The sequence below is a fragment of the Anaerostipes sp. genome (assembly GCF_018381315.1).
In the GTDB taxonomy this organism is placed as follows: domain Bacteria; phylum Bacillota; class Clostridia; order Lachnospirales; family Lachnospiraceae; genus Anaerostipes.
In genome coordinates this window covers 56,732-102,679 of sequence record NZ_JAGZSD010000012.1, presented here as the reverse complement: position 1 = coordinate 102,679, position 45,948 = coordinate 56,732, and the positions used below count along the sequence as shown (strand labels likewise).

At 42.7% G+C, this 45,948-nt stretch carries 38 protein-coding genes, 7 tRNA genes and 2 riboswitches; of the genes, 36 read left to right on the top strand and 9 right to left on the bottom strand.

All coding sequences use genetic code 11. From position 1 onward, the window contains the following. The first annotated feature begins 185 nt into the window (after positions 1 to 185). The 12 genes from KH180_RS10715 to rsmI all read left to right on the top strand — a co-directional run bounded on the left by KH180_RS10715 (position 186) and on the right by rsmI (position 6,646). Positions 186 to 259, top strand: a tRNA-Asp gene (locus KH180_RS10715). Positions 260 to 293: 34 nt separating this feature from the next. Continuing rightward, a tRNA-Val gene (locus KH180_RS10710) sits at positions 294 to 366 on the top strand. A gap of 10 nt (positions 367 to 376) precedes the next feature. Then, positions 377 to 449 (top strand) — tRNA-Thr (locus KH180_RS10705). Between the two features lie 69 nt (positions 450 to 518). Further along, positions 519 to 600: transfer RNA gene (locus KH180_RS10700), tRNA-Tyr, on the top strand. 6 nt (positions 601 to 606) lie between these two features. Next, positions 607 to 680: transfer RNA gene (locus KH180_RS10695), tRNA-Met, on the top strand. A gap of 107 nt (positions 681 to 787) precedes the next feature. Next, positions 788 to 860 (top strand) — tRNA-Phe (locus KH180_RS10690). 261 nt (positions 861 to 1,121) lie between these two features. Next, the gene (locus KH180_RS10685) at positions 1,122 to 2,501 is read left to right on the top strand and encodes an aminotransferase class I/II-fold pyridoxal phosphate-dependent enzyme (RefSeq protein WP_290760114.1); all 1,380 of its coding nucleotides are present in this window, start codon (positions 1,122 to 1,124) and stop codon (positions 2,499 to 2,501) included. Position 2,502: 1 nt separating this feature from the next. Continuing rightward, entirely contained in the window at positions 2,503 to 3,138 is a 636-nt protein-coding gene (tmk, locus tag KH180_RS10680; protein WP_290760112.1) for a dTMP kinase, read from the top strand. A 55-nt stretch (positions 3,139 to 3,193) separates the two neighbouring features. Beyond that, on the top strand, positions 3,194 to 4,186 hold the full coding sequence (holB, locus tag KH180_RS10675; protein ID WP_290760110.1) for a DNA polymerase III subunit delta': 993 nt from the start codon (positions 3,194 to 3,196) through the stop codon (positions 4,184 to 4,186). After that, entirely contained in the window at positions 4,180 to 5,046 is an 867-nt protein-coding gene (locus tag KH180_RS10670; RefSeq protein WP_290760108.1) for a PSP1 domain-containing protein, read from the top strand. Before holB ends, KH180_RS10670 begins: the two co-directional genes overlap by 7 nt. Further along, entirely contained in the window at positions 5,036 to 5,788 is a 753-nt protein-coding gene (locus KH180_RS10665) for a tRNA1(Val) (adenine(37)-N6)-methyltransferase (RefSeq protein WP_290760106.1), read from the top strand. The genes KH180_RS10670 and KH180_RS10665 overlap by 11 nt, the downstream gene beginning before the upstream one ends. Continuing rightward, complete coding sequence (gene rsmI / locus KH180_RS10660) at positions 5,789 to 6,646, top strand: 16S rRNA (cytidine(1402)-2'-O)-methyltransferase (protein ID WP_290760105.1); 858 nt, start codon at positions 5,789 to 5,791, stop codon at positions 6,644 to 6,646. Positions 6,647 to 6,666: 20 nt separating this feature from the next. On the opposite strand, the gene KH180_RS10655 is transcribed toward rsmI, so the two are convergent. After that, positions 6,667 to 6,912, bottom strand: coding sequence for an AbrB/MazE/SpoVT family DNA-binding domain-containing protein (locus KH180_RS10655; protein WP_290760103.1), 246 nt, complete (start codon positions 6,910 to 6,912; stop codon positions 6,667 to 6,669). A gap of 141 nt (positions 6,913 to 7,053) precedes the next feature. Between KH180_RS10655 and KH180_RS10650 the strand changes: the two genes are divergently transcribed. The 4 genes from KH180_RS10650 to KH180_RS10635 all read left to right on the top strand — a co-directional run bounded on the left by KH180_RS10650 (position 7,054) and on the right by KH180_RS10635 (position 17,225). After that, complete coding sequence (locus tag KH180_RS10650) at positions 7,054 to 7,635, top strand: nucleoside recognition protein (RefSeq protein WP_290760101.1); 582 nt, start codon at positions 7,054 to 7,056, stop codon at positions 7,633 to 7,635. Positions 7,636 to 7,682: 47 nt separating this feature from the next. Further along, positions 7,683 to 7,775, top strand: a riboswitch (cyclic di-GMP riboswitch). A gap of 81 nt (positions 7,776 to 7,856) precedes the next feature. Then, complete coding sequence (locus tag KH180_RS10645; RefSeq protein ID WP_290760099.1) at positions 7,857 to 11,930, top strand: MSCRAMM family protein; 4,074 nt, start codon at positions 7,857 to 7,859, stop codon at positions 11,928 to 11,930. Positions 11,931 to 12,045: 115 nt separating this feature from the next. Further along, positions 12,046 to 12,130: riboswitch (cyclic di-GMP riboswitch) on the top strand. A gap of 84 nt (positions 12,131 to 12,214) precedes the next feature. Further along, positions 12,215 to 16,603, top strand: a complete 4,389-nt coding sequence (locus KH180_RS10640) for a SpaA isopeptide-forming pilin-related protein (protein ID WP_290760097.1) — start codon at positions 12,215 to 12,217, stop codon at positions 16,601 to 16,603. A gap of 97 nt (positions 16,604 to 16,700) precedes the next feature. Next, positions 16,701 to 17,225, top strand: a complete 525-nt coding sequence (locus KH180_RS10635) for a spore maturation protein (protein ID WP_290760095.1) — start codon at positions 16,701 to 16,703, stop codon at positions 17,223 to 17,225. 40 nt (positions 17,226 to 17,265) lie between these two features. Here KH180_RS10635 and KH180_RS10630 read toward each other — a convergent pair whose 3' ends face one another. Genes KH180_RS10630 through KH180_RS10620 form a run of 3 tightly spaced genes read right to left on the bottom strand, consistent with a single transcriptional unit; the run spans position 17,266 to position 21,241 of the window. Next, positions 17,266 to 17,703, bottom strand: coding sequence for a MarR family winged helix-turn-helix transcriptional regulator (locus tag KH180_RS10630; RefSeq protein WP_290760093.1), 438 nt, complete (start codon positions 17,701 to 17,703; stop codon positions 17,266 to 17,268). A gap of 20 nt (positions 17,704 to 17,723) precedes the next feature. After that, positions 17,724 to 19,391, bottom strand: a complete 1,668-nt coding sequence (locus KH180_RS10625; RefSeq protein ID WP_290760091.1) for a phosphoenolpyruvate carboxykinase (ATP) — start codon at positions 19,389 to 19,391, stop codon at positions 17,724 to 17,726. Between the two features lie 53 nt (positions 19,392 to 19,444). Then, positions 19,445 to 21,241, bottom strand: coding sequence for a DUF885 domain-containing protein (locus KH180_RS10620; RefSeq protein ID WP_290760089.1), 1,797 nt, complete (start codon positions 21,239 to 21,241; stop codon positions 19,445 to 19,447). A 124-nt stretch (positions 21,242 to 21,365) separates the two neighbouring features. Here KH180_RS10620 and metG point away from each other — a divergent pair, with 124 nt between their 5' ends. The 9 genes from metG to KH180_RS10575 all read left to right on the top strand — a co-directional run bounded on the left by metG (position 21,366) and on the right by KH180_RS10575 (position 29,792). Then, positions 21,366 to 23,312, top strand: coding sequence for a methionine--tRNA ligase (metG, locus tag KH180_RS10615; protein WP_290760087.1), 1,947 nt, complete (start codon positions 21,366 to 21,368; stop codon positions 23,310 to 23,312). Between the two features lie 127 nt (positions 23,313 to 23,439). After that, positions 23,440 to 24,189, top strand: coding sequence for a GNAT family N-acetyltransferase (locus tag KH180_RS10610; RefSeq protein WP_290760085.1), 750 nt, complete (start codon positions 23,440 to 23,442; stop codon positions 24,187 to 24,189). Between the two features lie 15 nt (positions 24,190 to 24,204). Further along, positions 24,205 to 24,942, top strand: coding sequence for a MurR/RpiR family transcriptional regulator (locus KH180_RS10605; protein ID WP_290760083.1), 738 nt, complete (start codon positions 24,205 to 24,207; stop codon positions 24,940 to 24,942). A 296-nt stretch (positions 24,943 to 25,238) separates the two neighbouring features. Further along, the gene (locus KH180_RS10600; protein WP_290760081.1) at positions 25,239 to 25,670 is read left to right on the top strand and encodes a PTS sugar transporter subunit IIA; all 432 of its coding nucleotides are present in this window, start codon (positions 25,239 to 25,241) and stop codon (positions 25,668 to 25,670) included. 11 nt (positions 25,671 to 25,681) lie between these two features. Next, on the top strand, positions 25,682 to 26,158 hold the full coding sequence (locus tag KH180_RS10595; RefSeq protein WP_290760080.1) for a PTS sugar transporter subunit IIB: 477 nt from the start codon (positions 25,682 to 25,684) through the stop codon (positions 26,156 to 26,158). Between the two features lie 27 nt (positions 26,159 to 26,185). Beyond that, entirely contained in the window at positions 26,186 to 27,004 is an 819-nt protein-coding gene (locus KH180_RS10590) for a PTS mannose/fructose/sorbose/N-acetylgalactosamine transporter subunit IIC (RefSeq protein ID WP_290760078.1), read from the top strand. Between the two features lie 14 nt (positions 27,005 to 27,018). Continuing rightward, positions 27,019 to 27,849 carry a PTS system mannose/fructose/sorbose family transporter subunit IID gene (locus tag KH180_RS10585; protein WP_290760076.1) on the top strand — a complete coding sequence of 277 codons (831 nt, stop codon included), beginning with the start codon at positions 27,019 to 27,021 and terminating at the stop codon, positions 27,847 to 27,849. Between the two features lie 16 nt (positions 27,850 to 27,865). After that, complete coding sequence (locus tag KH180_RS10580; protein ID WP_290760074.1) at positions 27,866 to 28,912, top strand: zinc-dependent alcohol dehydrogenase; 1,047 nt, start codon at positions 27,866 to 27,868, stop codon at positions 28,910 to 28,912. 256 nt (positions 28,913 to 29,168) lie between these two features. Then, complete coding sequence (locus tag KH180_RS10575; protein WP_290760072.1) at positions 29,169 to 29,792, top strand: hypothetical protein; 624 nt, start codon at positions 29,169 to 29,171, stop codon at positions 29,790 to 29,792. 66 nt (positions 29,793 to 29,858) lie between these two features. On the opposite strand, the gene KH180_RS10570 is transcribed toward KH180_RS10575, so the two are convergent. Together KH180_RS10570 and KH180_RS10565 are read right to left on the bottom strand one after the other, a co-directional pair. Next, positions 29,859 to 30,317 carry a DUF805 domain-containing protein gene (locus tag KH180_RS10570; protein ID WP_290760070.1) on the bottom strand — a complete coding sequence of 153 codons (459 nt, stop codon included), beginning with the start codon at positions 30,315 to 30,317 and terminating at the stop codon, positions 29,859 to 29,861. A 90-nt stretch (positions 30,318 to 30,407) separates the two neighbouring features. Then, a complete protein-coding gene (locus tag KH180_RS10565; protein ID WP_290760068.1) occupies positions 30,408 to 31,409 on the bottom strand; it encodes a helix-turn-helix transcriptional regulator in 1,002 nt (333 codons plus the stop codon). 168 nt (positions 31,410 to 31,577) lie between these two features. On the opposite strand from KH180_RS10565, the gene KH180_RS10560 reads away from it, so the two are divergent. From KH180_RS10560 to KH180_RS10540, 5 genes are read left to right on the top strand one after another with little or no spacing between them, the layout of a single operon-like run. Continuing rightward, on the top strand, positions 31,578 to 32,540 hold the full coding sequence (locus tag KH180_RS10560) for an ABC transporter substrate-binding protein (protein ID WP_290760066.1): 963 nt from the start codon (positions 31,578 to 31,580) through the stop codon (positions 32,538 to 32,540). Then, complete coding sequence (locus KH180_RS10555; protein ID WP_290760064.1) at positions 32,533 to 33,516, top strand: FecCD family ABC transporter permease; 984 nt, start codon at positions 32,533 to 32,535, stop codon at positions 33,514 to 33,516. Before KH180_RS10560 ends, KH180_RS10555 begins: the two co-directional genes overlap by 8 nt. After that, positions 33,513 to 34,520: a FecCD family ABC transporter permease gene (locus KH180_RS10550; RefSeq protein WP_290760062.1), complete on the top strand. Its 1,008-nt coding sequence runs from the start codon at positions 33,513 to 33,515 to the stop codon at positions 34,518 to 34,520. Before KH180_RS10555 ends, KH180_RS10550 begins: the two co-directional genes overlap by 4 nt. 9 nt (positions 34,521 to 34,529) lie before the next feature. After that, complete coding sequence (locus KH180_RS10545) at positions 34,530 to 35,318, top strand: ABC transporter ATP-binding protein (RefSeq protein WP_290760060.1); 789 nt, start codon at positions 34,530 to 34,532, stop codon at positions 35,316 to 35,318. Positions 35,319 to 35,326: 8 nt separating this feature from the next. Further along, on the top strand, positions 35,327 to 36,562 hold the full coding sequence (locus KH180_RS10540; RefSeq protein ID WP_290760057.1) for an MFS transporter: 1,236 nt from the start codon (positions 35,327 to 35,329) through the stop codon (positions 36,560 to 36,562). 52 nt (positions 36,563 to 36,614) lie between these two features. Here the strand turns inward: KH180_RS10540 and KH180_RS10535 are convergent, their stop codons facing one another. Beyond that, complete coding sequence (locus KH180_RS10535) at positions 36,615 to 37,580, bottom strand: sugar-binding transcriptional regulator (protein WP_290760055.1); 966 nt, start codon at positions 37,578 to 37,580, stop codon at positions 36,615 to 36,617. A 284-nt stretch (positions 37,581 to 37,864) separates the two neighbouring features. Here KH180_RS10535 and KH180_RS10530 point away from each other — a divergent pair, with 284 nt between their 5' ends. From KH180_RS10530 to KH180_RS10505, 6 genes are all read left to right on the top strand, one after another. Continuing rightward, positions 37,865 to 40,279, top strand: a complete 2,415-nt coding sequence (locus tag KH180_RS10530; protein WP_290760053.1) for a glycyl radical protein — start codon at positions 37,865 to 37,867, stop codon at positions 40,277 to 40,279. Positions 40,280 to 40,295: 16 nt separating this feature from the next. After that, entirely contained in the window at positions 40,296 to 41,210 is a 915-nt protein-coding gene (locus tag KH180_RS10525; protein WP_290760051.1) for a glycyl-radical enzyme activating protein, read from the top strand. A gap of 32 nt (positions 41,211 to 41,242) precedes the next feature. Beyond that, positions 41,243 to 42,157, top strand: coding sequence for a ribokinase (gene rbsK, locus KH180_RS10520; protein ID WP_290760049.1), 915 nt, complete (start codon positions 41,243 to 41,245; stop codon positions 42,155 to 42,157). A 15-nt stretch (positions 42,158 to 42,172) separates the two neighbouring features. Beyond that, positions 42,173 to 42,820: a ribulose-phosphate 3-epimerase gene (gene rpe / locus KH180_RS10515; RefSeq protein WP_290760047.1), complete on the top strand. Its 648-nt coding sequence runs from the start codon at positions 42,173 to 42,175 to the stop codon at positions 42,818 to 42,820. A 34-nt stretch (positions 42,821 to 42,854) separates the two neighbouring features. Continuing rightward, on the top strand, positions 42,855 to 43,991 hold the full coding sequence (locus KH180_RS10510; protein ID WP_290760045.1) for a PTS transporter subunit EIIC: 1,137 nt from the start codon (positions 42,855 to 42,857) through the stop codon (positions 43,989 to 43,991). Positions 43,992 to 44,141: 150 nt separating this feature from the next. Beyond that, positions 44,142 to 44,212 (top strand) — tRNA-Gly (locus KH180_RS10505). Between the two features lie 76 nt (positions 44,213 to 44,288). Here the strand turns inward: KH180_RS10505 and KH180_RS10500 are convergent. Then, complete coding sequence (locus KH180_RS10500) at positions 44,289 to 45,245, bottom strand: serine aminopeptidase domain-containing protein (protein WP_290760043.1); 957 nt, start codon at positions 45,243 to 45,245, stop codon at positions 44,289 to 44,291. A 200-nt stretch (positions 45,246 to 45,445) separates the two neighbouring features. Next, complete coding sequence (locus KH180_RS10495) at positions 45,446 to 45,919, bottom strand: Crp/Fnr family transcriptional regulator (RefSeq protein WP_290760041.1); 474 nt, start codon at positions 45,917 to 45,919, stop codon at positions 45,446 to 45,448. Positions 45,920 to 45,948 lie beyond the last annotated feature (29 nt).

Sequence of the window (45,948 nt, the reverse complement as noted above, 5' to 3'; positions counted from 1 at the left end):
AACGTATGGAGCTGACTGTTACTAATCGGTCGAGGCTTTAACCAAGGTGAAGGTAAGGAAGAGGTTTGATGAAAGATTCTGTATGTAGTTTTGAAGGTACATTTTGTATTTCAACATAAAAATGAGACATAAGAAATAAAAACTGTTTAGTTCTTACTTCTTAGTTTTTGTTTTTATAAAGATTTGGCCCGGTGGCTCAGCCGGTTAGAGCGCCGCCCTGTCACGGCGGAGGTCGTGGGTTCGATTCCCATCCGGGTCGCTTTTCCTTAATATAAGGATTTATATATAAATTTGGGATCATAGCTCAGCTGGGAGAGCATCTGCCTTACAAGCAGAGGGTCATAGGTTCGAGCCCTATTGGTCCCATTTTTTATCAGCCGTTGTGGCTCAATTGGCAGAGCAGCTGATTTGTAATCAGCAGGTTACCGGTTCAAGTCCGGTCAACGGCTCTCATAGATGCATAAAAATCTTTCTTTTTTGTTTGAGTTTTATGCAGAAATGGTATAATATATGTGTATGGTGGGATTCCCGAGTGGCCAAAGGGGGCAGACTGTAAATCTGTTGGCAACGCCTTCGAAGGTTCGAATCCTTCTCCCACCATTTTAGCGCGGGGTGGAGCAGTCTGGTAGCTCGTCGGGCTCATAACCCGAAGGTCGTTGGTTCAAATCCGGCCCCCGCAACTTCCAAGCAGTATATGAGTATACAAAACATTGAAAATAAATAAGGCTGAACATTGTGGTCAGAATTATTTATTTTTAGTATTTTACTGCATAAAATCAAAATCCAGGCCCAGATAGCTCAGTCGGTAGAGCAGAGGACTGAAAATCCTCGTGTCGCTGGTTCGATTCCGGCTCTGGGCATCCAAAAAGTTCTGAGAATATCAGAACTTTTTTTGTTGCATAGGAAATTATTTCAGAATCCCCTATACAACAAAAAGCACTCCGTGCAGGATGCGCACAAATGCGCAGAGAAATTATTTGCCTGTGGCAAATCGCATTTGGCGCGCAAAGTGAACAAGCTCACTTTGTTCTTGCTTCCAGTTTATGAAAAAGCAAGGAAAGGTCTTGGATTGTTCTCTGTGTCTATGATAAAATAGGATAAAATGAGGCTGAATAAAACAAATGAAATATCCTATTTATGATAAATTAAGACAACTTAATAAGGAAGATATTTATCCATTTCATATGCCGGGGCATAAAAGGCAGAAACAGTCTATTATGAAAGATGAAGACCTGTTTGCGCTTGATATTACAGAGATCACAGGTTATGATGACCTGCATCACCCGGAAGGCATGATTAAAGAATCAATGGAGTATGTCCGACATATATATGGAAGTAAGGAAAGTTATTTTCTGATTAACAGCAGCACTGCAGGTATTTTATCTGCTGTCACTGCAGCCTGCCGCTTTGGGGACAAGATTCTTGTCAGCAGAAACTGCCATAAGTCTGTATATCATGCAGTATCTTTGCTGGGCCTGAAGCCTGTTTACGTATATCCGGACATACGGCAGGATATTTGCATGGGTATCACACCGGGTGAGGTAAGTGATGTTATCAGAAGGGAACCTGGCATTAAGGCTGCGGTTATTGTATCCCCCACTTATGAAGGAATTGTTTCTGATATCAGGGGAATTGCAGAAGTGCTCCATGAAAAAAGCATTCCGCTCATTGTAGATGAGGCTCATGGGGCGCATTTTATATTCCACAGCGGATTTCCGGACAGTGCAGTTACACAGGGTGCGGATGCAGTGGTACAGAGCCTTCACAAGACACTGCCTTCTCTGACACAGACCGGCCTTCTGCATATTTGCAGCAGCCGGATAGGAAAAAGAGAAATAGAACAGGCAGTGTCTACATTTCAAAGCAGCAGTCCGTCTTATATATTAATGGCGTCCATTGATTACTGTGTCAGAAAATGTGCAGACAGTCCCCAGCTTTTTGAAGATTATATGCAGAATCTGAGGGATATCCGGACGAGACTTTATAAAATGAAACATCTTAAGCTGGTGAAAACGGATGATCCGGGCAAATTAGTGATTCTGACCAGGAATACAGATCTTACGGGAAAAGAGCTGTTTGAGATTTTGAGAGTTCAGTACAAAATGGAACTGGAGATGTCTGAGCTCTCATATGTGATTGCTATGACCAGCATCTGTGACACAAAAGATGCATTAAACCGACTGTGCAGTGCTTTGACGGAAATAGATGACAGCCTTGATTTTACTCAAGAAAATAATATTTCTATTTGTTTTAAAAATGAAATGGTTATGACGCCTTATGAGGCAAAGATCAGGGAAAGGAAACTTTGTGCTCTGGAAGATGCATGCGGTCAAGTCAGTGCGGAATATGTATTTTTATATCCGCCGGGGATCCCTGTGATTGTGCCGGGAGAAAAAATCTCCGGAGAAACTGTCCGGAAAATTGAACAATATCAAAAGCAAAAGATGAATCTGACCGGCCTCTTTGAGGATCAAGTTTATACAGTGGATGAAAGGGTTTGACATGGGAATATTTATAACAATGGAAGGGCCGGACGGCGCCGGTAAATCTACACAGATTGATTTACTAAGAGGCTACTTATTGGAGAGAGGGTATGATATAATAGTATGCAGGGAACCAGGCGGTACAGTCATCAGTGAAGCAATCCGGGAAGTGATCCTCAACAAGGATTACAAAAATATGGGACATATGACGGAACTTCTTTTGTATGCGGCAGCCAGGGCCCAGTTGGTGGAAGAAGTGATACAGCCTGCTCTGGAGGAGGGGAAAGTGGTCATCTGTGACCGGTTTATTGAGTCCTCCGCAGTATATCAGGGAATCGCAAGAGGGATGGGCGTTGATTTGGTATATGAGATCAACCAGTTTGCGGTTGGAAGCACCATGCCGGATATTACAATTCTTCTGGATATTGATGCCGAGACAGGCATCGGAAGGAAGAAACAGCAGGCAGAATTGGACCGGATGGAATCAGAAAAGCTGGAATTCCATAAAAAGGTTGTAGAAGGTTACAGGCTTTTAGCTGAGAGAGATAAAAATAGAATGGTGAAGATTGATGGAACAAATCCCATAGAGGAGATTCACCGTCAGATCAAGGAAGCAGTTAATAATACCTTATCAAGCGAAGCACACCAGTCCTGAGGGGACAAAAAAGTGACTCATGGGGTATAATTTCATAGGGATGGAAGAGGATGCGATGAAGAGTTTTGATAACGTGGTTGGGCATAAAAAGGTGATACAGCATTTTGAGGAGGCAATTCAGACCGGACAGATTTCACATGCATATCTGCTGAATGGGGAAGACGGTTCAGGAAAGATGACATTGGCCAGGGCTTTTGCAAAAGCACTGCTGTGTGAGTCTCATACCGGATGCGGTGAATGTACGCCCTGCCGCCAGGTGGATACAGGGAATCACCCGGATTTGATTTTTATTACACATGAGAAGTATGAGATCCGTGTGGATGAGATCAGAAAAGGGATTAATGAGACGATTGACATTAAGCCGTACAGCAGCGATTATAAGATCTATGTTGTGGATGATGCTGACCGTATGAATCTGGGTGCCCAGAATGCACTGCTGAAAACACTGGAGGAACCGCCGGAATATGCAGTAATCCTGCTTTTGACAAATAACAAAGACCGGCTTTTGGAGACTATTTTATCCCGGTGTGTGTGTATGTCTCTGGGAACGGTGCCTGAAGATTTAATACGGAAATACTTAAAAGAGAATACAGATGCAGATGAGGACATGATAGATTTTTCAGTATCGTTTTCTCTGGGGAATTTGGGGAAGGCTATACATGTGGCCACAACCGAAGAATTCCACGATATGCTCAATGAGGCTTTGGGAATGCTGGGCTGCATTCATCATATCGAGCTTCACGAGATGATTTCTTATCTGAAGACATTGACAAAATATAAAGAACAGATTTATGATTTTCTTGATATTATGACAGATTGGTACAGAGATATGCTGATACTGAAGACGACAGGCTCTGTCAATCACCTGATTTTTAAGGACAAGTACCGCCAGCTTAAAGAGCAGGAGATCTATATTACATTTGAAGGCCTTACCCATATCATGGATGAGATCCAGAAGGCCAGAGTACGCCTGAATGCGAACGTGAATTTCGAAGTGACAATGGAGATGTTGCTTCTTACGATGAAGGAGAATGGAAAAGTATGGTAGAAGTAGTTGGGGTGCGTTTCCGTACTGCCGGGAAAGTATATTTTTTTGACCCAAAGAAATTTGATATAAAACAGGGGGAGCATGTCATTGTGGAGACAGCCCGCGGTGTAGAGTACGGCAGGGTTGTCATTGCCCGGAAGAAGGTAGAAAAGGACTCTATCTCCGATGAATTAAAACCGGTTCTGAGGATTGCCACAAAGGAAGACAGAGAAGCTGCCCTTGAGAATATAAAAAAAGAAAAAGAAGCATTTTCTATCTGCTCCCAGAAGATCCGTGAGCATAAACTGGAGATGAAACTGGTAGCTACCGAGTATACCTTTGATAATAATAAAGTCCTGTTTTATTTTACAGCCGACGGAAGGGTGGATTTCCGGGAGCTGGTAAAGGACCTGGCATCTATTTTCAGAACAAGAATTGAACTGCGCCAGATCGGCGTAAGAGATGAGGCCAAAATGCTGGGAGGAATCGGTATCTGCGGAAGGGCATTATGCTGCAGCTCCTATCTGTCAGAGTTTATTCCGGTTTCCATCAAGATGGCCAAAGAGCAGAGTCTTTCTTTGAATCCTACAAAGATTTCAGGAGTCTGCGGGCGTTTGATGTGCTGTCTGAAAAATGAGCAGGAAACATATGAATATTTGAATAAGAAGCTTCCTAACATCGGCGATGTGGTAAAGACCGCGGACGGCCGTACCGGAGAAGTCCAGAGAGTCAATATTTTACGGCAGAATGTGAAGCTGATTGTGGTAGATGACAATGGGGATAAAGAGGTGGTTGAGTATAAGCTGGATGACCTGAACTACCATCCCAAAGGCGGAAGAAAAAGACGCGGAAAGGGCAGCCAGAAGAATTATGAAAATTGAGCTTCAGGACGGGGAACGTCTGGATGATCTGGGGATCAAGGGCTATCAGATCATCCAAAAACGGGATGGATTCTGTTTTGGCATGGATGCAGTTCTCCTGTCTTCTTTTGTAAAAGTAAAAAGAGGCGGGAAGGTGCTGGATCTGGGCACCGGAACCGGGATACTTCCTATCCTTATGGAGGCCAAGACACCAGGGGAACATTTCACAGGTCTGGAGATACAGAGTGAGATGGTCCGGATGGCAGAGAGAAGTGCCGCCGTCAACGGCCTGGAAGAGAAGATTGAGATCGTAGAAGGCGACATTACCAAGGCCTCTGCGATTTTTTCACATGACAGCTTTGATGTGATCACATCCAATCCACCTTATATGGTTGATGACCATGGCCTTAAGAATCCAAACGGAGCCAAGGCGATAGCGAGACATGAGGTTTTGTGCAGGTTCGAGGATGTATCCAGGGCAGCCAGAGTTCTTTTAAAGAACAGCGGAAGTTTGTTCTTAGTGCACCGGAGCTATCGGCTGGCGGAGATACTGCACTGTCTGAGAGAAGACGGAATTGAACCGAAAAGGATCCGGTTTGTCTATCCCTATCGGGATAAGGAGTCCAATATTTTTCTTCTGGAGGCGGTGAAAGGCGGAAGATCCAGAATGAAGGTGGAACCTCCTTTGATTATTTATGAAAAGCCCAATCAATATACAGAAGAGATTTACGAAATCTACGGATGGAAACCCGGGGAGGTTTAAATGGCAGGAACATTATATTTATGTGCGACACCGATTGGAAACCTGGAAGATATCACCTTCCGGGTATTGGAAATATTAAAAAAGGCAGATCTGATCGCTGCAGAAGATACGAGACACAGCATTAAGCTTCTGAATCATTTTGAAATAAAAACTAAAATGACCAGTTATCATGAATACAACCGTGTGGAGAAAGCACGCTATCTTGTGAAGCTTTTGAGTGAGGGAAAAAACATTGCACTGATTACAGATGCAGGAACCCCGGGTATTTCTGATCCGGGAGAAGAATTGGTGCGTCAGTGCCATGAGAGCGGGATTCAGGTGACAGCCCTTCCAGGTGCATGTGCACTGATCAACGCCCTAATTATTTCAGGACAGCCCACCAGAAGGTTTTGTTTTGAGGCATTTCTTCCTGCGGATAAAAAGGAACGGAGTATGGTCTTAAACCAGCTGAAGGATGAGACAAGAACCATCATTTTGTATGAGGCTCCTCACCGTATGATGAAAACTCTGGACGAGCTGTATGAGGCATTGGGAAACAGAAAGATGACAGTATGCAGGGAACTGACTAAAAAACATGAGACAGCGTTTGTCTCAAATATTGAAGATGTGATTGCGTATTATACAGAGCATCCCATAAAGGGAGAATGCGTTCTGGTCATTCAGGGCAGAACTTTTCAGGAAATTATAAAGGAAAGCCAGGAGCAGTATCTGGAGTTAGACTTGATGCAGCATATGGAAAGCTACCTTGAAAAAGGATACACTCAGAAAGAAGCTATGAAGCTGGTAGCCAAAGACCGCGGAGTGGGCAAGAGAGAGGTTTATCAGGAGCTGCTGGCATACAAAGATCAGGAACAGTAAACAAGAAAGAATTCGCTTTTCTATGAAATTAAAAAGAGACATATGAACATCATATTTGAAACCTTTTTGCCTTTGTACTCAACGAGATCATCCATTTCGCCAGTAAAGATGTCCGCCGGATTGTACTTTTTCAATATGATTGTATCTTCGTCAACGAAGATCTCAAGGGGATCCCTCTCATTCACATCCAGATTACGTCTTAACTCGATTGGTAAAGTAATACGTCCCAGCTCATCAAGCTTTCTTACAATACCTGTACTCTTCATATTCGCTTCCCTCCTTGCAAATTAGTAAACTACTATACCTAACAATATCACACCTCAGAAAGCTTGTCAATTGTAGGCTTTGAAGCATATTACCTTTCTTTAGAGAATAGGATAGAGTATGAACAGAAAAGGAGTTTTCCTTTGATTAATTATATATGGAGTGTCTTAATTTTAGCAGGAATTTTAATAGGAAGTATTAACGGTAATCTGAACGCAGTATCAGACACAATTTTGGATTCTTCCAAGGAGGCTGTGCAGCTCTGTATTTTAATGTTTGGGGTTGTAGGGGTATGGTCCGGCATTATGAATGTAGCAGTTTCCCTGGGTCTGGTGAAAAAGATGGAAAGGCTCATTGCACCGATTCTTAAATTTTTGTTTCCGAGATTAAGGGATAAGGAAGCAAAAGAATATATCAGTACAAATATCGTGGCTAATCTTCTCGGGCTTGGATGGGCAGCCACGCCTTCAGGGATTAAAGCAATGAAAGCACTGGATCGGCTCAATCCTCATAAGGGCACTGCAACCAGGGAAATGTGTATGTTTCTGATCTTAAATATCTCCTCTCTGCAGCTGATTCCGGTCAATATTATTGTATTCCGAAGCCAATACGGAAGCGTCAATCCAACTGCGATTGTTGCACCGGCGATTATCGCTACTTTCTGTTCCACCATTGTGGGGATTTTTTTTGCTAAAATCATGGAGAAATTTCAAAAAAGTACTTGATTTTTATCAGGAATTTGTATATGCTAAGGATAGGGTAAAGGGAGTAGAAAATAAATAGGCAAAGCTGTCGAAAGGCAGTGACGCAAAGCTACAGGGGCTATGTTGTATAGGGAGTACAGCCGTGCCAGCCAGCTGCCTCATAAATTATTATTTATGTGTAGATTGAAAGTCCATTGGATTTTCGGTCTTTTTTATTTCAAATAATTAATGGGGGTATCAAAATGAATAAAAAAGTAAGGAAAGTTTTCGCAGTTCTTGCGACTTTTGTGCTGACTGTATCATTTATTGCAGGAAACGGCGCATTCAGCAGTGTATATGCACAGGAAGCAGGAACAGAGACTGCATCAAATCAAACCACATCTGCATCTTCAGAAACTTCTGCTGTGGAAGAAACAACAGCGTCTGCAGAGACTGCCACAACAGCGGAACAGAAAGTAACTGAAGAGTCAAAAAAGACAGACAGCACAAGTGCTGTATCTGCCGCAACAGTTCAGAATAAAACAGCGGTAAGTCCTGTAAAAAAGGCATCAGAGCCTGCAGTGACAAACGGCGATTTCTCCAAATATTTAACTAAATTTTCATTTACAGACCATTTAGGAAATGCGTTTACAGAATCAAATCCTGTCACAAAAGACAGCAATGCGATCATCAGATACGAGTTTAAGATCCCAAATAAGGAAACAATCCAGGGAGGATCTACTTATATTCTGAAAATGCCGAATGTATTCCATTTAGATGGTCTCAGCGGCGTTGCGCAGAAGTTAAATAAGCAGCAGACAGGGAACGTTGAGGATGTTCCAAACTGGATGGTAAACAGCAATTCAACGATTACCGTTACTTTTCCAAAAACATTGACTGAATCCAATATTGAAGGGTTCATGGAGATAAACTGCAGTGTTGATGCTGATAAATTAAAAGATGAGATCATTATTTTTGATCTGGGACAGCTTCAGGGATTCGGACAGGAGTTTCATACAGACTACAAACCGGAAGTTACGAAGAGAAGCCCGAAAGTAGAAAAGAAAGGAAGCCTGAACCGGGAAGATCAGACGATTACATGGACGGTCACAGCCACACCGGATGAGAATGACAGCAGTCTGGAAGGATACACACTGACAGATACGTTTGATAAGTATCAGTCTTATGTGAATGGTTCTATGGAATTAGACGGGGATAAGACCGCAGACCCTCAGCTTACTGAGAACGGATGGAATTACAAGTTTGGAAAAGTCTGCGGCGGATCTCATGTCATTACGTATAAAACAAAACTTACAGATGAATTTTTTGCACTTAAATATAACTATAACGTAGCATCAGATGTTTCTAAAAGCGCTGCAAATACTGTGACGGTCAAGACACAGGATGGAAAAGGCGAGGCTTCTGCCAAAGCAGAAGTAAAAGCTGTTAGATATGCATTCTGGAAGGATAAAGGGGCATCTGACAACTTAGGATATGATGATACAGAACAGAAACCGTACCTTGGCTATCAGTTAAAAGGCTACTATGATGCGGCAGGCAAAAATTATCCTGTAACCTATACAGATACGCTTCCGGCAGGAACCTCTTTAATGGAAACTGCAGGAAAGCTTACAGTAAAATATGGAACCCAGACAGCGATAAATCTTACAAAAACACAGAATCAGACGCCTGGTGTCAATGAATACAGCTATAATGCTTCAACCAGACAGTTTAAGGTGACGTTGAATCCATCCTTCAACAATGCCTTTGTCTATGTAAATTATAAGATCTGGCTGGATACAGACAGTGTAGTTAAACAAGGAAGTATCCGCAATACAGCAGTTATGAAGGTCGGAAATAACGTAAGCATCTCTGATTATGAAGACTTTTCATGGGGGCAGGGTTATCAAAGCGGAAAGCTTGGTCTTACAAAGTCAGGAAGCTTTGCAAGAGTCGGTGACGACAATACCATCAAATGGACCGTGACGATCAATAACAATCCTACCAAAAAAGTAAGCGGAGACATTTTCTTTAAGGATGTCCTTCCGGAAGGTCTGGAATATGTAAACGGATCTTTTAATGCAAGCTATAAGAATAAGAACGATAAAAATGTTCAGGTAAACGGAAATGAATTAGGCTATACGAATAAAGATCTTGGAAAAAACAAATGCACAATCACATATACTACAAAGATCAAAGGCGGAGCACTTCAGTTTACACAGAAGGCCGACGGAAGTTCACCGGGAATTTCATTCAAAAATCATGTATATCTTGAGTGGGACGGAAACAAACAGGATGTTACCGGAACAGGGACTGTGAATGTTCAGACTTTTGTAACAAAAAAAGGAAGCTACAACAGCAGCAAAGATCAGTTTGACTGGACCATCTGGCTTAGATCAAAGGGGCTTGTAGTTCATAATATGACAGTTACCGAGAAACTGCCGGAAGGCCACAGATTAATAGAAGGAAGTCTGAAGTATGGCAATACAGTTCTCGGAACAGAACCAAGCACAGTGAAGCCTTACTATGAAGTAAGCGGAAATCAAATTGTGATCCATTTTCCGGAAGTGATCCAGCCGACAGATCAGAATGATTTGACACTGAGCACTGTGACAGATGAAACCAAGGCGGAAACAAAGCCTGAATCTGTAACAGCAGTGAATGAAGTAAGTGTAACTGCAGATGAGATCAAAACAGAATTAACAGCAAAAGCTACTGTTAATGTCAGCTTTACTCCAAGTGTGGAGAAAACAACTTCTTATAAAAAAGGCAACTATGTTGAATGGAATGTCAACATTAATAAAAATCATGCAGTTCTGACCAAGAATAAAGCAGAGATTACAGATACATTACAGCCGGGGCTGGCTTACAGAGAGGGATCTGTAAAGCTCTATGATGTGACTGCAGGGAATAAAGTTATATCCGGTATGGGTGAAGAGTATGACAGTGTGTCAGGAAAGATTGTATTCACAATGCCGGAAGGCATAGATTTGGCACATGAGTATAAAGTAGTATTTATCACAGATGTGACGACTGCCACAAAGAATGTAAAAAATACAGTAACCTTCGATGCCAGTGCCAAGGAGACTAAAGCCAGCAGCGGCAGTGTACCGCTGATTCTGCAGGGAATGAACAGCGGCCTTACAGGTGACAATATCCGTTTTATCTTAAATAAAGTGGATTCTGAAAATGAGAGCCCTCTGGAAGGAGTAGAGTTCCAGCTCTATGACCATAACAGAGATACAGTGGGAAGTCCTCTGACTACGGATGAGAAGGGCAGGATTTCCTTTGATGCAGGCCTGAAATACGGAAACACATATTATCTGAAAGAGACAAAAGCTTTAGATGATTATGTTCTGGATGGAAAAGAATATAAGCTTACCATTGGAGAAAAAGGTGCAGACGGAGTTGCGGTACAGTTTGACGGAAAAAATTATATATTCTCACCAGATGACAACGGAACTTTAAATATCAAATTCACTGTGACAAATGATGCAAAAAGAGGCTCTGTGCTTCTTAAAAAGACCAGCAGTGAGCATCCGGATCAGGGACTTGGAGGAGCAGAATTCAGTCTCTATACAGAGGATGGAAAATTAGTCGCTGAAGGGCTAAAGACAGATGAGCAGGGAGCAGTCAAGTTTGACTATCTGAGGTTCGGAAACTACTATTTCCAGGAGACAAAAGCTCCGGAGGGCTACTATCTGGATAAAGATACAAAACATAGGTTTACAGTCAATGACCAGACAATGGAGACACCGGTTGTTGTAGAGGTGAAAAATGTCCCTACGAAAGTTTCTGTGCGTAAGCTGGATGCAAAGACAAACAGACCACTTGCAGGGGCAGAGCTTCAGATTATCAAAGTTCAGGAAGACGGCTCAGAATTGATCGTTGAGGAGTGGACATCAACAGAAGAAGCTCATGCAGTGACAGGGAAGCTGGTGCCGGGCGAAGAATATATTCTGAGAGAAGCAGAAGCACCGTTTGGCTATGAACTTGCAGAAGATGTGAAGTTCACCGTAAATGCAGAGCAGGAACTGCAGACTGTCGTAATGTATGATGAACCTTCCCCGGAAGCTCCTTTTATCGGCGACGATGAAAAAGAAGAGTCTGAATCCAGTGAGGAAACAACCACAACGACTTATGAGGAGCCGGATGATGAAGATTCATACTATAAGGGAGAAAATAGAACTTCCAAGACTTCCAGTGAATCTGTAACTAAAGTGACAAAATCAGAGGTTTCCAAGACCGGAGATACAGATCACACAGTTTTCTATATTTTAGCAGCTGCAGGAGCAGCAGGCGCAGTATTTATTCTTATGAGAAGAAAACGCAGATAATTTAACTAAGGGAAAGGGATGCTTGCAGAGTTAGGATGTTCAGTGAGCATCCTTTTCCTGAAAATACGTGAAATATACTTGACTTTTTTTGTAAAAAAGAATATGCTTAATGTAACAAGTAAACAGGCAAAGCTGCTGAAAAGCAGTGACGCAAAGCTATAGGGCCTTGATATATATTATCATGGCAGCCAGCTGCCTCATAAATGATTATTTATGTGTAGATTGAAAATCCTCCGGGTTTTCGATCTTTTTTGTTAATCATGAAAAATGGGGAGGAATTCGCTATGTTTAAGAGAAGAAAGGCAAGAAAAAAAGCAGCGCTGATTTTTGTAGTATTGTTCACGTTTACAATGGTATTAGGAAACAATCACGTGCGGGGACTGCTGGCCCAGGAAGAACAGAAAGCCCAGGAGACTACAGCCACAGAACAGACAGTGCCATCAAGTTCATCCACTGCTGTCACAGCAGCTACGGAAGAAGAGAAGACAGGAACTACAGAAACTGCAGCTGAGACTCAGACAACAGAAAAGACAACAACTGAAGTACAAAATACAACGTCAGCAGCACAAAATACAACAGTATTAAAAAAGAGTAATTCTGCAAAGAAGATTCAGAGTACTAAGAGTTCTGTCATAGTAAACGGAGATTTTACTCAGTTCCTTACAAAGTTTGAATTTAAAGATCAGAAGACCGGTGAAGCATTTTCAAGTACTCATCCGGTGACAAAAGACAGCAGCGTACTTATCAGATACGAATTTGAGATTCCAAATAAAGTGAATATAGAAGGAGGCTCTACCTATAAGCTGAAGCTCCCGAATGTTTTTCACTTGGAAAACCTCACAGGAACAGCAAGAAAGCTGAATGAAAGCCAGCAGGGCGCTGTAGGAGAGGTTCCGAACTGGACCATCAACAATGACAATACAATCACGGTAGCATTTCCAAAGACACTGACAGAGTCCAATGTCGGCGGATTTATACAGATTCAATGCAGTGTGGATGCAGAAAAGCTCACAGAAGAGGTAATAAAATTTGATCTGGGACAGCTGGAAGGCTACGGTGAAGAATATAAGACTGATGTAAAACCGGAGGTGACCAAGAAAAGTCCCGATGTAAAAAAGGAAGGTTCTCTCAACCGGGAGGATCAGACGATCACATGGACAGTCACAGCGACTCCGGATTCCGGGGACAAGAATCTGAAGGGATATAAGCTGACCGATACATTTAAATATCCTGAGGAACAGGATTTTGTGAGCGGTTCTATGCAGTTGGACGGAAATGCAGTATCAGACCCGGCTCTGACAAAGGACGGATGGGAATATACATTCGGAAATGTAACAGACGGAGTGCATGTTATCACATATAAAACGAAGATTCCGGATAAATATTTTGAAGATATGAGCTATAACCAAAACGGATCTGCCCAGATTAATAATAATATAACGAATACGGTCAAAATACAGACGGCAGACCAAAAAGGTGAGGCAAGTTCAACTGCTTCCGTGCGTGCCGCACAGTATCAGTTCCTCAAGGAAAAGGCCAATTCAACAATGGGCTATGACAAAATAACGGACAGAACCTGGCTGGGATATAAACTCAAAGCCATCTATGATACAGGCGGAAAAGTATTAGAGCCAATCATGATCACAGATAAACTTCCTTCAGGAACATACCTGAATGAAGAACAGGGTGTACTGAGGGTGAATTATGGGGGCAGCGATATCTCGCTTGTCAAAGTGTCTGCAGCAGAGCCGGGAGTGAACCAGTATACTTACGATGAGAAGACCAATACGTTAAAAATAAAGCTGGACCCGACGAAGAAATCCGCAAATGTATATTATAAGATTTGGCTTGATACAGAGGGAGAACATGGACAACTGGGCTCCAATCCAAAAAACAATGCAGAAATTAAGATCGGAAATAAGATCACACTTACGGAATGGGAAGACGGATACAGCTGGACTCCTGGATACGCATCCAAAAAAATTGATCTGAAGAAAACAGGAAGTCTGGTAAAACAGAACGGAACACAGTTTATTGACTGGAAAGTTACGATAAACTCAACTCCTAAGAAAAATATAACAGGAAATGTTGATTTTACAGATACCCTCGGAGAAGGATTAGAGTATGTAAACGGCAGTTTTAAGGCAAGTTACGGGGAAAAGGATTATACTGACGTTACAGTCCAGGGCAGTACACTTAAGTATACGATTAAGAACCTGGGCGAAAATGTATGTACAATCACTTACAGGACAAAGATCACAAGTGCTCTGGATTTGAAACAGACTGGTAATGGTACTTCTCACAATGGTGCTGAGTTCAGCAACCAGGTGAAGCTTTTCTGGGAAGATAAAGACAAAGAAACTTCCGGAGAAGGAAGCGTAACAATCAAAACGGATCTTAAGAAGAGCGGAAAATATCATGCATTAGACGATAAGTATGACTGGACAGTTACACTCAACTCTTATGGACTGGCATTCCGCAACTTTGTGCTGACAGATAAGCTGCCTGAAAATCATACTTTGATAAATGGAAGTATTAAATTCGGTGATAAAGTCCTTACAAAAGAAGTCAGCACTTCAGCACCTTATTATGAAGAAAAGAATGGAACTGTTATTATACATTTTCCGGACGCACAGGCCTTTCCGGCTGATTCTAAGGTAACCTTGAGTACGAAGACCGACCAGCCGAAAGAAAAGAAAGTGACAGCCACAAACACTGTGAGTGCGGCGGCAGATGAGATTACCGGGGAATTAACCGCAAAAGCCACGGTAACGGTAGAGTATACTCCGAGTCTAGAAAAGACAACGTCCTATACAAAAGGAAACTACGTGGAATGGACTGTCAATATCAATGCAAATAACAAGGTACTCACAAAGCAGAATGCCAAGCTTACGGACAGTCTTCCGGCCGGACTGACCTACAGAGCAGATTCTGTGAAGTTAATTGATAAGAGCAATAGCAATAAAGTTATCTCAGGTGTAGAAGCGAAATACAGCCCGATAGACGGTGAAATTATATTCACACTGCCGTCAGGTCTAAATCCAAGCCACTTCTATCAGATGAAGTTTATCACAGATGTAACGACTGCTACCGGAGAGATCAAGAATAAGATTACGCTGGATGCCAGCGCCGAAGAGGTTTCCTCCACAACAAAAGAGATTCCTTTGATTTTGGAAGGTGCAAGCAGTGATCTTACCGGCGATAACATCCGTGCGATCATTGAGAAGAATGAAGCAGGAACCACAGAGATACTGAAAAATGTAGTTTTCCAGCTGTATGATGAACACTACAATAAGATCGGTGATGAAAAACGCACGGATGATACCGGAAGAATTGCATTTGACGCAGGATTAAAGTATGAAAATACTTACTATCTAAGAGAAGTATCTACACTGGAAGGATATGAACTGCCGGGAAATGATTTTAAATTAGAGATCGGCAGCAAAGTTTCAGACGAAAGCAAGGTCTCTGTCAAATTTGACGGCAATGAATACAGCTTTGAGCCGGACGGCACAGGAACCTTAAATATTAAGCTGAAAGTTGGAAATGTTGCCAAGAGAGGTTCTGTAGAACTTTTGAAGGTAAACACTGAGGATCACACGGAGACACTTACAGGAGCAGAATTCAGCCTGTATAAAAAAGACGGCACATTGATTGCCGAGAAGCTGCAGACAAATTCAAACGGTAAGCTTCGTTATGATTATTTAAAATTCGGAGATTATTACTTCCAGGAGACAAAAGCACCGGATGGATTTAAACTGGACGGAAGTACGAAGTATGAGTTCACGATCAATGACCAGGCGGTGAAGAAACCGATTCTTGTACAGGCAGTGAATGAAGCTAAATATGGTTCTGTAGAACTTACGAAGACAGACAATGAAAATGAAACAACGACGTTAAAAGGAGCAGAATTCAGTCTGTATCAGAAAGATGGAAAGCTGGTGGAAGAAGGCCTGAAGACAGATGAAGACGGAAAGATCAAGTATGGACATCTGAGGTTTGGAGAATATTATTTCCAGGAGACAAAGGCACCAGAAGGCTATCATTTGGATGGAAACACAAAGTATGAGTTTACGATCAACGACGATGCTGTTGAAATCCCGGCGGCAGTTTCAGCAGTCAATGTTCCGACTAAGGTTTCTGTATCTAAACAGGACAGTGAGACAAAAGAACCTTTGGCCGAGGCAAGGCTGCAGATTCTGAAGGTTGAGGAAAACGGTGCAGAGACTCTGGTGGAACAATGGACTTCCGATGGAAGTGACCATCTGCTTAAAGCAAAGTTAATCGTTGGGCAGGAATATATTCTTCGTGAGATTAAAGCACCATTTGGTTATGAAAAGGCTGCGGATATTCGGTTTACAGTCAGTGAAGACGAAGAAATCCAGAATATTGTCATGCTGGACGCTGCGTCTGAGGATGATGAATACCGCGGAAGTACAACAGAGTCCTCAACGACCTATACAGAGACCACGTCTTCAGAGGATGAGGATGATTCTTACTATAAAGACGGCGGATCTAAATCTTCCAGCAAAGTCGTTGAGAAGGAAACGACAACTACGACAGAAGTAACAGGCACTGGGGATGACTCCAAGGCAGGGCTGCTGGCAGCAGTCGGGGCGGCGGGTATCGGAATGATCTTGTTCGCAGTGAGCAGAAGAAAATATAAGAAATAAAATCTAAGGAGACAGGAGGGATTCCTTCTGTCTCTTTTTTTGGCATATGGGACAAGGGGCATTGGATATATTATAGTATGAAGAAATAAGGTGGGACGTGAATGTGATTGTATCGCTGTCCGGAATTATTATTCCCTTAATCCTGTTTGTCATTATTCTATATGGACTGATATCAAAAAAAGAAATGTACCAGCCATTTTTGGAAGGAGTACAGGATGGGTTTAAGGTGGTCATGGAGATTGCACCGACGCTTATCGCACTATTCCTGGCGGTACAGATCTTCAGGACTTCCGGCGCTCTGGACCTGTTAGTTTCTGCGCTGACTCCGCTTGGAAAGCTTTTGAGGATACCAAAGGACGTGCTTCCGGTAATCTTTGCAAAGTTATTCTCATCCTCAGCTGCTACAGGATTTCTGCTTGATATTTTTAAAAATTTTGGCCCGGATTCGGCCCAGGGAGTTTTGTCATCTATTATTTTAAGCTCAACAGAGACGTGTTTTTATACAATGTCCATCTACTTTTCAGCAGTACATATAAAGAAGACGAGATATACCCTTACAGGAGCTCTATTGGCAACCTTTGCAGGAGTTATGGCAAGTGTGATCCTTACCGGAATGCAGTAAAAAAGGAAAGCCGGAATCGAAATGATTCCGGCTTTCCTTTTTAAATATTTTTGATTTCATAATAATCCCGGAAGTATTCCATAATCCGGATCAGCAGCCGTTCTTCATCGTCATCCAGGCGGGAGAGAACATCCTCCAGCATATCGCGGTGAAACTTCCGGTGGTGTTCAAAGGCCTCCCGGCCTTTGTCAGACAGGGATATATATACAATCCTGCGGTCCTGTTCGCCGCGTTTTCGTATGACGTAGCCCTTTTTCAAAAGGCTGTTGATGGCTATGGTCAGGGTACCTACCGTGATATTCAGAGCTTTTGCAATGGAAGACATGTTTTTAGGGCTGCCGGCTCCAATAGCATCAATGATATGCAGTTCTTTGTTGGAAATGTCTTTGAACTCCGCTGTGATAACGGCCTTTTCCTCCTGATATGAAATCTCATGGAAAAGACTCACCACTATGTCATTTAACTGCTCTTTTGTCACGGTAAGAATTCACCTCACTTTTATTTTACATGGTTGTGTGCTTCGCTGATAACTTTTGCAAGTGCTTCCTTTGCCTCTGTAGGAAGTGCGTTAAATCCGCCGTCCTCCGTATCCTTTTCAAAGATAAAATTGAGACGTTCTGTCATTCTTGCTTTCAGGGTATTTACATATGCTTCGTCATTAAAGTCAGGGATATAGCCTTCCACGTCAATGGTTTCCATATTGCTGAAAGGTCCCCACGGTTTAAACTGGGCATTGCCTTCAACCACCTGTTCCAAAACAGATAATGTAACACTTGGCGTAATGTCTTTGCCCATAAAATCACCGGTATTTAAAATATAACATTCTACGTGTCGGTCTTTTACAAGAGAACGGAATTTCTTATAGTCGTCCACCAGAGGATAAGTACGGAATGGGTTTGCATATGGCTCTACAACCAGACGGTTCGGATCTACTCCTGGAGCAAGGCGTTCTGCATTGGTCCGCTTTGTGGCAAGTGTGGCACCCATAACGGCAGCCAGGTGTGAACCGTTTACTTTTATGATCGGCGGAATCGTCGGATCTTTCATGATCCAGAAGATACCGTTGACCGGGGAATCAATCTTATCTACCCTGTTGGCAGACCAGAGTTTTGACTTGATGGCACGGCCGTTTCCGTTGCGGATATCCTCTGTGACAAGAACAATATTGCCTTTGTCATCCCGGGTAGCGGAGCAGTTCTGTGCTGTCAGCAGATATTTGTTGTCCTCACATCCGGTCGGGTAGTCAGCAGTTTTGTCAAAGTAAGTAGGCTCCATAGCAATGGAGGAACCGGTTTCTGTGTTGATGATAAATGCATCGTCATGCAGAACGGTAATATCATATTTATTATTGTGCACAGCGTGGGTAAGTGTTGACTTTCCTGAACCGGACAGGCCGAAGAAGGAAGCCACATAGCTGCTGTTCGGGCTTAAGCGGTATTCTTTCTGTCCGCCGTGGCAGGAAGCGTAGCCGTTTCGGTTGGCAATAGCCCATGCAATGGTAAGAGTGCCTTTTTTATGTTCTCCGAAATAACGCATTCCAAGCAGAGCTGCACAGTTAGTCTGAGTATTGAAGTAAGTAAGTCCGAGCGGATGTTCCGGATGGCTCCACTGAGGATCAGAAAAGATATAAATATCAGATTCACTTCCTATTGGGCGGGACTTTTTGTACATCTTGTTATATTCATCAGACTCATACTGGAAGTTGAGCATCCAGGAGTAAAGAATGTTTTCTTCGCCCTCAGGAATCAGAAGATGAGCTTTCACCATAAATTCAGGATCAAGACCGATGTAAACCTCTGCGTGATACATTGTCTTTTTGCGTGTATCGTAAATCGCGTCCATAACTTTCAGATCCAGGTCGTTGGTGTCTACATTGGGACTTCCGGCAATTCTTCTGGCTGCTGCGCAGCGTCCGGTGACAGAACCGTCATTAAATAATAAAACCTTGGAATCTTTTTTCAGGCCGAATTCCTCCCCGCGGTAAACCGGCATGTCAGTGACAATGGTACCCGGTGAGTTTTTTGCAAGCTCATATGCCTGCTTCAGGTTTACGACCTCAATGACATTGTTGCCGTAAAATGCGGCCTCAATAATGGAACGGGTCTTTGAAAACCCTGGTTTTCCTTTTCCAATTTCGTCATGGGTGTAGCGTGCTTTTGTTGACATAATCTTTCCTCCTAAACTTATGTGTTTTGCAGGTACAAAGACCGTACCCGGATTTACAGGTTCTCGTCGATGCGTTGTTTGAGTATACGAAAGCTGTTAGGTCCGGCATCTAATATGATTTTATGAAAAACTTTTTCATCATAAGCATTTCCAGATTTCTGTTGATAGTAATCTTTTAATTCCATGAACTCTAAGTAGCCGATATAATAACACAAATAGTTGGCAGGGTTCTGGATGACATAGCGGTAGAGGGCTTTCATGCCGGAGGAACTGATGGTTCCGTACTGCTGCATATACTTGACGGCCTCGTCAACGCTCCATCCTTCATAGTTGACACCCAGATCCACTCTGGCGCTCAATGCCATATTATATAAATAATTGTCCGGAAGGAGCTTTTTTAATGGCTCAAGTTCCGGCTTCATATCAAGATAACTGTAAGAATCCATCTCCACATAGGTTGCCCAGCCTTCGCTGTAGCCCGGATAATCAAGGATATAGCGGATCGGATGTTCCTTTTTGCTGTGGAAATAGGTTGTTTGGTATAAATGTCCCGGATAACCCTCATGGGCCAGTGTCGGGTAAAGAGATTCCTGTCCGGTCTGCGCCTTATTAATGTAGATGACATTTCTTTTATAGTCATCAATGGCAGGGATCATATAAAATGCCGGACTGGAAGTCTGCTCCAGGGAAGAGTGAACATACTTGATGCTGCATTTCACATCCGCGGCAGCAGGATACTTCTTCTTAATCTTTTCTTTCAGCTGTGCAAGGATCTTCTCCGGTTTTCTGCTTGAATATTTATTCAGGTCCAGATCTAAGAACGCATGATAGATGGAGGGATCTTTTTTTATGATCTCGGTCATCTCTGTCTGAAGATATAAGAGATGATCTTCCGTGGCTTTGATCATCTGGGGTACAGTTTTATCGGAACCGGTTTTGCAGGATGCAAGAGCAGAATAATATGCCTTTCCATTCTTGAAATGGGCATATCCCTTTTTGTTCTTGCCATTCCCTTTTAAGTTCTTCAGATCACTGTACAGATTTTCGTAAGCCGGAATCACTTTTTCTAAAATCAGCTGACGGTTTTGTTTCCGGTAATTTCTCTTTTGGTTTGTGCTGAGGCCCGGGACCGAATCAATGTTGGTGTTGAACACCTCAATCATGTAATTGTGGTCGGTGGCCCGCGTAAAATCGTTGATTTGTTCTAAGACGGCATCTACATCCGCATCTGACATGAAATATCCCCGCTTGACCTGTTCCTTTTCGTAGCGGATCACCGTATCGAAATAGGAGCTGACCTTTGAGAGCAGTGAGAGATAGGTGTCTGCATCCTCCTTGTTTCTTAAAGGAAACTCACACAGGGTTACAGGAAGCTGTGCCTGGGTACCGAGAGTGGGGCTTAAAACTGTCTGCAGATAAGGATAAGGGGCAAGACGCAGCTGCCGCTTAAAATAGTCCATCAGATAGTCATAAGACTGCTTCTGGCTTTTGGAAAGCTTCTTGTAATGAAAACCCTTGAGCTTTTGTATCTCTTTTTTGCAGTTAGCCTCGGCCTGGTCAAGATCCTTGAGATTTATGCTGCCCAGACTGGGCTTTTTTTCCTTGATGCCGTAGCGCTCCGGATGTGCAAGGGTATAATGCAGATTGACCGTATTGGAATTGACGTCTTCCTTGAAAAGCTGGTTCAAATAGGAGTCAAACTTCTGCCGGTCCGATGCTTTGTCTTTGGTGGATTCTGATTCTTTTACTGTTGAGGTGCGGCCGGGACCTGATCCCTTGGAACAGCCCGTAAATGCAACCATCACAGCCATGGTAAATGCAAGAAACTTACGATATGTATATTTATGCATAAGAATCCTTTCTGAATAGAATCTCTTAGATACTATTATACTATTTTTTCAAGGAAAAAAATAGACTATCTTTGCAAGATGTACTATAATAAAACACAGTATAATGCGAAATTGGAGGAGAAACATGAGCAAGGAACCATATTATATAACAACTGCGATTACTTATACATCTGGCAAGCCTCACATCGGGAATACTTATGAGATTATCTTGGCAGACAGTATTGCCAGATATAAAAGAATGGAAGGCTATGACGTATTTTTTCAGACCGGAACCGATGAGCACGGACAGAAGGTGGAATTAAAAGCGGCAGAGCAGGGTGTCACACCGAAAGAATTTGTAGATGACGTGGCAGGAGAGATCAAGCGGATCTGGGATTTGATGAACACTTCCTACGACAAGTTTATCCGCACAACGGATGCGGACCATGAAGCCCAGGTACAGAAGATTTTCAAAAAGCTGTATGAGCAGGGAGATATCTATAAGGGCCACTATGAGGGGCTCTACTGTACTCCGTGTGAATCCTTTTTTACGGAAAGCCAGCTTGTGGACGGCAAATGTCCGGACTGCGGGCGTGAAGTACAGCCGGCCAAGGAAGAAGCATATTTCTTAAAGCTCAGCAAATATGCGGACAGGCTTATTGAGCATATCAATACTCATCCGGAGTTTATTCAGCCGGAGTCCAGAAAGAATGAAATGATGAATAACTTCCTGCTTCCGGGGCTTCAGGATCTGTGTGTGTCCAGAACCTCCTTTAAGTGGGGAATCCCGGTAGACTTTGATGAAGGACATGTGGTCTATGTATGGCTGGACGCTCTGACAAACTATATTACAGGGATCGGATATGACTGTGACGGGAACAGCACAGGCCAGTTTAACAAGTTCTGGCCGGCAGACCTGCATTTGATCGGAAAAGATATTATCCGTTTCCATACGATTTACTGGCCGATCATCCTGATGGCCCTTGACCTTCCTCTTCCAAAGCAGGTATTCGGACATCCATGGCTTTTGCAGGGCGACGGAAAGATGAGTAAATCTAAAGGAAATGTACTGTATGCAGATGATCTGGCCGATATGTTCAGTGTAGATGCTGTGCGGTACTTTGTCCTTCATGAGATGCCGTTTGAGCATGACGGTGTGATTTCATGGGAGCTTATGGTAGAGCGTATGAACTCTGACCTTGCAAATACCTTAGGAAATCTTGTGAACCGTACTATTTCCATGTCCAACAAATACTTTGGCGGCATTGTTGAGGATAAGGGTGCTGAAGACGAGTTTGATGACCAGCTGAAGGCTGTAGTCACAGGTGCAAGAGACAAGGTGCAGAAAAAGATGGATGTGCTCCGTGTGGCAGATGCCATGACAGAGATCTTTAATGTCTTTAAGAGATGCAACAAATATATTGATGAAACCATGCCTTGGGTATTGGCAAAAGACGATGCCAAGAAGGACCGTCTGGCTACAGTTTTATATAATCTGGTGGAAGGTATTTTAACCGGAGCCGCTTTGCTGGAGCCGTATATGCCTGAAACTTCAGAAAAGATTTTAAAACAGCTGAATGCTGAGCCGAGAAGCTTTGAGGATCTGAACTCATTCGGACATTACAAGAGCGGTACGAAGGTGACAGAAAAGCCGGAGATCTTGTTTGCCCGCCTGGACGAAAAAGAGGTTCTTGAACAGGCTGAAGAGTTGATGAAAAAACAGCAGCAGGCGGCAGAAGGGCCTGTGATTGATATTGAACCGAAAGAAGAAATTTCATTTGAAGATTTCGGTAGAATGCAGTTCCAGGTAGGTGAGATCATTGCCTGTGAAGAAGTGAAGAAGTCCAAAAAACTGCTCTGCTCCCAGGTGCGTGTGGGAAGTGAAGTGAAGCAGATTGTTTCCGGAATCAAGGCATATTATAAGCCGGAAGAGATGGTCGGCAAGAAGGTTATGGTATTGGTGAATCTGAAACCTGCCAAGCTTGCGGGAGTACTGTCTGAGGGAATGCTGCTCTGTGCGGAAAATGAAAAAGGAGAGCTTGCCTTAGTTGTTCCTGAAAAGGACATGCCGGCAGGTGCAGAGATCTGTTAATAATTCATTAATAAAAGAACCTTGTATAGATTGTTTACAAGGTTCTTTTTTAAATAATTGCTGATTATTTCCAGAGAATAGTATATGATTTAAGAAGAGCAGATGTTAATTGAAAGCGGAGGTACATATGAATCCTGATTTTATAAATTTATCAGAGGAAAACCTTTCGAATGAACATTTATGCTGTATTATCCGCAGCAGAAAGACTCACCCGGGAATCGAAGCAAAACGTCAGTGGCTTTCCGAACGGCTCAGGGAAGGCCATGTCTTTCGAAAGTTAAATGAGAAGGGTGTGGTTTTTATTGAGTATGCGCCTCTGGAGACAGCATGGGTCCCTATAACCGGTGAAAATTATTATTATTTGTACTGTTTATGGGTTTCAGGAGACTATAAAGGCAAAGGGTATGGGAAAATGCTCATGGAGTACTGCTTGGCAGATGCCAAAGAAAAGGGTAAATCCGGAGTTTGTATGCTGGGAGCCAAAAAACAGAAAGCTTGGCTTTCTGACCAGGCATTTGCCAGGAAGTTTGGTTTTGAGACTATTGATACCTCTGAGAATGGTTACGAACTGCTGGCGCTTTCCTTTGACGGAACAGTGCCAAAGTTTGCGCAGAATGTTAAAAAACAGAAAATTGAAAGCAAAGAGCTCACGATTTATTATGACATGCAGTGTCCTTATGTGTATCAAAACATTGAGAAGATAAGAACGTATTGTGAAATGAACCATGTTCCTGCATCTTTCATTCAAGTGGATACACTTAAGAAAGCAAAAGAATTACCTTGCGTTTTTAATAATTGGGGTGTATTTTATAAAGGAAAATTTGAGACGGTGAATTTGATTGATACCGCATACTTAAAGAGAATGCTCAAAAAATAGAAGGAAGATCCGGAAATGATAGTTGAGATTACAGAAGAATTAAAGCAGCAGCTGACAGAAGCCGAACGGCAGGTTATCGAATACATTAATCAAAATGAAAATGAGTTTTTAAAGCTCACAATTACGGAGCTGGCTGAGAAGAGTTTTACTTCGCCTCCCACTGTGTCGCGTGCAGTTAGAAAATGCGGTTATAACAGTTTATCGGAATTAAGATATAAGCTCTCAGCCCAGATGGAGGAGATCGTTGAAGGTGAAATCGTCAATGAGATCTTTCAGAGATCGGTGACAGAGTGTATGAAAACTATCGAGATCCTGAAGGCGGAAACAATTCTTAAGGTAGTGCGTTTTATTAAGACGGCCAGAAAGATTTATATCATTGCCAGGGGATCAACGGCGTGGATTGCCAAAGATGTGGAGCTTCAGCTTCAGCTGCTGGGCTACAATACATATATGCTCTCTGACTCTGAGGTTATGAAAAAATCGGATAAACTGTTTCGTGAACGGGATCTGATTATTATTTTTTCTATTAAGAACAGTACACCGGAGCTTTTGCTCACGGCTAAAAATGCAAAAAAAGTAGGGGCCAATGTGGTGACCTGCTGCTGCCTTCCGAAAACAGATTTGGAAGATTATTCGGATCTGTCTGTACTGGGGTATAACCAAAGAGACAAGACGATTGAAGATTTTGATATTGTTTCCAGGCTTCCGCTGCAGATTATTGCAAGGACGCTGATCGACTATTTGAATTTATGAAAAGATGACATATGAAATGAAGATCCTCGGAGCATTAGCTCCGGGGATTTTTTTGAGCACTGTTTTATCTTTGGCAATTCAGCTATCTGCAGAAAGTAAAATAAAAGGTATTTTTAACAAAAGGTTGACTGGTTATTGAAAAGGAGATTTTTGGATTTTCATATTTCTGTTTAATCTTAAGCGTTCACTTTTCCGCACATTCACAGAAAACATAAAAAGAGAGGACGGCGGAACAAGAAAACATTTTCAGTATCCCCCTGTTATGATGGATTTATAAAAGAAAAGGAGGAGCGGGAATGGTTGGAATATTGATCGCAACCCATGGAGGGTTTGCAGAAGGACTGTTAAATGCAGTGGAGCTGATTGCGGGGAAACAGGAGAAGGTAAAAACAATCGGGCTGTATCACGGAGACGGGATAGATGATCTTGAGCAAAAAATCAGAACAGCCGTACAGGAATTGGATGATGGGGACGGAGTACTGGCTTTTGTGGACATCTTAGGCGGAAGCCCATCTAACATGGTGATGAAATGCATGGAAAATACAGACAATTTTAAAGCGATTGCAGGTGTCAGTATGGGAATGGCAGTGCAGGCAGTTATGATGAGGGATCAAAGCAGTTTAGATGAACTGGTAAGCATATGTGAGGAAGCCGGTAACCAGCCGGTAGTCCTTTTGCATAAGCAGTATGAAGAGATGCTGAACGATACTGAAATGGATGAAATATAGGAGGAACGAAGATGCAGGGAATTGTTTTGACGAGGATTGATGACAGACTGATTCATGGACAGGTAATGACATCATGGCTGAACTTTACAAGTGCCAATAAAATCATGGTGATTGATGACCAGTCAGCAGCTGATCCATTTATGAAAACAGTGTTAAAAAACGCGGTGCCGGGCAATGTAGGACTTGGTGTATTTACGGCAGAAAAGGCGGCGGCAAGGCTTAAAAAGGGATTCAAACCTGATGACAAAGTCATTATTTTGGTGAAGTATCCAAAGACGATTCTCAGCCTTATGGAACAGGGCATTAAATTTGAGCATTTAAATATCGGCGGAATGGGAGCAGGCAGCGGCCGTGAAAAATTTTATAAAAATATTTCCGCTTCCGAAGAAGAAAAGGAGATTCTTAAAAAGATTGTTGACAGCGGATGCCGCACAGAAATACAGATTATAGCGGAAGATGCAAAAGTTGATGTGGCAAAGCTGCTTTAGACATTTGAAAAGAAAGGTGGAAAAATTATGAGTATTTCAGTTGTTCAGGCGATTCTCATTGGAATCGTGTATTACCTTGGAATCAATGGCACCCCATGGCTTACCCTGCTGGGAAGCACAATCATTCAAAAGCCGCTGGTATCCGGTGTTTTGGTAGGGTTTATTCTTGGAGATCCGGTTCAGGGCGCTGTCATCGGTGCCGCAATTCAGCTTCCGTTTATTGCTTATATTTCAGCAGGCGGGGCACCTCCTACAGATCCGGGACTGGCCGGTACTTTGGGAACGGCTCTGGCTATGGCAGCAGGAGTGAAACCGACCGCAGCAATTGCCCTGGCAGTGCCGATCGGACTGTTGGGAACAATCATCTGGGTTGTTCATATGACTGTGGATGTATTTTTTGTACATATGATTGACAGAGCAGCGGAAGAAGGAAATATGAAAAAGGCAAAATTCCTTCATATTGTGCCGCCTCAGGCCTTTGCTTTTGTAATTGGATGTATTCCGGTAGCGCTGGGATGCTATTTTGGATCAGATGTGGTCACAAATATCATCAATGCATTGAGCGGGCGGCCGCTTCAGGCTTTGGAAGTTATCGGAGGACTGCTGCCGGCCATTGGTATTGCCATGAACCTGAGAGCCATCAGCAAACCAGGAATCCTGTTATGGTATGTGCTTGGATTTATCATTGCGGTTTATTTAAACCTTGATACTATGCCGATCGCCATTATTGCCGGAATTGTTGCCTATATTTACACCGGAGTTGTTGCCCTGGCGGAAGAAAAGCATACAGCGGCAGCAGCAGGAGCAGGCGGGTTTGACGATGATTTCGATGAAGATTTCGAATAAAGGAGGAAAAGTTAATGGCAGATAATAAAAAAGTTTCCCTGAGCAAGAAGGATGTACTGAGAGCATTTTGGAAGTGGACCTTTTTTTCACACTCAAACTATAACTATGAACGCCTGCAGGCCAGCGGTGTACTTCAATCCATGTCCCATCTTCCCGAAAAATTATATCCTGGGAATAAGGAAGAGCAAAAGAAGTTTATGGAACGTCATATGGCATTTTATAATACAGAGCCTCATTTTGGCGGCATCATCAACGGTATGGTTGTCGCGATGGAGGAGGAGCGTGCTAACGGTGCAAATATTACAGACGATGCGATCAATAGTGTAAAAACCGGTCTTATGGGCCCTATGGCCGGTATCGGAGACACTTTGTGGCAGGGAACACTGCAGCCGATCCTGCTTGCAGTCGGTATCAGCATTGCCTCCGGCGGAAATGTTATGGGAGCAGTTGCATTTGCCGCTCTGATGGCAGGGATTATGCTGCCTATCGCATACTTAATGTATATGAGAGGCTATAAGACAGGAAAGACAGGCGTTGAGGCAATCCTTGGCGGAGGAAAAATGAAACAGCTGATTTCAGCGGCATCCATTATGGGAGCAACAGTTCTGGGATCTCTGACAGCAAACTATGTAACGGCCGAGTCCCATATGAAGATCAAGGTAGGAGCTGCGAAACTCGCCCTCCAGGCAGATGTCTTAGATAAGCTTTTAAAGGGGATGATTCCTTTGGGCATTACTTTGCTGACTCTCTATTTATTAAAAAACAAGAAGATGAAATCTACATATGTGATGCTGATCTTAGTAATCATCGGTGCGGTATTTGGACTGACAGGAATTTTAGGTTAAAACAGGAGGAACTATTTTGAGCAAAAAAATGAAAACGGCAGTATTTACGGACATAAAACAGGTAGAAATCCAGGAATGCGAAAGACCGTCGGCATCCGGAAATAAGATTTTGATCAAAGTCGATGCAGCGGCAGTCTGCACTTGGGAACAGAGGGTTTATACAGGAGTAAATAAAGTAGAATTCCCATTCATCGGAGGACACGAAATCGCAGGACATATTGAAGAACTGGGGGATGAGGTCAACCGGGATGAGTGGAGCATTGGCGATAAAGTTGTGGCAGGGGTAACGCTTCCGTGCAGGAACTGTTATTACTGTAAGACTGGAAATGAACAGAGCTGTGAACATTTCGACCATAGTGCACATCTTCCGGGACTTCCGCACAAGGGGATGGGGGGATTCAGCGAATACCTTCTGGTCCCGCCGGACTGTCTGTTTAAATACAGTGATGTCTCACCGGAAGAAGCGTGCATCATAGAGCCTGTGTCCTGTGTGGTACACAGTGTAGAGACGGCTCAGGTAAGCATGGGAGACAATATACTGGTCATTGGCTGCGGAATTATGGGTCTGCTGCACACAGCCATCTGTACAAAAAGAGGAGCTAAAGTCATTGTATCCGATGTTAATGAAGAAAGACTAAAGCTTGCCGAAACTCTTGGAGCTAAGGCGGTGATCAACCCGGCTAAGGATAATTTGGAACAGAAGATAAAAGAAGTGACCGGAGGAATCAAAGCCCAGGTGGTTTTTGACACAACACCGATACCGGCCGTTGTAGAAGATACATTTCAGTGTGTCAGCAATGCAGGGAAAATAGTACTTTACAGTTCTATTCATCCGGCAGAGCCGGTTCCGTTTGATCCGAATTGGGTACATGGAAAATCCATTCAGATTCTTGGAACAGCTAACTCTAATGACCGGGATTTTATGAGAGCGGCCCAGATGGTATCCGGGGGCGTCATTGACTTAAAACCATTCATCAGCGGCGTATATCCGGCAGAAAACATTAAAGATGCTTTGGAATCAGCAGTCCAGGGGGATAAATTCCGAAATATTATCACGTTTTAATGATTATAGTAACACCTGATAGTTTTTCTCCACAGAAAAACAAATGTTAAAAGGAGACAGCGATTGCCCTCGCTGTCTCCTGATTTTTTGAAGGGTATGTGGAAGTTAAAAATACAGGATAAATAAATATACTTTTTGACAGGTCCAATGCAGTACAAAATCAGTTATAAGGCATACAAACTGAGAAATTTGTGTTAATATATAACTATATTTATCATAAAATTCTATTGGCAGCGGATTTGAAAGGAGTATGCTTATGAAGAAACTGGAGCGGTTGTTCAGTGTGGTGCTGATTTTATGCCTTTCACTTAGTTTGGGAGGAAGATTAGTGAAAGCTGCAGCAGATGGGAAAAAACAGGATTATTATCAGAAGTATCAAAAGATATGTGAAGAAGTGAACCAGGAAACCAAACAAAGTATTTCCTTATTGCCTTTAAAAGAAATAAAAGATGAAGATTTTATGGATCCGGCGGCCTTTGAAAAGACAATAAAAGATATATCGAAAGCTGAATTCCATAATGTTGCCGCTGCCGGAAATATTTTAAAGGATCCTTGTTCGTTGAGCGGAAAGTTTAGTAAAACCAAGTCCTTTACAGTCAAAGTAAATGACACGAAGTCTGTTGAGATAGAATGTAAGATAACCGGAACATATTATTACGATAAAACTCTGAAAAGATGTTTCTTTGGCAAAGTTAATAAACTTGGATATACTGTTTTAGGAGGAAACTGGGAAAATCGCGGATATGTACAAGATTTTATTGACGGAAGCAGAACTGCTTGTATTGAGATGCAGGGGAAAGCTGTAGCCGGAAGCAATTATTCAAAAAAGTTCAGCAGAGCATTGGAATTCTATTGTACACAAGAAGGTAAAATCAAATAAATAAAATTTTAATATTTCCAGCGGGAGCATTCTGTCTTAAAGACAGAATGCTCCCGCTGGTTTTGATTAATCATTATCCGGTATACCATAGCGGTTTGCTCCTTCTGTTCCGGTCTTTACAAACAGAATAAGAAAATAAACAGCTACAACCAGGGTTATAAGTCCCAATACCAAAGTTACAAGTCCGAACCCGCCGGCAGTAGTGCTGCCCGAATTCAGTAATAAGGATACGGTTGTCATAGTAGCACTTGCTATAAATAAAATCATTGGGACATACATAAGTATGATCCACCATCCAGGTCGGTCCAGGTCGTGCAGGCGCCGAACACACAGTGATATAGATGGAATGAAAACTGCCAGAGACCACAATGTCTGAAGGGCCTCTATATCCAGCATTCCTGCTATGAAGCCAACCAGAAATGTAACAATAAACTGTGCTAAGATAGCCCACCAGTAGTTCCCGCGGGATGTCCTTCCTTTAAAATCAAAATAATGTTTCCAATATGCTTTATAAGCGTTAATCATTTTTTAGTCCTCCTTTTTCTTGCGTGTAACAAAAGATGAAATTTTCCTTTCCTAAAATATTATAGAAATAAATCAAAGAAATTTCAACAATTACTGTGATCTGCGGTATTCCAGCGGACTTACGCCAAAATGATTTTTGAATTTTTTAGAAAAATTGCCGCTGTACAGATAGCCTGTCTTTTTTGCAATATCGCTGACTGAAAGATCGGTGGTTGAGAGAAGGCCGGCAGCCATAGCCATTCTCAGGCTGTTGGTATATTCACCGATGGTCATATGATATTGTTTTGCAAATCCTGCCTTTAATTTCTGCTGATTTAAAAACACCATCTTACTCAGCTTTTCAATGGTAGGCGGATGGACCGCCTGTTCAGTCAGTATATCGTGTGCTTCCTGTATGGCATGAAGATCAGCAGCCGTGAGGCGGAACCAGCGGTCTGAACCAATCCTGACAGTCCCATAATCAATTTGGTGTGCAAACATATTGTCTTTTGGCTTTTTGATCTCCTCTGTCAAAAGGGCAAGACATTCAAGGACTTTGCTTTCCAAAAACAGGGGGGTTAAACGTCCGGATGCAGACAGACTGTTAAACTGGTGTATGACAGAGATCACAGGCGGAGGAAGGTAGCGGTACGTGTGATTTTGTTTAAAGTCCTTTAAAGACAAGACTTCCGGGAAAGTTTTTGAAACTACTTCATCAAGAAAAGCGCTGTGGACAGTGATTTCTGTTCCATGGAAATGCTGTCCCTTGTGCCATGCCTGTTTTCCTTTCAAATTTTTCTCTGCAACAAAGAAGGATGACGGCGAAAATGAAGATACCTGCTGGTTTTTTAACTGAAATTTTGTACGGCCTTCATATACGGTTCCGAACCGGATCAGGGGCTCAGGGTTGTCAAATTGAATCTGAAAATCCTTTGGCACTGTATAATCTGCAATTCCAAGCTCATAATAACCTGGACGGGAATAATACAGGAAACAGCCATTTTCAGGAGCCGATGTATTTTTATATAAGGTACAGTTTCCCTGAGTATACGGCTGGAAAGAAAGCTGTCTTAAAACTTCTTCACGAAAAGCTTTGCTGGATGTAACTGTCATAAGATTGAATCCTTTCGATTTTTATTCAATAAGATGTCAAATTAATTCAACTGAATGAATACAGGAGCTTTTCATTGAAAAGCGAATCAGATTTCGGTACAATACGTTGCGAGGTTGTTAGCTTAGGCTAACTAAAGATAGTATACACGAAGAAAGGATAGAAGTACAATGGGAAATCAAAAGTCAAAATTTATAACCATCATTTTTGTTCTGGCTGCTGTGGCAGCAGTGCTGGCAGGCTGTGCAGGCAGGGAGGACAAACAGGCTGAAAAAGAAAAAGATAAAACGGTTACTGTCACAGATGCAAAAGGAAAGGTAGAGATACCTGCCAATCCTAAGAGAATCGTTGATATCAGCGGCAACAGTGATATCCTGTCTGTTCTTGGCTATTCTGTAATAGGAACTGCAAATTCAGATGCCTATGATTATACAAAGTTTCCGGCATATTTGGAAAAGAAATTAAAGGGAGCAGAAATCTTAGGCTACAGTATGCAGGATAAAATGGATGTTGAAAAAATTCTGGCATTAAAACCGGACCTTATTATTATTTCCTCTGTTCAGGAAAAAATGTATCAGCAGCTGTCCAAGGCTGCTCCGACGGTTATGCTGAAGCTGGCACAGACAGACTGGAAGGAAGACGTGCAGGCGGTGGCAAAGATTATGCAGAAAGAGGACAAGGCCGGGAAATGGCTTGCGTCTTATGAAAAAAAGGCTGCAGAAAAAGGAAAAGAGATAAAGAAAACCTACGGAGAAAATAAAAGCTATCTTTCAATTCTTGCCAGCGGAGGACAGATCTTTGTCTATGATAAGGCAGGAATCGGAAGTATCTTATATGAAGATATGGGGTTAAAACGTCCGAAGGGGCTGCCGAAGCAGAAAGATATCAGTCTTCCGGTTGTTTCCTATGAAGGATTGGCATCTATTGAAGCAGATTATATTCTTGCTGTTGGTACGAAAGATGATATGGAAGCTCTAAACAAAAATTCTGTGTGGAAAGAGCTTCCGGCTGTAAAGCAGGGTCATGTAACGGAACTTCCGGCCAGCCCATACTTTAACCAGGGATACAGCTCCATCGGACGGCTCGCATTTTTAGATGAAATGAACAGCCTGATGGGGAAGATGAATGAATAAGAAGGTTTCTGTTTTTCTGATACTTTCTGCAGTTCTGTTAACCGCGGGAATGCTGCTGGCTGTTTGTTTAGGAGCAAAAAGGCTGCCGTTTGATACGGTGGCTTCCGCACTTTTAAAAGGAGGGGACTCACTGGAGATTAAACTGGTGCGGGACGTGAGGCTTCCAAGAACAGCAGCAGCTGCACTGACCGGAGGTATGCTGGCTTTGGCCGGAGCCGTCATGCAGGGAGTTACCAGAAACCCTCTGGCAGAGCCGTCCATTATGGGCATGACACAGGGAGCTTCCCTGGCGGTGGCAGCGGCAAGTGTTCTTCCGGCGGTTTCAGGATTATTCAGTATTACTGCCGCCGCACTTTTGGGAGCTTTTTTAGGAGGCATTCTTGTGCTTGGCTTCTGTTTAAGAACATCAAAATTAACTATCTCAAGGCTTTTGCTGGCGGGAACAGCTTTAGGGACATTTTTTCTGTCCCTGTCTTCTTTGATCGGCATCCTTGGGAATCGTTCGCAGGAGCTTGCTTTTTGGGCAGCAGGCGGATTTAAATCAGTCACATGGGCACATGTGGCGATGCTGGTCCCGATGGGGGTTTTTGCCTTGATCCTGTCCTGTTTTCTGGCAGGACGCATGAATGTTTTAAGCCTTGGGGATGAGGCAGCTGTGGGTCTGGGAGTGAGTCCGGCCAAAGTCAGGCTTATTTCCATTCTTCTTTTGATTCCTATTTGTGCAGTATGTGCAGCCAGTGCAGGAAATATTGCTTTCGTGGGTTTGATTATCCCTCATATGGTCAGAAAAATGTTTTGTCATGATTACAGAAGCCTGCTGCCGCTGTCATTTTTGGGCGGCAGTGTTTTGATGGTATGGGCGGATCTGGCAGCACGTTTAGCCAACCAGCCCTATGAAACACCGGTTGGACTTTTCACTTCCATCATCGGAGTCCCTGTGTTTTTGTGGATGATCAGAAAGGAGACAAGCAGATGAAAAAAAGAAGACGGATGGCAGCCATCCTGCTTACTGCTTCACTGCTGGCTGTTTTTGTGGGAGCACTGATGTACGGAAGCTATTCGATGACAGCAGGTGATGTCTTAAGAACTCTTTTTGGAAAAGGGGACGGGATGCAGAATATTGCTGTTTTTGACCTGAGGCTTCCAAGGGCAGTGACGGCAATTCTTGTGGGAGCAGCCCTTTCTGTCTCCGGCTGTATTCTGCAGAGTGTTACAAAAAATGAGCTGGCGGAGCCCGGCATCATCGGAATCAATGCGGGAGCAGCTATGGCCGTGGTGCTTCTGGTATCTGCACAGAATTCGGTCTATTATTCGGCAATAGGCATGCAGACAGTCTTACTGATGCCTGTTGCAGCGGCAGCGGGAGCTTTTATCAGTTTCTTATGCATTTATTTTCTGGCCAGGGAAAATGGAAGTGTGAAGCCTGTAAAAATGATCCTGGCAGGTATAGGGGTAAATACTGGGATCAATGCACTCATCACACTTTACCAGCTGAATATGTCCAAGGGAGACTATAACCAGGCTCTGGCATGGATCGGGGGAAGTCTTTGGGGAAGCAGCTGGATATATGCGGCTGTGACAGCGCCAATTATTCTGATACTGACAGGTGTGGTTTTTTATAAAAACAGAATTCTGGATGTCATGGATCTGGGGGATGAAATGGCCGTGGGTTTGGGGGTCAGCGCAGAGCGTGAGAGGAAGGTTCTTCTGGTGCTTGCTGTATGTCTGGCAGCCTGTGCCACTTCCGTAGCCGGGAATATTGCATTTGCAGGGCTGATCGGACCGCATCTGGCGAAACGCCTTGTAGGACCGGTCCACCGGCGCCAGATCCCTGCTGCTGCATGTATAAGCAGTATTCTGGTTTTAGGCGCGGATACACTGGCAAGGACTCTGTTTTCTCCGCTGGAAATACCGGCGGGCATTATGATTTCTCTGGTCGGAGTGCCGTATTTTATTTATCTGCTGATGAAGGAAAGGTAAAGGTTAAGAATGGAACAGCAAAAGATCCAAGTACGGAATATTACGGTTTCCTATGAAAAGACGATCGTAATACCAAAACTGAATCTGAATATTCCGGAAGGAAAGATTACCGTTGTGGTGGGAGCTAACGGATGCGGAAAATCTACCATGATCAAAACTGTGGCGGGGATACTCAGGCCTGATAAAGGGGAGATCCTGATTAACGGAAATCAGATCAGGAAACAGGCTCCTAAGGAGACTGCAAAACAGATGGCAGTCCTGCCCCAAAGTCCTCAGGTACCCGAGGGGCTTTTAGTGAAAGAGCTGGTGGCCTACGGCAGATTTCCATACCAGAAGCCTGTCGGGGGACTGTCTGAACATGACCATCAGGTCATACGCTGGGCTATGGAAGCCACAGGGATCGAAGAATTGAAAGACAGAAGGGCGGACTTTCTTTCCGGAGGCCAGAGACAGCGGGCATTTATTGCCATGGCCCTGGCACAGGAAACGGAGATTCTTATTTTGGATGAACCTACGACCTATCTTGACATGTCCCACCAGCTGGAAATTTTGTCTCTCCTTAAGGAATTAAACCAAAAGAACGGCACAACCATTGTGATGGTGATACATGAAATTAATCATGCCTCCAGATTTGCAGATCATATTATCGGAATGAAGGAAGGGAATATGGTATTTGAGGGTGCCCCGGCGGATGTTATAACAGAAGAGAATTTAAAGCAGCTCTATGGTATTCGGGCAAAGCTTGCCATGAGCGAGTGCGGATCATATCCTGTCTGTACTGAGTATGAATTGGAATGAGCAGAGCAGTGAATAAGAAGAATTTCAGGATGATTGCAGCAGGGCAGCTGATCTCTCTGCTCGGAAGTGCTGTGCAGCGGTTCAGCATGTCCCTCTATGTTCTGGATCTGACAGGAAGCCCTGGTCTGTTTTCTGCGATTCTTGCTGTCTCGATGCTGCCTTATGTGCTTCTTGCCCCTGCGGCCGGGAAAATAACAGATTCCTTCTCCAAAAAGAAAGTGATGATCTTTACAGACCTGTTCAGCGCCGCAGTTATCAGCTGTTATGCGGTCGTTTTGTTTTCAGGGAATGACCGTCCGGCTGTCATTGCGGTGACGATGATCCTTTTGTCTGCAGCAAGTACTGTATACGCACCGGCAGTGACGGCTTCCATACCTCTGGTTGTGCCGGACGGACAGCTTTATAGGGCCAATGGCATCATTCAGCAGATTGGGTCGGCTGCCAATTTTGCAGGACCGGTCGTTGCCGGGATGCTCTATGGTTTCTTTGGAATCCGCTGGATTGTTCTGCTGAATGGAATCAGTTTTTTTGCGTCAGCATTGATGGAAACCTGCCTCAGCATGCAGGAAGAGATAAAAAGATCTGAAAATAAGCCGGCCCTTCTGGGAAGTGTGAAGGAAATGCATCAGGGATTTTTGTACTTAAAAAAATCCAGGCCGGTGGTATTAAAAATGATAGTCTCCTATGGCCTGTCAAATCTGTTTATTGTTCCGGTTTTTTCTGTGGCAGCGCCTCACTTCATTAAAAACGTACTGGGACTTTCATCTGAAATCTATGGTACTGTGGAAGGAATTACTGTGCTTGGAATGATTTCAGGAGGTATGCTGATCAGCATATGTCCCAAATATTTTTCTATGGAGAACATCCACAGGGTACTTTATCTGATGCCGGCTGCTTTCTTCCTTATGTGTTTTGCCGGCATTCTTTCTCAAAGTCCTTTCGTAAACTTATCAGCCTTTGCAGCAGGGGGATTTACAGTTATGCTTTCCCTGGGGCTTTCAAATGTCATTTCTTTGACCTATATGCAGCAGGCAGTCCCCGGGGATATGCTTGGAAAAACCAGTGCCTTTTCTACGGCGGCAGCCACAGCTACTATCCCGCCGGGACAGATTCTATTTGGGCAGATTTTAGAAGTGGGGCTTACGGTGCCGATGGTGTTTCTTTTTGTATCTGCGGCGAGCTTTGGAACTGCAGCGTTTGTGAAACATGCTGTGAAAAAAATTAAAGTCAGCAAAGCCCATTGAAGCAATATGTTTTATGGAGCTTTGCTGACTTTAATAAAGTTCATACGGGCCATCAGATGCCTAAATGTTCTGCCATCTCCATAACACTGATCATAGTGTTTTGGTCTGTAATTAACGTATCTAAATATCCTCCATTTAATGCGCCGAGAATTGAGGCAACCTTATGGTTTCCATTGGCAATGCCCACCACGTTCTTATGCTGCCTGATCTCATCTATGCTCACTTTAATAAATCTGTCACAGAGAGGATTTCTGCATATCTGGCCATATATATCATAGAAGTTAGAGCAAATATCCCCACATACATTATTGTTCTTCAGTTCTTTAACAATTTCCATATCATAACGCATATCCGTAATATTAGAGGATGTGTTCGGTGTTGGCCCCAAACCAACGAGCGTTAAATCAGAATCTTTTGTTTTCTCCACAATGGAAGTGAAGGAACTGTCATTCATGATCGTTTGTGCTGCTTCTGATGTATCACACATAAAGGGAGCGTTCATAACATAACCGGTACCTTTATATTTTTTTAGAAGATTCTGTGCAATTGTGTTTGGCTGCATCTGCATGCCAATCGTTCCCTGGGCTCCCACCAGCGTATAAACTTCAATGTTTCTGATAAAATTGCTGCCTTTTAAATAATCCACAAGAAGTTCCAATGTTGCTCCCCAGGTTAAGGAGATTTTAATACCGTCAAACATCATATGATCCACTAATCTGGCGGCTGCATATGCCACATCATGATGGCTGCCTGACACAGAAGGAACGATATGAATGTCTTTTAAAGAAAACTTTTCTTTTATCATCTCTTCTAATTCTAAAATTCCGGTAATGTTATCCTGATCGATAATATCAATTCGGACGATTCCGTCAGATAACGCCTCTTCCAATAATTTATTGAGAGTAACTCTGGATATGTTTAAAATATCAGCTATTTCTGAAAGCTTCTTGTTTTTTTTGTAATAATAATAAGCAGCTTTTACCTTTAAGTCATGCTTATAATCTTGTGATAATGCCATATTAAACTCCTGTAAAATCAGAACATAGATTGTGTAACTGTCAGTTTAACAATACTACTTCCGCATAATTAGTGTCAACAATATTTCAAAATGTCAATGAAAGCAGACTGATTGCTTTTGAAAAAACGTAAACTAATTTACAAAATTATAATTTGTACCCGATATATAAATAAAAAGAATACAGATATTTCTGAAATTGCATTGATTTCTTGTTTATTGCGTGATAATATACATTTGTAAACTGATTTACAAATATCACATTCAAAGAAGGAGATGGGAAGCTTATGTATCAAAAATGTACTCTGACGGATCAGCAATTAAAAAGAATACGCTGCTTAAAGGATGAATCTATTTCTGTCGAACAAAAGGTCTGCGTTCAAAGAGCCAGGTATCTTACAGAAGCCTACAAGGCATATGTTTCAGAACCAATGATCAAAAGACGGGCATACGCCTTTAAGAACATTTTGGAGAAAATAGATTTATTTATTGAGGAAGGCCAGTTATTGGCCGGAAATCAGGCAGCATCTCTTCGGGCAGCTTCTATTTTCCCTGAATATTGTGTGGACTGGATTTTTGAAGAGATTGATGAACTTGCACAACGTCCTGGAGACCGTTTTTTGGTCGATAAAGAAGTCCGGGAGGAACTTTTAGAAATTGCAGAATGGTGGAAGGGCAAAACATTAGAAGACCGGTGCAGGGCCACACTTCCGGAAGAAGTAAAAAATACCTATGAGTTAAAAGTTCTTTCTGCAAGCGGGAATATGACATCCGGGGATGGGCATATTATGCTGGATTTTGAAAAGATTTTAACAGTGGGGGCTCAGGGAATCATTGATGAGACAAAGGCTCATTTAGCATCCTTAGATCTGACTGTTCCCCAAAACCATCATAAGCGGATTTTCTATGAGGCAGTCATCACTGCATATGAAGGAATGATTGACTATGCACACAGGTATGCAGAGCTTGCTGCGCATATGGCCGGGGAAGAAACGGATGCTGACCGAAAAGCAGAACTTCTGAAAATCTCTGAAAACTGCAGGAGGGTTCCTCAGTATCCGGCCGGTACATTTTATGAAGCTGTGCAGTGTGTATGGTTCGCCCATCTCTTATCTCAGATCGAAAGTAACGGACATTCAATGTCATTCGGGCGTTTAGACCAATATTTGTATCCATACTATAAAAAAGACCTGGATGAAGGCAGATTAACCCAGGGACAGGCAGAGGAACTGCTTGCATGTTTATGGGTGAAGGCGTTTGGCGTTGTGAAGATACGGCCATGGGAACATACAAGATTTTCCGGCGGCGATCCCACCTATCAAAATCTTACTCTGGGAGGCATTACGCCGGAAGGAGATGACGCAGTCAATGATCTCACAATGGTTTGTCTGGATAGTGTTAGTCTGACAAGATTAACCCAGCCAAATGTTTCTGCCCGCTATCATGAAAAAAATCCAGAAGAATATTTAATGAAATGTGCAGAGATTATTAAACTGGGGTTTGGCATGCCGGCAATGCACGGCGACCATGTTATGATTCCTTCTCTTATAAACCGCGGGGTAGACCCGAAAGACGCCAATAATTATGCAATTGTCGGATGTATTGAACCAATTGTTCCTGGGAAATTCGGATATCGAAGCGCAGGAATGAGCTTTACAAACTTTGCAAAAATCCTGGAAATTGCTATGAACGGCGGCAATGATTTAAGAACGGGACGAAATCTTTTAAAGCAGAATACAACATTTGCAGAGATGGACAGTATGGAGGAACTTAAGGCTGCTTATGACAGGCAAATGGAATATGTTGTGAAAATGCGTGTTATAGGAGAGCATTGTATTGATTATGCAATAGAAGATATTGTTCCGGATGCCTTCTGTTCCGGATTAGTACAAGACTGCCTTGCCCGCGGCAAAACTGCGAAGGAAGGCGGAAGTATTTATGACATGGTCACTGGTCCCGAAACAGGGATTACAAATGCTGCAAATAGTCTGGCAGCTGTCAGGAAGCTTGTTTTTGAAGAAAAAAGGCTTACTCCATCAGAATTGTTAAAATATCTTCACAGTAATTTTGAGGGTAAGGACGGAGAAAATATCTGCCGTATGCTTCTAAACCGGGCTCCTAAGTTTGGAAATGACGATGATTATGTAGATGAGATCAGTGCTGAAATTTACTTGGATTTTATGAAAGAACAAGAAAAATATCCTACGGCACGTGTCGGAAGAGGGCCTGTTGGCTGTCTCAGTTATCCGTGTACAGCAACAATTTCCGGAAACGTTCCTCAGGGGGCTCCGGTCGGTGCAACTCCGGACGGAAGAAAAGCCGGCGAACCGTTATCAGAAGGGTGTTCGCCGTATCACGGAACCGACAGGATGGGGCCTACCGCTGTGCTGAATTCAGTTGCTAAAATGCCAAACCATTTGATTACAGGGGGCAATCTTTTAAACATCCGCCTGGCGCCTTCTGTTATGTCAACGGAAGACGGACAGAAAAAAGTAGTCAATATGATACGTACATTTTTTATGCTGGACGGATGGCATGTACAGTTTAATGTTACTTCCACAGAAACTCTTTTGGATGCAAAAAAGCATCCGGAGAATTATAAAGATTTAGTTGTCCGCGTAGCCGGATACAGTGCTTTATTTAATGACCTTGAAGAGAAAACAAAAGATGACATTATTGCACGTACAGAACATGAACTTTAAAAACAGGGAGACAATTTTGAAAAGTAAAAAAACAGGGATCATTACAGAGATAGAGAGATATGCCATAAAGGACGGGCCGGGGATCCGGACAGTCGTGTTTTTCAAAGGATGTCCGCTTCAATGCAGGTGGTGTGCAAATCCTGAGACACAAAAAACCGCCTGTCAGTTAATGTATTGGAAGACCAGGTGCTTAGGATGTAAAAAGTGCATTGATACATGTCCTGAATGCGCACTTTCATTTGGAGCCGGAGGAGTCGAGATCGACCGGGATAAGTGCAGCCTGTGCGGACAGTGTGCGGATGTGTGCAACAGCCAGGCATTGACAACGGCTGGAGAGAACAGATCTGTGGATGAAATCATGGAAGTTATTTTAAAAGATAAAATTTATTATCAGACATCTGGAGGCGGAGTGACTTTTTCAGGAGGGGAAGCGGCCAGCCAGGGAGATTTTCTTTGTGAATTAGCAAAAGCATGTAAAGAACATCAAATATCTTCCTGTATTGAAACTTGCGGTTATGCAGCATGGGAGACTTACAAAAAGATACTGCCGTACATTGATTGCTTTTTCTATGATTTGAAAATCATGGATGAGGAAGAACACAAACGATTTACTGGAGTCTCCAACAGGCTGATATTGGATAACTTCTGCAGACTGATTGAGGCCGGAACCGAGGTGACCGTTCGAATTCCTGTCATCCCCGGGGTTAACAATACGGATGAAAATATAAACAACACAATTAGTTTTCTCATGAAGAATGCACCGGATTGTCAGATCAGCCTGCTTCCGTATCACAGATTGGGGGTGGCTAAGTACGAAAAGCTTGACCAGAAGTACAGTTTGGGAGAAATTCTTCCGCCGTCAGATGAGGAAATAAAGGTTATAGAACAGCGTTTTAAGGAGAAAGGGTTTTATGTAACTGTCGGAGAGTAAAAAATTTAGTTTGCTAAAACGGAGGTACGATCATGATTTTAGGAATTGGAACTATTAATTTGGACTATATCATTAACTGCAGGAAACTGCCAAAACCCAAAGAGAGTATTTTTAGTGAAAATGTAACAAAAATGCTGGGCGGAAAAGGTGCAAACCAGATTGTTGCTGCCGGACGCCTTGGTGCGGAAACGATGTTTATCAGTATGGTTGGAGAAAATGATTCGAATAATGAAATTCTTTTCAATGACTTAAAGTGGGCGGGTGTAAACACAGATTATATTGGTAAAGCACCGGCTATGTCCAGTGGTTCTGCCTATGTTATGGTAGAAGATTCCGGACAGAATGCCATTATTATTAATGTAGCCGCTAATGCCGCAATAACAAGGGATGTGATTGATAAGAACATACACTGCTTTGAGGCCGCAGATGTGGTTATGACAGAATTCTCCGTACCGATGGAAACCTGTGAATATGCTATGAAGACTGCAAAAGAAATGGGCTGCAGTACAATTGTGAATCCGGCTCCATATGCAGAAATTTCAGATGATTTTTACCGCAATATAGATATTATTACACCGAATGAAATGGAAGCTGCCGGCTTTTGTAAATTTCCGGTTACAGATGAGAAAAGTGCATCGAAAGCAAGTGCATTTTTCCATGAGAAAGGTGTAAAGAATGTTGTAATTACTATGGGACATTTAGGGGCTTTTGTCTCTGACGGGACCAGGCAGGTGATGATTCCGTCTTATAAAGTTGATGCCGTTGATACCAGCGGTGCAGGGGATTCATTTAATGGAGGATTCGCCTATGCATATTCGAAGAAAAAAGATATTTTTGCGGCCGCTGAATTTGCCAATGCGGTTGCTTCATTAAGCGTACAGAAAAGGGGAACTGCACAATCCATGCCGACACTGTCAGAGGTTGAAAATGTTCTGGGATTACAATAAATACGGAGGGAATTTATGGTGAAAATATCAGCTTCTATTTTGGCATGTGACCATACAAAAATAGGAGAACAAGTGCTGGAAGCGGAAAAAGCAGGTGCAGACATTATACATATAGATGTCATGGACGGAGTATACGTTGAAAACGTAACCTTTGGACCTCAGCTTGTTTCAGATTTAAAAAAGATTACCAGGCTTCCGCTGTCCGTACATTTTGAATTGCTGCGGCCTGAGAATTTTTTTAGTATTTTTCAGCGGGCAGGAGCTGATTATGTAACATTTCAGTTAGATGCCTGCCCTAATCCTATCCATCTGCTGCGGGAGATCAGAAAAACAGGAGTAAAAGCGGGGATTGGAATTGGGCCGGCATACGGGGTGGAGAGTTTAAGATATCTTCTTCATCATGTGGACGGGATCATATTAATGAGTGCAGAGCCTGGATATGGAGGACAGCCTTTTGAAGATTCGATATATCAAAAACTTGAACGTCTCCATGAGATCATGGATCAGGAGGTATGCCATATTCCGATTAGTGTTGACGGCGGTGTGAACGAACTTACAGGCTGTGAACTTGTAGATGCAGGGGCCGATGTTTTAATTGCCGGCAGTTCGATTTTTCAAACTGGCTCTATTGCCAACTCTGTGAAACGGTTAAAGAATCTATAAAATTGAAGTCAATTTAAGAAGGGAAAGGTGGATTATGAGCAATGTAACTGATGGAACCAACGTGAAAACCTCTGAAAAAATATCTTTTGGAGCAAAAATAATTGATATTGTTGTAGCAATTTTTGTACCGCTTCTTCCTGTTTTTGCAGGATCAGGAATTTTGAGAGGAATGCTGCTGCTTGCTGTAAATGCAGGTATTCTCTCCGATGCCGGCAGTACATATGCAGTTCTCTATGCAGCATCGTCTGCGGTATTTACATTTCTGCCGTTTCTATTGGCGGTTACAACAGCCAAGAAATTTGGCGCAAGCCCTTTTATATCCATGCTGATCATTGGTGCGCTGATGATGCCGGAATATGCGGCGCTTATGACAAACGGTGCGGGGACAATGTCAAGTTTTATGGGAATCCCGATGCTGACACTTGAGTACACAGGCCAAATTATTTCTCCAATTGCTGCAGTGATAGTACAGTCATATTTAGAAAAATTTTTAAATAAGCATATTCCGGAAAGTCTGAAAATGATACTTGTACCTGCTGTTTCTCTCGTGATCATGGTGCCATTGACCGCATTGGTATTTGGGCCGGCAGGTTATATTATTTCTACAAATATTGGTGCATTTACTCTTTGGCTGACGGACTTAAATGGATGGGTTTCCGGAGCGGTTGTTGCCCTGTTTTGGAATGTAATGATTATGTTCGGACTTCATTGGGCAATCAATACTATGGTTATCATTCCTGAACTTGGGAAAACAGGGAACTCAATGCTGATGGCAGTCACAAGTGCCTGCAACTTTGCAATGGCCGGAGCTTGTTTTGGAGTGTGGCTGCGGACAAAAAATAAGGACCTTAAAAGTTATTCTATGTCTTCTATTGTCTCCGTTGCAATATCAGGCATCGTTGAGCCGGCACTCTATGGGGTTGCACTGCAGTATAAACGGCCGCTGATCGCAGGTTCTCTGGCAAGTGCAATTACAGGTGCATTTTTAGGGGGATTTGGTGTTTTGGGACACGCGTTCATTTTTGGTTCAGTTACATGCATCCCGGCTTTTATAGGCAGCACATTTCCTCTTTATATCGCAGGACTTGTGATTGCATTTGTAACTGGCGCGATTTTAACAATTCTTATTGGATGGGATGATTCCATACCATTTGAGGCAAAGGAAGTTTAATCAGGCCCGCATCATAAAAGAAGTCAAATGCCAGCCGACTGTGATGCAGTTGACTGGCATTTCGGCACTGTATAAAACTTTTATAGAAATTTTAAAAAAGTTCTTGCATTTTATTTTTAGGTTTGCTATACTATCACTTGTCTGAAAGATGCGGGTGTAGTTCAATGGTAGAACTCCAGCCTTCCAAGCTGATCACGTGGGTTCGATTCCCATCACCCGCTTTCATAGAAAACTGTCTGTATTTACAGGCAGTTTTTTTGTTTTTCACAGATCCGGCTAAAGATATTGAAGAAAAACTCATTCACGATGAATCGTTTTCAGCTGTTCTTTCAAAAAACTTAAAATATGGTTTTGCAGGTCTTCCAGTGCCTCTTTTTCAATCGGGTAGTGAGAGCCGTTTTGAAGCACTTTTTTTGTTACAGGTACCCTTTTTATCCTGTCAAGAAAAGTATCACTTAAATACTGCGGTGTCCAGCCGTCTTTTTGCGGCTGTGTCAGAAGAACCGGGCAGACTGTAAAATCCTCCGGCTCAATATCCGGCGTATATGTTATATAACTGTGCAGAAATTTCATTGTAACCTTATTGCCGGCCGAAGTTGGATCGTCCATCATAATTTTCAGACATTCCTTGTTATTGACAAGGGTTTTCATCTTTGACGGTATGCTCATTTTTATCTTAAATCCTCCAAATCCGGCTGCACAGGAAAGCTTTGCAAGAAAGGCGCCTGTAATCCCCCAAAATTTATTGCTGGCTGTCGTCAGCTGAACCTGTTTTTCTCTCTGATCGAGAAAGGTCATGCCGATAATACCTTTTACCTTTCCATTTTCAGCAGCTATATGATAAGTTTCCATACCGCCGGCAGAGAGCCCGTACAGAAAAACAGGACGGCTATCCTTTTTCAGTTCTTCATCAACCAGACTGCTTCCGCATTGTACCCAGTCATCGTATGTAATCTGCATTTTTGGATTTACTTCTGTCATTCCATAAACAGGCATATCGGCCATAATCGTTTCAAAACCATTTTTGGCCAGCGGTCCTCCCACAATCATAGAAATCTGCCGGCCGTTTGTTCCCACACCATGGAAACAGATAATTTTTGCTCTGGCATCCGGATTACGAAAAGTATCAAGATGTATATTGTTTCCTTTCCAGTTCCAATGTTCTTCCTGCGGCTTATAATCTGAGTTAAATTCATATTCCTTTGGTAAAAAAGATTCAATCTCTTTCCATGATTTTTGATTTTTATACAGCACTGTACATTCCTCCAATTCCATCAGGGTAAATAATGATTATCTGACTGAAATTTTATTCTGGACGGAGAAATTATGCATTAACAAATGTTAATTTATAAATGATGGCGGATTCTGCTGAGAGATTCCTTTTTGATCCCCAGATAGGATGCAATCATGTTTTGAGGGACTCTTTCTTCAATACTGCCGTACATTTCTTTAAACTAGAGGTACCGTTCTTTGGCAGGCATATTCTGAAAGCTGTACTCACGGTGCATTTTATAAATTACGGTCTGCTCCAGCATTTTTATATAGATCATCGACAAAGTATTGTCAGAAAGAATAATATCCTTAAATCTTTCTGCTTCAAAACGGAGGCATTTTAAGTTCTCCAGGGCCTCAAAAACCTCCAGACTTTCTGTGAGGAAAAGGCTTTCCCCCACTGCAAATTCGTCCTCAATTAAGAACCTTTTTGTTACATCATTGCCGTTTACATCAATATAATAGCTTCTTGCAGCGCCCTTTATAATGAGATAGAGATATTTTTGCTCCATCCCTATATCCTGTATTGTTGTTCCGGCAGGAAAATTAATTTCCTGAGCAATCATCACAATTTGATTCAGCTTTTCTTCACCAGGAGATAGATTATGGTCTTTAAAAATCTTGCTGATTATATTTTTCTTTTCTGCCTCTGTCATTGCCGCACTCCATTCACTTTCTTGTTATA

Coding starts and splice junctions, on each gene's coding strand:
- KH180_RS10685 (WP_290760114.1), top strand. CDS start 1,122: ATGAAATATCCTATTTATGATAAATTAAGACAACTTAATAAGGAAGAT.
- tmk (WP_290760112.1), top strand. CDS start 2,503: ATGGGAATATTTATAACAATGGAAGGGCCGGACGGCGCCGGTAAATCT.
- holB (WP_290760110.1), top strand. CDS start 3,194: ATGAAGAGTTTTGATAACGTGGTTGGGCATAAAAAGGTGATACAGCAT.
- KH180_RS10670 (WP_290760108.1), top strand. CDS start 4,180: ATGGTAGAAGTAGTTGGGGTGCGTTTCCGTACTGCCGGGAAAGTATAT.
- KH180_RS10665 (WP_290760106.1), top strand. CDS start 5,036: ATGAAAATTGAGCTTCAGGACGGGGAACGTCTGGATGATCTGGGGATC.
- rsmI (WP_290760105.1), top strand. CDS start 5,789: ATGGCAGGAACATTATATTTATGTGCGACACCGATTGGAAACCTGGAA.
- KH180_RS10655 (WP_290760103.1), bottom strand. CDS start 6,912: ATGAAGAGTACAGGTATTGTAAGAAAGCTTGATGAGCTGGGACGTATT.
- KH180_RS10645 (WP_290760099.1), top strand. CDS start 7,857: ATGAATAAAAAAGTAAGGAAAGTTTTCGCAGTTCTTGCGACTTTTGTG.
- KH180_RS10640 (WP_290760097.1), top strand. CDS start 12,215: ATGTTTAAGAGAAGAAAGGCAAGAAAAAAAGCAGCGCTGATTTTTGTA.
- KH180_RS10625 (WP_290760091.1), bottom strand. CDS start 19,391: ATGTCAACAAAAGCACGCTACACCCATGACGAAATTGGAAAAGGAAAA.
- KH180_RS10620 (WP_290760089.1), bottom strand. CDS start 21,241: ATGCATAAATATACATATCGTAAGTTTCTTGCATTTACCATGGCTGTG.
- metG (WP_290760087.1), top strand. CDS start 21,366: ATGAGCAAGGAACCATATTATATAACAACTGCGATTACTTATACATCT.
- KH180_RS10610 (WP_290760085.1), top strand. CDS start 23,440: ATGAATCCTGATTTTATAAATTTATCAGAGGAAAACCTTTCGAATGAA.
- KH180_RS10605 (WP_290760083.1), top strand. CDS start 24,205: ATGATAGTTGAGATTACAGAAGAATTAAAGCAGCAGCTGACAGAAGCC.
- KH180_RS10600 (WP_290760081.1), top strand. CDS start 25,239: ATGGTTGGAATATTGATCGCAACCCATGGAGGGTTTGCAGAAGGACTG.
- KH180_RS10595 (WP_290760080.1), top strand. CDS start 25,682: ATGCAGGGAATTGTTTTGACGAGGATTGATGACAGACTGATTCATGGA.
- KH180_RS10590 (WP_290760078.1), top strand. CDS start 26,186: ATGAGTATTTCAGTTGTTCAGGCGATTCTCATTGGAATCGTGTATTAC.
- KH180_RS10585 (WP_290760076.1), top strand. CDS start 27,019: ATGGCAGATAATAAAAAAGTTTCCCTGAGCAAGAAGGATGTACTGAGA.
- KH180_RS10575 (WP_290760072.1), top strand. CDS start 29,169: ATGAAGAAACTGGAGCGGTTGTTCAGTGTGGTGCTGATTTTATGCCTT.
- KH180_RS10570 (WP_290760070.1), bottom strand. CDS start 30,317: ATGATTAACGCTTATAAAGCATATTGGAAACATTATTTTGATTTTAAA.
- KH180_RS10565 (WP_290760068.1), bottom strand. CDS start 31,409: ATGACAGTTACATCCAGCAAAGCTTTTCGTGAAGAAGTTTTAAGACAG.
- KH180_RS10560 (WP_290760066.1), top strand. CDS start 31,578: ATGGGAAATCAAAAGTCAAAATTTATAACCATCATTTTTGTTCTGGCT.
- KH180_RS10555 (WP_290760064.1), top strand. CDS start 32,533: ATGAATAAGAAGGTTTCTGTTTTTCTGATACTTTCTGCAGTTCTGTTA.
- KH180_RS10550 (WP_290760062.1), top strand. CDS start 33,513: ATGAAAAAAAGAAGACGGATGGCAGCCATCCTGCTTACTGCTTCACTG.
- KH180_RS10545 (WP_290760060.1), top strand. CDS start 34,530: ATGGAACAGCAAAAGATCCAAGTACGGAATATTACGGTTTCCTATGAA.
- KH180_RS10535 (WP_290760055.1), bottom strand. CDS start 37,580: ATGGCATTATCACAAGATTATAAGCATGACTTAAAGGTAAAAGCTGCT.
- KH180_RS10530 (WP_290760053.1), top strand. CDS start 37,865: ATGTATCAAAAATGTACTCTGACGGATCAGCAATTAAAAAGAATACGC.
- rbsK (WP_290760049.1), top strand. CDS start 41,243: ATGATTTTAGGAATTGGAACTATTAATTTGGACTATATCATTAACTGC.
- rpe (WP_290760047.1), top strand. CDS start 42,173: ATGGTGAAAATATCAGCTTCTATTTTGGCATGTGACCATACAAAAATA.
- KH180_RS10510 (WP_290760045.1), top strand. CDS start 42,855: ATGAGCAATGTAACTGATGGAACCAACGTGAAAACCTCTGAAAAAATA.
- KH180_RS10495 (WP_290760041.1), bottom strand. CDS start 45,919: ATGACAGAGGCAGAAAAGAAAAATATAATCAGCAAGATTTTTAAAGAC.